The organism is Neorhizobium sp. BETTINA12A (assembly GCF_023006485.1).
In the GTDB taxonomy this organism is placed as follows: domain Bacteria; phylum Pseudomonadota; class Alphaproteobacteria; order Rhizobiales; family Rhizobiaceae; genus Neorhizobium.
This window is the reverse complement of sequence record NZ_JALBGW010000001.1, coordinates 1-57,082: the sequence shown is the minus strand read 5'-3', so window position 1 is coordinate 57,082 and position 57,082 is coordinate 1. Positions and strand designations below refer to the sequence as shown.

Annotated in this window: 54 protein-coding genes and 6 pseudogenes (1 of these 60 cut by a window edge); 23 read left to right on the top strand and 37 right to left on the bottom strand. The window is 59.7% G+C overall.

Going from position 1 to position 57,082, the window contains the following annotated elements:
* The 3 genes and pseudogenes from MOV61_RS00305 to MOV61_RS00295 all read right to left on the bottom strand — a co-directional run.
* Positions 1–2,895 carry the beginning of a GLUG motif-containing protein gene (locus MOV61_RS00305; protein ID WP_247135093.1) on the bottom strand. It extends 5,718 nt beyond the left edge of the window, so 2,895 of the gene's 8,613 nt are visible here — the first part of the coding sequence; its start codon is at positions 2,893–2,895; its stop codon lies off the left edge, out of view.
* A 141-nt stretch (positions 2,896–3,036) separates the two neighbouring features.
* Positions 3,037–4,758: a ShlB/FhaC/HecB family hemolysin secretion/activation protein gene (locus tag MOV61_RS00300; protein WP_247135092.1), complete on the bottom strand. Its 1,722-nt coding sequence runs from the start codon at positions 4,756–4,758 to the stop codon at positions 3,037–3,039.
* 377 nt (positions 4,759–5,135) lie between these two features.
* Positions 5,136–5,555 (bottom strand): annotated as a pseudogene (locus MOV61_RS00295) (DUF4238 domain-containing protein); the annotation flags it as partial.
* 410 nt (positions 5,556–5,965) lie between these two features.
* Between MOV61_RS00295 and MOV61_RS00290 the strand changes: the two are divergent.
* The 3 genes from MOV61_RS00290 to MOV61_RS00280 all read left to right on the top strand — a co-directional run bounded on the left by MOV61_RS00290 (position 5,966) and on the right by MOV61_RS00280 (position 8,146).
* On the top strand, positions 5,966–6,205 hold the full coding sequence (locus MOV61_RS00290; RefSeq protein ID WP_247135090.1) for a hypothetical protein: 240 nt from the start codon (positions 5,966–5,968) through the stop codon (positions 6,203–6,205).
* Between the two features lie 243 nt (positions 6,206–6,448).
* Positions 6,449–7,642, top strand: a complete 1,194-nt coding sequence (locus MOV61_RS00285; RefSeq protein WP_247135089.1) for an XRE family transcriptional regulator — start codon at positions 6,449–6,451, stop codon at positions 7,640–7,642.
* A gap of 9 nt (positions 7,643–7,651) precedes the next feature.
* Positions 7,652–8,146: a DUF4411 family protein gene (locus MOV61_RS00280; RefSeq protein WP_247135088.1), complete on the top strand. Its 495-nt coding sequence runs from the start codon at positions 7,652–7,654 to the stop codon at positions 8,144–8,146.
* Positions 8,147–8,261: 115 nt separating this feature from the next.
* On the opposite strand, the gene MOV61_RS00275 is transcribed toward MOV61_RS00280, so the two are convergent.
* Positions 8,262–9,182: a LysR family transcriptional regulator gene (locus MOV61_RS00275; RefSeq protein WP_040125276.1), complete on the bottom strand. Its 921-nt coding sequence runs from the start codon at positions 9,180–9,182 to the stop codon at positions 8,262–8,264.
* 182 nt (positions 9,183–9,364) lie between these two features.
* On the opposite strand from MOV61_RS00275, the gene MOV61_RS00270 reads away from it, so the two are divergent.
* The 9 genes and pseudogenes from MOV61_RS00270 to MOV61_RS00230 all read left to right on the top strand — a co-directional run.
* Positions 9,365–10,840, top strand: coding sequence for an MmgE/PrpD family protein (locus MOV61_RS00270; protein ID WP_309493439.1), 1,476 nt, complete (start codon positions 9,365–9,367; stop codon positions 10,838–10,840).
* Between the two features lie 81 nt (positions 10,841–10,921).
* Positions 10,922–12,502, top strand: coding sequence for an ABC transporter substrate-binding protein (locus MOV61_RS00265; RefSeq protein ID WP_247135086.1), 1,581 nt, complete (start codon positions 10,922–10,924; stop codon positions 12,500–12,502).
* A 64-nt stretch (positions 12,503–12,566) separates the two neighbouring features.
* A complete protein-coding gene (locus MOV61_RS00260; RefSeq protein ID WP_040125273.1) occupies positions 12,567–13,541 on the top strand; it encodes an ABC transporter permease in 975 nt (324 codons plus the stop codon).
* The gene (locus MOV61_RS00255) at positions 13,541–14,455 is read left to right on the top strand and encodes an ABC transporter permease (protein WP_247135085.1); all 915 of its coding nucleotides are present in this window, start codon (positions 13,541–13,543) and stop codon (positions 14,453–14,455) included. Before MOV61_RS00260 ends, MOV61_RS00255 begins: the two co-directional genes overlap by 1 nt.
* Positions 14,455–15,456, top strand: coding sequence for an ABC transporter ATP-binding protein (locus tag MOV61_RS00250; RefSeq protein ID WP_247135194.1), 1,002 nt, complete (start codon positions 14,455–14,457; stop codon positions 15,454–15,456). The genes MOV61_RS00255 and MOV61_RS00250 overlap by 1 nt, the downstream gene beginning before the upstream one ends.
* 8 nt (positions 15,457–15,464) lie before the next feature.
* Positions 15,465–16,481: an ABC transporter ATP-binding protein gene (locus MOV61_RS00245; RefSeq protein ID WP_247135084.1), complete on the top strand. Its 1,017-nt coding sequence runs from the start codon at positions 15,465–15,467 to the stop codon at positions 16,479–16,481.
* Between the two features lie 2 nt (positions 16,482–16,483).
* Complete coding sequence (locus tag MOV61_RS00240; protein ID WP_247135083.1) at positions 16,484–17,731, top strand: M20/M25/M40 family metallo-hydrolase; 1,248 nt, start codon at positions 16,484–16,486, stop codon at positions 17,729–17,731.
* A 16-nt stretch (positions 17,732–17,747) separates the two neighbouring features.
* Positions 17,748–19,208 carry a M20 family metallopeptidase gene (locus MOV61_RS00235; RefSeq protein ID WP_247135082.1) on the top strand — a complete coding sequence of 487 codons (1,461 nt, stop codon included), beginning with the start codon at positions 17,748–17,750 and terminating at the stop codon, positions 19,206–19,208.
* Between the two features lie 704 nt (positions 19,209–19,912).
* Positions 19,913–20,201 (top strand): annotated as a pseudogene (locus MOV61_RS00230) (transposase); the annotation flags it as partial.
* Here the strand turns inward: MOV61_RS00230 and MOV61_RS00225 are convergent.
* From MOV61_RS00225 to MOV61_RS00195, 7 genes are all read right to left on the bottom strand, one after another.
* Positions 20,168–20,293 carry a transposase gene (locus MOV61_RS00225; protein ID WP_244447632.1) on the bottom strand — a complete coding sequence of 42 codons (126 nt, stop codon included), beginning with the start codon at positions 20,291–20,293 and terminating at the stop codon, positions 20,168–20,170. The pseudogene MOV61_RS00230 and the gene MOV61_RS00225 overlap by 34 nt on opposite strands.
* 85 nt (positions 20,294–20,378) lie before the next feature.
* Positions 20,379–21,020, bottom strand: coding sequence for a hypothetical protein (locus MOV61_RS00220; RefSeq protein ID WP_247135081.1), 642 nt, complete (start codon positions 21,018–21,020; stop codon positions 20,379–20,381).
* Between the two features lie 269 nt (positions 21,021–21,289).
* The gene (locus MOV61_RS00215) at positions 21,290–22,474 is read right to left on the bottom strand and encodes a M20 aminoacylase family protein (RefSeq protein ID WP_247135080.1); all 1,185 of its coding nucleotides are present in this window, start codon (positions 22,472–22,474) and stop codon (positions 21,290–21,292) included.
* 69 nt (positions 22,475–22,543) lie between these two features.
* Positions 22,544–23,323 (bottom strand): amino acid ABC transporter ATP-binding protein, encoded by a 780-nt coding sequence (locus tag MOV61_RS00210; protein WP_247135079.1) that lies wholly within the window; start codon positions 23,321–23,323, stop codon positions 22,544–22,546.
* Positions 23,320–24,246, bottom strand: coding sequence for an amino acid ABC transporter permease (locus tag MOV61_RS00205; protein ID WP_247135078.1), 927 nt, complete (start codon positions 24,244–24,246; stop codon positions 23,320–23,322). Before MOV61_RS00205 ends, MOV61_RS00210 begins: the two co-directional genes overlap by 4 nt.
* Positions 24,243–25,130, bottom strand: a complete 888-nt coding sequence (locus MOV61_RS00200; RefSeq protein ID WP_040125861.1) for an ABC transporter substrate-binding protein — start codon at positions 25,128–25,130, stop codon at positions 24,243–24,245. Before MOV61_RS00200 ends, MOV61_RS00205 begins: the two co-directional genes overlap by 4 nt.
* A 60-nt stretch (positions 25,131–25,190) precedes the next feature.
* Complete coding sequence (locus tag MOV61_RS00195) at positions 25,191–26,159, bottom strand: nitrate ABC transporter substrate-binding protein (RefSeq protein WP_247035504.1); 969 nt, start codon at positions 26,157–26,159, stop codon at positions 25,191–25,193.
* 103 nt (positions 26,160–26,262) lie between these two features.
* Here MOV61_RS00195 and MOV61_RS00190 point away from each other — a divergent pair, with 103 nt between their 5' ends.
* Positions 26,263–27,588 (top strand): PLP-dependent aminotransferase family protein, encoded by a 1,326-nt coding sequence (locus MOV61_RS00190; protein WP_247135077.1) that lies wholly within the window; start codon positions 26,263–26,265, stop codon positions 27,586–27,588.
* 206 nt (positions 27,589–27,794) lie between these two features.
* On the opposite strand, the gene MOV61_RS00185 is transcribed toward MOV61_RS00190, so the two are convergent.
* From MOV61_RS00185 to MOV61_RS00165, 5 genes are all read right to left on the bottom strand, one after another.
* Positions 27,795–28,391 (bottom strand): hypothetical protein, encoded by a 597-nt coding sequence (locus MOV61_RS00185; protein ID WP_247135076.1) that lies wholly within the window; start codon positions 28,389–28,391, stop codon positions 27,795–27,797.
* 347 nt (positions 28,392–28,738) lie between these two features.
* On the bottom strand, positions 28,739–29,149 hold the full coding sequence (locus MOV61_RS00180; protein WP_247135075.1) for a periplasmic heavy metal sensor: 411 nt from the start codon (positions 29,147–29,149) through the stop codon (positions 28,739–28,741).
* The gene (locus tag MOV61_RS00175; protein WP_247135074.1) at positions 29,146–29,565 is read right to left on the bottom strand and encodes a hypothetical protein; all 420 of its coding nucleotides are present in this window, start codon (positions 29,563–29,565) and stop codon (positions 29,146–29,148) included. Before MOV61_RS00175 ends, MOV61_RS00180 begins: the two co-directional genes overlap by 4 nt.
* Positions 29,562–30,104 carry an RNA polymerase sigma factor gene (locus MOV61_RS00170; RefSeq protein ID WP_247135073.1) on the bottom strand — a complete coding sequence of 181 codons (543 nt, stop codon included), beginning with the start codon at positions 30,102–30,104 and terminating at the stop codon, positions 29,562–29,564. The genes MOV61_RS00175 and MOV61_RS00170 overlap by 4 nt, the downstream gene beginning before the upstream one ends.
* 63 nt (positions 30,105–30,167) lie before the next feature.
* Complete coding sequence (locus MOV61_RS00165) at positions 30,168–30,551, bottom strand: hypothetical protein (RefSeq protein ID WP_247135072.1); 384 nt, start codon at positions 30,549–30,551, stop codon at positions 30,168–30,170.
* Between the two features lie 206 nt (positions 30,552–30,757).
* On the opposite strand from MOV61_RS00165, the pseudogene MOV61_RS30540 reads away from it, so the two are divergent.
* The 3 genes and pseudogenes from MOV61_RS30540 to MOV61_RS00155 form a co-directional block, all read left to right on the top strand.
* Positions 30,758–30,955: pseudogene (locus MOV61_RS30540) on the top strand (cysteine rich repeat-containing protein); the annotation flags it as partial.
* A 144-nt stretch (positions 30,956–31,099) separates the two neighbouring features.
* On the top strand, positions 31,100–31,807 hold the full coding sequence (locus tag MOV61_RS00160) for an alpha/beta hydrolase (protein ID WP_247135071.1): 708 nt from the start codon (positions 31,100–31,102) through the stop codon (positions 31,805–31,807).
* Positions 31,808–31,843: 36 nt separating this feature from the next.
* Positions 31,844–31,942: pseudogene (locus MOV61_RS00155) on the top strand (transposase); the annotation flags it as partial.
* 804 nt (positions 31,943–32,746) lie between these two features.
* Here MOV61_RS00155 and MOV61_RS00150 read toward each other — a convergent pair.
* From MOV61_RS00150 to MOV61_RS00125, 5 genes are all read right to left on the bottom strand, one after another.
* On the bottom strand, positions 32,747–33,412 hold the full coding sequence (locus tag MOV61_RS00150; RefSeq protein ID WP_247135070.1) for a CBS domain-containing protein: 666 nt from the start codon (positions 33,410–33,412) through the stop codon (positions 32,747–32,749).
* Positions 33,413–33,789: 377 nt separating this feature from the next.
* Positions 33,790–35,106: a HAMP domain-containing sensor histidine kinase gene (locus MOV61_RS00140; protein ID WP_247135069.1), complete on the bottom strand. Its 1,317-nt coding sequence runs from the start codon at positions 35,104–35,106 to the stop codon at positions 33,790–33,792.
* Positions 35,103–35,780 (bottom strand): response regulator transcription factor, encoded by a 678-nt coding sequence (locus MOV61_RS00135; RefSeq protein WP_247135068.1) that lies wholly within the window; start codon positions 35,778–35,780, stop codon positions 35,103–35,105. The genes MOV61_RS00140 and MOV61_RS00135 overlap by 4 nt, the downstream gene beginning before the upstream one ends.
* Positions 35,777–36,343, bottom strand: a complete 567-nt coding sequence (locus MOV61_RS00130) for a cytochrome b/b6 domain-containing protein (RefSeq protein WP_247135067.1) — start codon at positions 36,341–36,343, stop codon at positions 35,777–35,779. The genes MOV61_RS00135 and MOV61_RS00130 overlap by 4 nt, the downstream gene beginning before the upstream one ends.
* 3 nt (positions 36,344–36,346) lie before the next feature.
* Positions 36,347–36,613: a PepSY domain-containing protein gene (locus tag MOV61_RS00125; protein WP_247135193.1), complete on the bottom strand. Its 267-nt coding sequence runs from the start codon at positions 36,611–36,613 to the stop codon at positions 36,347–36,349.
* A gap of 227 nt (positions 36,614–36,840) precedes the next feature.
* On the opposite strand from MOV61_RS00125, the gene MOV61_RS00120 reads away from it, so the two are divergent.
* The 3 genes and pseudogenes from MOV61_RS00120 to MOV61_RS00110 all read left to right on the top strand — a co-directional run bounded on the left by MOV61_RS00120 (position 36,841) and on the right by MOV61_RS00110 (position 38,620).
* Complete coding sequence (locus MOV61_RS00120) at positions 36,841–37,218, top strand: hypothetical protein (protein WP_247135066.1); 378 nt, start codon at positions 36,841–36,843, stop codon at positions 37,216–37,218.
* Positions 37,214–37,777 (top strand): annotated as a pseudogene (locus MOV61_RS00115) (IS6 family transposase); the annotation flags it as partial. The gene MOV61_RS00120 and the pseudogene MOV61_RS00115, both read left to right, overlap by 5 nt.
* Before the next feature lie 87 nt (positions 37,778–37,864).
* Positions 37,865–38,620: a FadR/GntR family transcriptional regulator gene (locus tag MOV61_RS00110; protein WP_065814815.1), complete on the top strand. Its 756-nt coding sequence runs from the start codon at positions 37,865–37,867 to the stop codon at positions 38,618–38,620.
* 51 nt (positions 38,621–38,671) lie between these two features.
* On the opposite strand, the gene MOV61_RS00105 is transcribed toward MOV61_RS00110, so the two are convergent.
* Genes MOV61_RS00105 through MOV61_RS00075 form a run of 7 tightly spaced genes read right to left on the bottom strand, consistent with a single transcriptional unit; the run spans position 38,672 to position 44,656 of the window.
* On the bottom strand, positions 38,672–39,436 hold the full coding sequence (locus MOV61_RS00105) for an amino acid ABC transporter ATP-binding protein (RefSeq protein ID WP_247135065.1): 765 nt from the start codon (positions 39,434–39,436) through the stop codon (positions 38,672–38,674).
* A 19-nt stretch (positions 39,437–39,455) separates the two neighbouring features.
* Positions 39,456–40,478, bottom strand: coding sequence for a class II fructose-bisphosphate aldolase (fba, locus tag MOV61_RS00100; RefSeq protein ID WP_040125234.1), 1,023 nt, complete (start codon positions 40,476–40,478; stop codon positions 39,456–39,458).
* A gap of 58 nt (positions 40,479–40,536) precedes the next feature.
* Positions 40,537–41,331 (bottom strand): transporter substrate-binding domain-containing protein, encoded by a 795-nt coding sequence (locus tag MOV61_RS00095; protein WP_247135064.1) that lies wholly within the window; start codon positions 41,329–41,331, stop codon positions 40,537–40,539.
* A gap of 22 nt (positions 41,332–41,353) precedes the next feature.
* Positions 41,354–41,998 (bottom strand): amino acid ABC transporter permease, encoded by a 645-nt coding sequence (locus MOV61_RS00090; RefSeq protein WP_247135063.1) that lies wholly within the window; start codon positions 41,996–41,998, stop codon positions 41,354–41,356.
* A 1-nt stretch (position 41,999) separates the two neighbouring features.
* Positions 42,000–42,671, bottom strand: coding sequence for an amino acid ABC transporter permease (locus MOV61_RS00085; protein WP_247135062.1), 672 nt, complete (start codon positions 42,669–42,671; stop codon positions 42,000–42,002).
* A gap of 24 nt (positions 42,672–42,695) precedes the next feature.
* The gene (locus MOV61_RS00080) at positions 42,696–43,745 is read right to left on the bottom strand and encodes a tagatose 1,6-diphosphate aldolase (protein WP_247135061.1); all 1,050 of its coding nucleotides are present in this window, start codon (positions 43,743–43,745) and stop codon (positions 42,696–42,698) included.
* Positions 43,745–44,656, bottom strand: a complete 912-nt coding sequence (locus MOV61_RS00075; RefSeq protein ID WP_247135060.1) for a PfkB family carbohydrate kinase — start codon at positions 44,654–44,656, stop codon at positions 43,745–43,747. Before MOV61_RS00075 ends, MOV61_RS00080 begins: the two co-directional genes overlap by 1 nt.
* 354 nt (positions 44,657–45,010) lie before the next feature.
* Between MOV61_RS00075 and edd the strand changes: the two genes are divergently transcribed.
* Positions 45,011–46,825, top strand: coding sequence for a phosphogluconate dehydratase (gene edd / locus MOV61_RS00070; protein WP_247135059.1), 1,815 nt, complete (start codon positions 45,011–45,013; stop codon positions 46,823–46,825).
* A 23-nt stretch (positions 46,826–46,848) separates the two neighbouring features.
* The gene (locus MOV61_RS30535) at positions 46,849–47,856 is read left to right on the top strand and encodes a Gfo/Idh/MocA family protein (RefSeq protein ID WP_408962329.1); all 1,008 of its coding nucleotides are present in this window, start codon (positions 46,849–46,851) and stop codon (positions 47,854–47,856) included.
* Positions 47,857–48,209: 353 nt separating this feature from the next.
* On the opposite strand, the gene MOV61_RS00055 is transcribed toward MOV61_RS30535, so the two are convergent.
* Positions 48,210–48,953 (bottom strand): SDR family NAD(P)-dependent oxidoreductase, encoded by a 744-nt coding sequence (locus MOV61_RS00055; RefSeq protein WP_247135058.1) that lies wholly within the window; start codon positions 48,951–48,953, stop codon positions 48,210–48,212.
* Between the two features lie 91 nt (positions 48,954–49,044).
* Between MOV61_RS00055 and MOV61_RS00050 the strand changes: the two genes are divergently transcribed.
* Positions 49,045–49,614, top strand: a complete 570-nt coding sequence (locus MOV61_RS00050; RefSeq protein WP_247135057.1) for a TetR/AcrR family transcriptional regulator — start codon at positions 49,045–49,047, stop codon at positions 49,612–49,614.
* A 381-nt stretch (positions 49,615–49,995) separates the two neighbouring features.
* Here MOV61_RS00050 and MOV61_RS00045 read toward each other — a convergent pair whose 3' ends face one another.
* From MOV61_RS00045 to MOV61_RS00035, 3 genes are all read right to left on the bottom strand, one after another.
* Positions 49,996–50,811, bottom strand: coding sequence for an NAD(P)-dependent oxidoreductase (locus MOV61_RS00045; RefSeq protein ID WP_247135056.1), 816 nt, complete (start codon positions 50,809–50,811; stop codon positions 49,996–49,998).
* 4 nt (positions 50,812–50,815) lie between these two features.
* Positions 50,816–51,265, bottom strand: a complete 450-nt coding sequence (locus MOV61_RS00040; RefSeq protein ID WP_408962328.1) for a MarR family winged helix-turn-helix transcriptional regulator — start codon at positions 51,263–51,265, stop codon at positions 50,816–50,818.
* Positions 51,266–51,452: 187 nt separating this feature from the next.
* Entirely contained in the window at positions 51,453–52,187 is a 735-nt protein-coding gene (locus MOV61_RS00035) for an SDR family oxidoreductase (protein ID WP_247135054.1), read from the bottom strand.
* Here MOV61_RS00035 and MOV61_RS00030 point away from each other — a divergent pair.
* Complete coding sequence (locus MOV61_RS00030; RefSeq protein WP_247135053.1) at positions 52,171–53,184, top strand: AraC family transcriptional regulator; 1,014 nt, start codon at positions 52,171–52,173, stop codon at positions 53,182–53,184. The two genes, MOV61_RS00035 and MOV61_RS00030, sit on opposite strands and share 17 nt — an antisense overlap.
* A gap of 31 nt (positions 53,185–53,215) precedes the next feature.
* Here MOV61_RS00030 and MOV61_RS00025 read toward each other — a convergent pair whose 3' ends face one another.
* From MOV61_RS00025 to MOV61_RS00005, 5 genes and pseudogenes are all read right to left on the bottom strand, one after another.
* On the bottom strand, positions 53,216–53,605 hold the full coding sequence (locus MOV61_RS00025; protein WP_247135052.1) for a nuclear transport factor 2 family protein: 390 nt from the start codon (positions 53,603–53,605) through the stop codon (positions 53,216–53,218).
* 160 nt (positions 53,606–53,765) lie between these two features.
* Complete coding sequence (locus tag MOV61_RS00020; protein ID WP_258718735.1) at positions 53,766–54,521, bottom strand: YafY family protein; 756 nt, start codon at positions 54,519–54,521, stop codon at positions 53,766–53,768.
* A 40-nt stretch (positions 54,522–54,561) separates the two neighbouring features.
* Positions 54,562–54,951 (bottom strand): ester cyclase, encoded by a 390-nt coding sequence (locus MOV61_RS00015; RefSeq protein WP_247135050.1) that lies wholly within the window; start codon positions 54,949–54,951, stop codon positions 54,562–54,564.
* Positions 54,952–55,013: 62 nt separating this feature from the next.
* Complete coding sequence (locus MOV61_RS00010; RefSeq protein WP_247135049.1) at positions 55,014–56,153, bottom strand: epoxide hydrolase family protein; 1,140 nt, start codon at positions 56,151–56,153, stop codon at positions 55,014–55,016.
* Positions 56,154–56,408: 255 nt separating this feature from the next.
* Positions 56,409–57,082 (bottom strand): annotated as a pseudogene (locus MOV61_RS00005) (epoxide hydrolase); the annotation flags it as partial.

Genomic DNA, 57,082 nt, shown 5'->3' with positions numbered 1-57,082 from the left:
GATCATATAGCCGGCGAGGCCGCCGACATTGGTGAGGCCTGCGACCGACGTGCCGGTATAATAGCTGTTGGTGAGCGAACCGTTACCTTCCAACCGACCGACGAGGCCACCGAACTGATCGCCGCCATTGCCGAATGCGGACGAGTAGCTGACCGTGCCTGTGGCATAGGCCGAGGAGATGGCGGCGTTGGAATAGCCGGCGATGCCGCCGACAAAGTTCATGCCGCTGACATTGCCGGTCGCATAGACCGTGTTCACGGCGTTGTAGTTTACGCCGATCAGACCGCCAATATAGTTGTAGCGGCCCGTCACCAGTCCTGTCGCATGGGCCGTGTTGACCGTGCCTTCGTTGATGCCGATGAGTCCGCCGACATTGCTGTTTCCGGTGACCGCGCCCGTCGCATAGGCGTTGCTGATGTTCGAATAATTGTGGCCGACCAATCCGCCGATCTCGTCGCTGCCGCTGCTGTAGACCGAGCCAGTGGCATAGACGTTCGAGAGCGTTGACCGATTGTCGGCAACCAATCCACCGAGCCGAAAGCCGCCGGTGACTGCCCCGGTCGCGTAGCTGTTGGTGGTGAACTGGCCCCAGTTCGCGCCGACGAGGCCACCAGCGTAATTCGCGCCATTCACGGTACTCGTCGAATAGGACTGGTCGATCGACCCGTTGCCCTCCGAGAACCCGACGAGACCGCCGGTCCAGTCGCTGTAGCCGGTGATCGTCCCCGTCGAATAGGATCCGGTGATTGTGGCCTGATTGTCGCCGACGAGGCCGCCTGTGCGGTAATTGCCCGTGACGGCTTCGGTGCTGAACACATTGGCGATGCGACCCGACGATGCCGCAAAGCCGACGAGACCACCGACATAGTTCTGACCGGTGACGCTACCGCCCGTCAGCCCCAGATTTTCCAGCGTTGCATTGCTGGTATAGCCAAACAGGCCGACAAACTGGCTGCTGGGATTGTCGATCGTCAGATTGTTAATCGTGTGTCCGAGGCCTTCGAAAGCACCGCTGAAGCCATTGGAATTCAGGACGAGATTACCATTGCCGTCGGTGCCGATCGGAACCCAGTTCGGGGTCGACGACGCATCGGCGATGGAATTGGCGAGCGCATATTGGCCGGTGAGGGTGGAGGCCGAGGCATTGATGGCGGCGATATCGGCCATCGAGTGAACGAGCGTATAGTTCGTGCCGTTGATTGTCAGCGCGCCGCCCGATCCGGTATAGCTGAGCGATCCGCTATAGCCGCTCGACCCGAGACCGAAGCCGAGCGTTCCGCCCGTGCCGCCGTCGTTCGTCGTCAGGATCACGCCACCGTTCCCGCTCACGGTAATCGGAGCGGTGATGGCGATGCCGTGGTAGGCGTCGAGGGTCAGGGTGTTGCCGCTCGACCAAGTGATCGCCGAGCCAATCGTGATGTCGCCGGCGCCGGCCGAGTTGGCGATTCCTGGCCCCGTCGTGCTGTTTGCCGTCGTCTTCAGTGTAACGTTGGTGGTTGCAAGGTTGCTGGCAATCGTCGCCGCGTCGCCCGAGCCGATGGTCAGATCATATGGGTCGGTCAGCCAGAGCCCGGTGGTTCCCGCCGCAGCCGACGTGTCGACGCGCAACCCGGTGAAATCGACGCTCTCTCCCGACGTCTCGATAGTGCCGCCATTGCCCGAGATCGAGCCACCTTCGGCCGTCATCATGCCATGGGCTTGCGTCAGGCCGTCCGACCACAGGACGATCTGGCCACCGTTGCCGTTGCCAATCCCATTCGCCGTGATGGTCGAAGTTGCGTCCATCGTGACGGACTGCGCATGCGCCAACGCGCCCAGACCCGTCGGGCCGCCGCCGATCAGGACAGTGCCGCCGGTCGTACCGGACGCATCGATCGTCGCGCCAGTGAGGTCGACGCTGGTCACCGCCGTGACCCTCACGGTGCCGCCGGTTTTTTTCTTCGAGGCAACGCTGACGCGTGCCTTGGTCAGGGCAATGCTATTGCCAGAGACTGCAATGCCGCCCGAGGCTGATTTGAGCTGGCCGGAAACCGTGACATTGCCGCCGTCTCCGCCGCTGAGGACGATCGCGCCATTTTGACCGGAGATCGACGAGGCCTGAATCGAGCCGGGGATATTGATAGCATCGCGCACGGAGTTGCGTGCGGTCGCGGCAGTCAGCACAACCTGTCCCCCACGGGCATTGATCTTGCCGGAGTTGCTGATGAGCGGCGTGCCGTCCGCATCAGTGGCATTCGCCGGGACCGCAACCTGAAGGAATTGGTCGCCGGTGAAATCGAGCGTCGCCTGTTCGCCCGAACCGAGGCCGATCTTGCCGATTGGCGCGGAAATCAGGCCGGAATTGTCGACCATGCCGCCGAGGAGCGCGACGAAACCGCCGGATGCTGTGGTGATCGTCCCGGCATTGCTGACCGAAGCCGGGGTGCCGGTCCCCAGAAATGTCGTCTTGCCGGCCATGAAGTCTTCGTCGCTGATATCGAGCGTCGAGGCGGCGAAACCGCGCGCGACCGAGACGGTGCCGGTCGGCGTGATCTGGATGCCGTTCGGGTTGATGAGGAAGACGCTGCCGTTCGACGTCAGCGATCCCGCGATCGTCGAGGTCGTTGATCCCGTCACCCGGTTCAACGTTGCCGAAGACGCATCGGGCTGGACGAACCGGACCGAATTTCCGGCCCCGACGCTGAAGGATCCCCAGTCGAGTACGGCGCGGCCGGATTGTTGCTGCACCGTCAATGCGCCGTTTGCCGGGGCGCCGATCGTCGCGCTGCCGGCGGCGACAGAGCCGTTGGTCGGCAGGATATCGCCAGCCCTCGACGTGCACGGCGCAGCCACCGCCAGATAGGCGATCAGGCTCGCCGATCCGAGCAATCTATCCTTCCGAAAAACGCTAATCATGCTGAATCCTGAACGTCATTCGAGTGTTCTTGTAAGTAGGCGCGCCTGCAGTCAGGCGAATTCGGCGAGATCTGGCGGTAGGCTTGTGAACGGGCCGATTGCTCTTCAAGCCCATGCATGGGCACGCGATCGTCGCCCCGATCAGTATTTGAGGATCCAACTTGCCGTTATCCGGGTGCCATCATTGCCGGGCAGGGAGGCGTGCGCCCGGCCCAGCTCGATCGTGGCGAGCGACACAAGTCCGGTCTCGGCAGGGTTGAAATTGAAGCGAAGGCCGACGCCGAATGACGTGGCGGTCAGACGAGATGCCTCGACCGCAGTCGGGGCATCAATCTTTCCGAGCCCGGTGGCACCGAAGAGATAGGGCGCAGCAGTCACCGTCGAACCCATATCGGCCAGGCTGAACACGTGACCAAGCTCGCCTCGCAAACTGATGCCGCTGTCGACCGAGAGAGTTCCCGCGTCGAATGCCGACAGCGCGTCATCACCTTGCAGCGAAAACTGGCCCGCGCCGGGCATCGGGCCGGAGATCGCCTGTTGCGCGTGCAGGATCGCCGCACCGGTGAAATCACCCGGCAGCAGCTGGTCATACCTGAGGCTCGCCTCGATCTTGGTATAATCGGGGCGCGATCCTTGCCGTGACAGCGGAATGCCCGATACGGCGGCATCGGCTGCTGTCCGCGCGCCGAACCAGTCGGTGCCCTGCGTGACGAGGATGCTGCCGGAGACAGTCGCACTCCAGTCGAGACTGCGCGATCCCTCAAGGCCGGCAGTGAAGACGCGCAGGCGATCGAGGCTCGTTATCACCCCGAAATCAGGGGCCGTCTGTTTCTCGTCGGTGATCTCGAACGAGCCGGTCACCGTGAGTGTCGTCTTGCGCGTCTTGATGAGCGGATAGTGCGAGCGCAACGCCCAGTGATCGAGTACGCCGGTGGTCCGCACGGCGGTCGGCCCCAGCACGGGATTGGTGACCGAGCGGGCGTATTCCGGATTGATCGTCCAGCCGTCGACACCGATTGGCAGGATGACGCCGGCCGCGGCGATCTGGCGGGATGGCGCGCCTGAAAACACGGTATCGGGGTCCGGCCCAGGGATCAGCGAGCCATAAATCGTCTCGCCGAAGCCGAAAACGCTGTTGAGCGAAACCGTTACGGGAAACTCGACGCCGCGGTAGAGATTGCCGATCTTGTTGTCGACGCCGATCGAGGCCGAGACCGGACGCCAGTCCGCCTGAACCAACAGCTTCGCCCCGCCGACCCTCTCGCCGCGCATGACGGCGCTCGCCAGCCGCACGCCCGGCACTTCACCTGCCAGCAACAGCCGCCGCTCGATCTCGCCGATCGTCAGTCCGCGCGCCCCGATGAGCGACGCGACGCGGTCGCGCACGACACCGCGCACGCGCTCCGGTACGGCTGACACATCGACCGACTCGATGAAACCGTCGAGCACGATGAGCTTGAACACACCACCATTGACCAATGTCTGCGGCGGCACGATCACACGGGCCAGAACGAAGCCTGCGCGAGCATAGGCCGCCTCGATCTCCGTTGCCGCCGCATAGAGCGTCTTGACGTTGACCGTCTTTCCCTTGATCCGGGCGAGCACGGTGTCGGTCTCGGATTTCAGCTTCGGCAGACCGCCTTCGACCGAAGACGAGGCGATCAAGACGGTAAATGTTTCAGCGCCGACCGGCACGGTGCCCGGCTCGGTCGCCCCGAGCGTCAGCGCGCCGCTCGGACGTGGCTGAACCGGCGCGAAGGATTTCGGCGTGACATGGCTCGGATCCGTCGATTGGGCGAACGCGGGCGATCCGGTGCAGACGACAGCTGCCCAAAACGCGATCCACCCTCTACACGACATCATCGATCGCTCTCTCGGCGTGAACTGATAATCCACATAGGCTGATTCGCACATCCTTCTCGAGGGCCTGCGGCCTCAAACTTAAAATTCTGTTGATGAGCAGCGCGCCGTTGTATTTTTGCCCCAATTGCTTGTCGGCCGCGGTGCGGCGGCGAATAAGCGCGCTTGTTGATTTGATTGGTTACCTGCGTTCCTGCACTGTATTTGACGTCCGCTTAGTCGAGACGGGTCCGCTTAGGGATAACGCCGGGAAGCCGAGCCTCGGCTTCGTGACGCAAGACATTGAGCCACTTCGGCAGATGGATATTGATATTCCCTCATATGGCACTCTACGCCAACGGAAGTGTTCCGAGCGTCACAATCCCCGACGATCCAAAAAATCATATCTTCCGAAGCCTATCAGAGGCTGAAGTGTTGATATCGTCACAGATTGGGGGACCACCTTCTCGAGCCTGCCGGATCGAGTCATGGTATCGGTCCTTGTCCCGCAACGACATCCGCATCATTCCTGAAGCTATTTTGATGTGGAGGTCTTCCAGCATCGACCGGAAGCGCGGGTTGCGGACAGCCACGTTCCCCATCAGCAGCATGACGGATGTGAAGTGGTCGCCCGTCGGGAAGTTTTTCGTCTCGATCACTTCAGCCAGTTGCGGGGCGATCTCGCCTTCGATCTCTGCCATGCCGTCTTCGACATGGTTCGGATCGAAGCCCTCGGCCTCGATGCGGAGGAAATTCCGACGGGCACCGATGTTTCGGACCAGTGTCCGGAAAGACCTCTTTGTCGACTGATCGAACACGAAGACCTGTGCCTTCCACTTATCGGCCGCGTCGCTGAAGCCAGAACCGCATCTTCATCGAAGGAGTCACGCTGCACGGAGGGAAGTTCGGTCTTCGGAGAGATCCCTGCAGCAGGTCGAAATATTGCGCCCAGGCGAACTTGTTGACGATGTCGGCGGGCCGCTCAAAAGTGTAGATCTCTATGCCATCGATGTTGCCGGTCGCTTGGTAGCGTGCTTTGGCAACCGGGGTGACGTAGAGCCGAATCGCGTATCTGATGTTGTTCAGAAACTCAGCGATCGTGCTGGGAGGCCAGTGTCGATGACGGCCTTCAGGAAGAGCTGTTCCATAGCCTCAACCATTCATATAACTTCGCGAAACACTCATCGGCCGGCATGAGTGTTAAAACAGCTTCCCCGTCGACCACATCGTGATGAACATCTGGACCGCAGTTCACAGCTACAAGGTCCTCTTTGGCAACATCAGCCCGGAGATGAAGGTTTTTTACGGGATCGTTCAGTCTTGGCGGGTTCAATGGTGGGAAGGCGAATCGGATTTCGAGGAGAGGCTCCTGGTCGCCCACCGCTTTCCCCTGGTCGGCGCCTCGCGTGAGCTGTTTTGTGAATTCGGCCGCGAATTGCTTCAGAAAACTTGGAATGCCCAAAGCCTGTGAAGTTAGTAGCGGCGTTGAAGATCGCCTCTTCAGAAGTTGCCACTGGAATGACACGAGCCAAATCGTAGCGTTTTTCCCCCGCATTTTTTGAAGGTCGGAAGGGGTCTGGGCATGAGAGGAATTTGCGAGACTGCTGTTCAGCGCTGTATTCCATAGATGTGCCCCACTCCATGCCTATATCTTTCGTAACGATTGCATGATCAAGTCAAACGAATTATCGGCCTGTCCGAACAGAGGTGAAAGGTGCCAAACGTCAATCCATTGATCCTGCGATGGGCGCGCGAGACCGCGGGGCTCAGTGTAGAAGATGCTGCCGACAAGCTCGGTATCGGCGATGCTCGCGGTGTTGCGGGCAGCGAGCGCCTTGCCATGCTTGAAGACGGCCAGGTTGAGCCGACCCGTCCGCAGTTGATCAAGATGTCCACACAATACCGGCGCCCGCTACTCACCTTCTATCTTGCCGATCCGCCGGTAGCCGCGGCGCGCGGAGAGGATTTCCGGACTCTTCCCGATGAATATGCGCGGCGCGATGCAGCGCTGGTAGATACGCTGTTGCGCGAAGTTCGGGCTCGTCAGGAAATGGTGCGCTCATTGCTCGAGAGCGAGGAAGAGGCCGAACTACTCGATTTCGTGGCATCTTATGACATTCGCCGCGGACCGGAAGGTCTGGCCACGGTGATCAGCGAGCGTCTGGGTTTCAGCCTCCAGTCTTTCCGATCCGGCAATGGTCGAGGCACGTCCAAAGGGTTTGCCTATCTGCGCGAACGCGCAGAGGCCGTAGGGATTTTCGTGCTGTTGATCGGCAATCTGGGAAGTCACCACAGCGCTCTCAATGTCGAGCTGTTCAGAGGTTTCGCGCTTTCCGACAAGGTCGCACCCTTCGTTGTGATCAACGACCAGGACAGCGAGCGGGCTTGGTCGTTCACTTTGCTGCACGAACTTGCCCATATCTGGCTCGGCCAGACAGGTGTGAGCGGCGGCCGACCGACATCGGCTATCGAAACCTTCTGCAATGATGTGGCGGGGTGTATTCTGCTGCCTTCGGCCGAGATCGCCGGCGAGCTCGCGTTGCGCGGAGCGCGCCAGGACGTCGTGATTGCGCGTATCGGCGAAATCGCGGAGCTACGACAGATCAGCCATTCGATGGTCGCCTACAAGCTCTACCGCGAAGGGATCATCGACCAAGCCATGTGGTCGTCTGTGACGGCTGTCTTCCGGCAGCAGTGGCTGAATAATAAGGCAGCTCAAAGAGCACGCGCGCGTGAAAACGACGGTGGGCCGAGCTACTATCTCGTTCGTCGCCACAGGCTTGGCAATCGCCTTCTGAGCCTTTCGAAACGGATGCTTGCAGACGGAGCCCTGTCGCCTTCCAAGGCGGCGGCGATCCTCGGCGTGAAACCGAACAACGTCTTCTCGCTGACCGACGGCGTGGCTTAAGGGGGCGGTGTGCATCTTCTCGACGCGAACGTTCTCATTACGGCGCATAATCTTTACTACCCGATTCAGCGCGTTCCCGAGTTCTGGGATTGGCTCGTCCATATGGGCGAGACCAGCGCGCTGAAAATCCCGGTCGAAATCCTCGAGGAGATCACCGAAGGTTCGGAACTGGGGCAATGGTTGAATGAGGGGGATAATTATGACGCCCTCAAGCTGGATCAGGATGTCGAACCGGCTCTCGTGCAGACAGTCATCGAAAAATATGCGCCCGACCTCAACGACGCCGAGATTATCGAGGTCGGTCGCGATCCATTCCTGATTGCCCATGCCCTGGCACATCGCGCTAACCGGATCGTCGTGACGGTCGAGGCGTCCAAGCCGAGTACCAAACGGGCAAATCGCAGGATACCGGATGTCTGCAACGATCTCGAAGTGCGCTGGTGCAACAGCTTCCAAATGCTGACGGATTTGAATTTCATGACCGGCTGGCGTTCGCAGCTCTGAGCGCAAATAAGAGGAGATATTCGGCCATTCGCGGTAATCGTCGAATCTCCAAGAAAGTGTTGTGGATTCAGCTATTTGAAGGTCTTGTGGATAGTGGCCGTAGGTTCGATTCCGTTCAAGGCGGGAGATGGTCTTGTCCGGGTGATTTTGCGCAAAGTGCTTCCAGTTCCTTGGCGAATGACATCACCACGGGTCGCAAAACGCTCCGGCGCCGGTAGGCTATGCCGATATTGCGGGTCCACGTCCGGCTGTCGAGTTTCAGGGCCACGAACTGCGCGTCGCGTCCCTGCACGAACACGCTTGTTCGGGTGAGATAGCTGAGCCATTTCGAGCCGGCGATCATCGACATCTGGAAGGTCGACGACGTTGTTTCGCAGATTGCAAGAGGGCGGGGAAGCTGCGCGGTAGCAAACAGGGCCTCGAGCGCCAACCGGTCCGGTTCAGGCCGGGCAGGGATCACCCAGCGATATTCCATCAGGTCGGCAAGGCTCACTTTGGGAAGCTTCACCAACTCATGATCGCGGTCAGCGACGATGTCGACTGGAATTTCAAGCAAATTGAGAAACTCGACCTCTTCGGAAATCTCTTTCGGCCGGGCCATCACGGCGATGTCGATGGCCCCGTTGAGCAGGGAAGCGTAAAGCGCTGAGCTGAGTTCCTCGTTGAGTGAAACATCGACTTCCGGCTGGGCTTTAAGAAATCGCTTGATGGCGGTCGGTACGATTTCCCGCATTGCGGTCGTGACCGCACCGATGCGCAGCCGGCCTCGACGGGCACCGCGCATGGCGTCCAATTCGTTGCGCGCCTCATCCGTCAGGGAGAGCACGAGCTCTCCATATTCGATCAGCCGCAGACCATAATCAGTTGGTTTGACGCCCCAGGGTCCACGATCCAGGAGGCGAACGCCCAAGGACTCTTCCAGCGCGCGAATGCTCTTGCTGAGCGCGGGCTGTGTCACATTCAATCTCTCGGCTGCGACCCCGAAGCTGGCGTAACGCGCCACCAGAACCAGATTCCTCAGCTGTCTCAGATCCACTGTTTCTCCGATCGCATGTACAATAACTTCCGGTTATCCAGGAAGCTTCTGCCATCGCCTCTGCTCTCTCAGGCGGCAGTTTTTTGTCCCTGTCCGGCTCCGCGACGCGAGGTTAGAAGCCCGTCCGCAGTTATTCTATTATAACTAAAATTCATCATGGGCGACTAGTTAGTTTCTTGCCGATGCCTGTCCCTTTGGACATCATCGACCGCAATAACCGGCAACAATGTCGGGTGGGAACGACGATGCACTCGGTGACGGCGCAAAGAGCCTCTCAAATGGGCGACGAAGGAAAACGAGCATTTCGGGCATTGTCCGAATGGGCCGCCGGCGCTTGCCATTTCGGTTCGTCTGCCCACCTTCGCGGTGAAGACGCGTTCGCGGATATCACTGCGTGTATGATCGCCGGGATGAATGACGTTTCCACTGTTTCTGTCATCAACGCGGTGGCCGAAGGTGGCTTGGGGCAATGCTTCGCGTTCGGGGCGCCTGCCCGGGTGAGCGCGCCCTGGGCGGCCCTGATCAACGGAACCGCGGCGCATGCGCTCGATTTCGACGACAATTTCGCGCCCGCATTTACTCATGCGACGGCGGTCCTCGCTCCCGCGCTTTTATCTCTGGTGAATGGCCGCAGGATCGACGGGACCGCGCTTATCGACGCATTCATCGTCGGGCTGGAACTCCAGGGGCGCATTGGCCGTCTCATGCAGCCTGCCCACTATGAGCGTGGCTGGCATTCCACCTCGACGATCGGAGCTATCGGCACTGCCGGCGCTTGCGCCCGGCTACTTGGCGCCACTCCGGACCAGGTGCTTGCTGCAATGAGCGCGGCAACCAGCATGGCAGCCGGTTCGAAGCTGCAATTCGGTTCGATGATGAAGCCGATCCATGCCGGGCTTGCCGCGAAGAATGCCGTTCTTGCGGCCCGGTTTGCCATGGCTGGTATCGTCGCAAATCACGACCCTCTTGCCGGCGACTGGGGTTTTGCCGCGCTGACCGGCGCGGGCGACATCGGTGCCGAAGCCATGATCGACGGCCTCGGCGAAACGCTGGAAATCGAGACGAGCGGACTGCTCGCAAAGCGTTTTCCCTGCTGCGGAGCAATTCATCGTAGCATCGATGCATTGGAACTCCTGCGGAAAGAGCCGGGGTTTTCGCCGGAAGCGATCGACCGGATCGAGACCTCGCTGCCGGAGATGGCAAAACGGAACCTCCGCTTCGATAGGCCGGCAGATGAGTTGGAGGCACGGTTCAGCGGCACCTATTGCATGGCGCGAATGCTGCTCGACGGAGCACTGGAGCTCAAGCATTTCGTGCCGCAAAGCGCCCGGGATGAGCAGATTGCCGCGTGGCTGCCTCGCATCCGCCTGATCGCCTATGATAATGCTCTGATGGTCGACGGCGCGAATTTCGAGGCGACCACAAGAGTGTATCTGAAGGACGGCTGCGTCATGGAGGCGACGGTCCGTCATCCGAAAGGTTCTCCGGAGAATCCGCTGAACGAGGACGACTTGGCGGCAAAATTTCAGACCTGCTGCGCCTGGAGCGGTCACGCGGCAGCGGCGGAGCCGCTTTTCAAACTTGCGAGATCGTTGGGAGCGGCAATCGACGTCGGTGAAGTCATGACCGGCGTCGAAACCATCCTTCGTATCCAATAACCGGCCCATCCGGGCCTATCGGTAAAAGGGAACGTCTTCGAAGAAATAAAAAAACCGAAGACAGAAAATGGAGTGGAAATCATGAATTTCGGGACAACCAGGCTGGCCACTTCGGCAGCTTTCCTGTTGGCGGGCGCATTGTCTCTTTCTGCGGCGGATCTGAAGATCGGAGTCAAATCGGAACCGTCTTCGCTCGATCCGCAGTTCCACGTTCTCGTGCCGAACGTGCAGGTGACCTTCGCCATGTTCGATCCGCTTGTGATGATGGACGCGAAACTGGTGCCGCAGCCTGCACTGGCCGAGAGCTGGAAGCCGGCCAGCGACACGGTTTGGGAATTCGCGTTGCGGAAGGATGCAAAGTTCTCCGACGGCTCGCCGCTGACCGCCGATGACGTGGTTTTCACGTTCGACCGAATCCCGAAGGTTCCGAACAGCCCGACGGCTTTCACGCTGTTCACCCGCCAGATCGCCAAGGTGGAGGCAGCGGATGCGCACACGGTGCGCATCACCACCAAACAGCCCTATCCGCTGCTGGTCACCGACATTGCCAACCTGCCGATCCTTTCGAAGGCAGCTGCATCCGGCCCGGCTCCGGAAGGCAAGACGACCGTCGAGTTCAACCGCGGCGAAGGGCTGGTCGGCACTGGCCCGTTCAAGTTCGTTTCCTGGCAGAAGGGCGCGGATCTGGTTCTAGAGCGCAATCCGAATTATTGGGGCAAGCCGGCGGCATGGGACAAGGTGATCTATCGTCCGATGACCAATCCGGCGGCCCGCGCGGCTGCCCTCCTGTCCGGCGACATTGACATGATGGAAGACCCGCCGACGACGGACCTGGAGCAGTTCAAGGCGAACCCCAAGCTCTCGGTCGCGGAAGCGCCCGGCACCCGCATTGTCTACATCGCTCTTGACCAGAAGGGCGAACCAAGCCCGGGCATTCCCGGAGAGGGCAACAAGAACCCGCTGATGGACAAGCGGGTCCGCGAAGCGCTTTCGCTTTCCATCGATCGCAAGGCGATCGCCGAACGGGTGATGGGCGGCGTCGCCGTCGCAACGGGCGACCTGCTGCCCGAGCCGATGTTCGGTGCGGTCAAGACACGCCAGGCGGCACCGGCGGTCGACACTGCCAAGGCCAAGGCCCTGCTCGCTGAAGCAGGCTATCCAAACGGCTTCCAGATCACGCTTGGCACTCCGAACGGCCGCTACGTCAACGACGCCCGCGTCGCTCAGACGATTGCCGCCATGTGGACGCGTGCCGGCGTCAAAGCCGAAGTTGCAGCCGCTGCTCCGCCGGTGTTCTTCAAGAGCCGCGACAATTTCGAATACAGCGCCTATCTCGCCGCCTGGGGAAATTCCACGGGCGAGATGTCCACGACGCTGCGGTCGCTGGTCGGAACCCGCGAACCGTCCAAGGGATCCGGCACATCGAACGGTGGGCGCTATTCCAATCCGGACCTCGACGCGCTTCTCGACAAGGCATCCGCCACGATGGACGACAAAACCCGCAACGAGCTGCTGCAGAAGGCTGATGAGATGGTCCTGTCCGACTACGGCATCATTCCGGTACATTTCGAAGTGCCGGTCTGGGCGCTGCGCAAGGGCCTGAGCTACGCTGCTCGCGCCGATCAGTATACCCTGCCTCAGGACGTCACGTCCGCGAAGTAAATCAAGTTTCCGGCCTGCTTCGCGATGCGCAGCAGGCCGGAACACGCGAAAGAAGGACAGGCGAGTGCCCGTTTTTATCATCAACCGACTGTTTCAGGCGCTCGGCGTGATCCTTGTCATGTCGGTCCTGGTCTTCGTCGGTCTTTACCTGATCGGTGATCCGACTTCGATGCTGGTCAGCCCCGAGGCAACGGAGATCGAACGGCAGGCGCTGCGCAAGGCGCTTGGTCTCGATCAATCGATATGGGTTCAATACCTGACGTTTCTTGGAAATGCCGCGCAGGGTGATTTCGGTCGCAGCTTTCTCACCGGTCAGCCGGCGCTGCAACTGATCATCGAGCGCATGCCCGCCACCGTCGAACTCGTGATCGTTGCCATGACATTTTCCGTCGTCGTCGGCGTTCCCCTGGGAATACTGGCCGGGTTGCGGCCGAAGGCGCCGTCCAGCAAGGCGATCATGACGGGCTCGATTCTCGGCTTCAGCCTGCCGAATTTCTGGATCGGCCTCATGCTGATCATGCTGTTTGCGGTCTATCTCGGTGTCCTGCCGGCCTCGGCACGTGGAGAAACCGTCAATGTCGGTCCGGTCGCACTCAGCATATTGACGATCGACGGCTGGCAGCATCTGGCGCTGCCGGCACTCACGCTTGGCCTGGCCAAGGCCGCGTTGATGATCCGCGTCACGCGAGCGGCCACCCGCGAAATCCTGCCGATGGATTACATCAAATTCGCCCGCGCCAAAGGTCTGCGCCCCTCCCGCATTCTCAACGTCCACCTGCTGAAGAACATCCTCATTCCGATCATCACTGTCGCAGGTTTGGAGTTCGGCCAGGCCATCGCGTTTGCGGTCGTCACCGAGAGCGTCTTCTCCTGGCCCGGAATGGGCAAGCTGCTGATCGATTCCATCATCACCCTCGATCGTCCCGTGGTCGTCGCCTACCTGATCATGATGGTGTTTTTCCTGGTGATCCTGAACCTCGTCGTCGACATTCTCTACATGGCGATCGATCCGAGTGCCCGCGAAAAGGTGCGCGACTGATGAGCACGCCAACCACCGTTTCACCCACGACAACCGTCGAGGAATCGCCCTTCTACCGCTTTGTGGTCCAGTTCAGGGAAAACAAACTGGCTGTGGCCGGACTGATCCTGATGATCCTGCTTGCCATTCCAGCCTTTGCGGCGCCGTGGATCGCGCCTCAAGACCCCTATGATATCGGTGCGCTTGATATTCTGGATTCGCAGATGTCGCCCGGCAGCGTCGCCGAGGTCAGCGGCATCACCTACTGGCTGGGTACGGACAGCCAGGCCCGTGACGTGCTCTCCGCCGTTCTCTACGGCATGCGGACGAGCCTGCTGGTTGCCTTCCTGTCCGTCACGGTTTCACTTCTGATCGGCTCGACGGTCGGCCTTTGCGCTGCCTATTTCGGCGGCTGGCTGGACGCCCTGTTGATGCGCATCGTCGATATCCAGCTTTCCTTTCCGGCGATCCTCGTGGCGCTGGTGATGCTTTCGGTCCTCGGCCAGGGGCTGGACAAGGTGATCATCGCGCTCATCATCGTGCAATGGGCTTATTTTGCCCGGACCGTGCGCGGCACCGCCCTTGTGGAGCGCAATCGCGAATACATTCTCGCGGCCCGCTGTCTTTCCCTCGGTTGGCGGCGCATCATCGCCCGGCACCTGTTGCCGAACTGTCTTCCGCCACTGATCGTCATCGCAACGATCGATCTTGCGAACGCCATTGCGCTGGAGGCGACCCTTTCCTTCCTCGGCGTCGGTGCTCCGGTCACGCAGCCGTCGCTCGGCATGCTGATTGCCAACGGTTTCGAATTCATGCTGTCCGGTCAGTATTGGATTTCGTTCTTTCCGGGTATCGCGCTCGCTCTCGCGATCGTCGGTATCAATCTCGTGGGCGATCACCTTCGCGACATTCTCAATCCGAGGAATGCCCTGTGATGGACGTTAGTGGCATGCAAGCAGCGCTGACGGCCAAACAGAAGCCGCTGCTCTCGATCAAGGGGCTGAAAACTCATTTCGCCACGAGGGCAGGCGTCGTGAAAGCGGTCGACGGGGTCGATATCGAACTCGGTCGCGGTGAAATCCTCGGGCTTGTCGGCGAGTCCGGTTCCGGCAAGTCGATCACCGGTTTCTCCATTCTGGGTCTGATCGATCCGCCCGGCCGTATCGTAGACGGGAGCATCGACTATGACGGCTCCGATCTGGTCTTGATGGACGAGGAGGCACGCCGGCAACTGCGCGGCAACGACATCGCGATGATCTTCCAGGATCCGTCGATGACGCTCAATCCGGTCCTGCGCATCGACACGCAGCTGATCGAAACGGTCCAGGCGCATGCGCAGGTCAGCACGGCCGAAGCCCGGCGGCGGGCCAGGGATGTGCTCGTGCAGGTCGGCATTCCATCTCCCGATGAACGCCTGAAAGCCTATCCGTACGAGCTTTCCGGAGGCATGCGGCAGCGTATCGCCATTGCCATAGCACTCATCAACAAGCCGAAGCTCATCATCGCCGACGAGCCGACGACGGCGCTCGACGTCTCGATCCAAGGGCAGATCCTCTATGAGGTGAAGCAGCTTTGCCGCAAGACCGGCACCGCGCTCATCTGGATCACCCACGACCTCGCTGTTGTTGCCGGTCTCGCCGACCGTATCTCAGTCATGTATGCCGGCCGCATCGTCGAGACGGGTGCTACTGCCGACGTGATCGGGAGGCCTTTGCACCCCTACACGCAAGGGCTGATCGATTCCGTCCCTTCGCATGCTACGCGTGGTCACCGACTTCACCAGATCAAGGGCATGACGCCGTCGCTGCTCAACCTGCCGCAGGGCTGCGCCTTTCGCGAGCGATGCGAGAAGGCGACACCTGAGTGCCTGTTGGCACCCGAACCGACCCTGTTGCCGGGCGGGAAATCGGTGCGCTGCTGGAACCCAGCCTTATGAGACAGGATATGACGACAGAAAAAGGCCAGCAGGAGCCAATGCTGGAATTGCGCTCACTCGCCAAGACGTTCACGAAGCCGGTCGGCGTGGCCGGGCACATCGCCAACCTCTTTGGCGCCGGTGTCAAGAGGATCGACGTGCGCGCCGTCGCAGGCATCGATCTTTCCGTCAGAAGGGGGGAGGTCGTCGGGATCGTCGGCGAATCCGGCTGCGGCAAGTCCACCGTGGCCCGGATGATCGCTGGCATCACCAGTATCAGCGCCGGCACCATCAGCTACAAAGGGGTTTCGTCCTCGGCGATGACGCCCGAGCAGCGTCGGGAATTTGCGCTCAGCGTCCAGATGATCTTTCAGGACCCGTTCGCCTCGCTTAATCCGCGCATGCGCGTGGTCGATATCATCGGTGAAGCACCAGTCGCCCACGGGTTGATCCGCAAGGCCGAGCAGCGGGCCTACGTTGTCGGCCTGATGGAGAAGGTCGGACTTTCCGGCGCCTATGCCAACCGTTACCCGCACCAGTTTTCCGGCGGGCAGCGGCAGCGCATCGGCATTGCCCGTGCTCTTGCGGTCAAGCCATCGTTGATTATCTGCGATGAGGCGGTCGCCGCGCTCGACGTATCGATCCAGGCGCAGGTGCTGAACCTCTTCATGGATCTGCGCGACGAGCTAGACCTGACCTATCTGTTCATTTCGCACAATCTGGGCGTCGTCGAACATATCTCCGACCGGGTGGTCATCATGTATCTCGGCCGCGTGGTGGAAATCGCGCCGACCGAGGCGCTGTTTTCCACGCCCAATCATCCCTATACGCGGCTGCTGCTGGAACAGTTGCCGGTGCTCGAAGCCGCCGAGCGCGACTACAAACCGATCCAGGGCGAGCTGCCGTCGCCGCTCGATCCTCCGTCGGGTTGTCCGTTCCATCCGCGCTGCCCGAGCGCTACGGATCGCTGCAGGCGAGATGTTCCCGAACTCAAAGCGATTGGCCCTGGACGCCTTTCGGCCTGTCATCTTAACCAAGCGGCCTGACCATGCAAACCTTTAAAACTACCTCGCTCGCCGGACACACTGCGATCCCGGCGCTCCTCGCCAGCGCGTCTTTCAGGGCTGCAACGAACTCTCTCTCACAGACGCATGAGCGTTTCATCAGCGAGCTCGTGACGCTCACCGAAATTCCGGCACCTCCCTTCAAGGAAGAGGTCCGCGGGCAGGCATACCGGGGCATGCTGGAAGCGGCCGGTCTGGAGGACGTCGCGATCGATTCCATCGGCAATGTCACGGGACTTCGCCGGGGCAAGGCTTTCGGAGGGCGCATGATCGCGGTTTCGGCTCATCTCGATACCGTGTTTCCCGAGGGGACGGATGTTACCGTCCGGCGCGAAGGCTTTCGTCTGTCCGCCCCGGGCGTCGGCGACAACACCCGTGGCCTCGCCACTATCCTGGCCTATCTCCGCGCACTCGATGCTGCCGGAATAGAGACTCGGGACGACATTCTCGTCTTGGCGAGTGTTGGCGAGGAAGGCGAGGGCGATCTGCGTGGCATGCGGCACTTCTTTGCCAACAGCAGCTATCGCAACCGTATTGCCGCTCTCATATGCCTCGATGGCCCGACGCCCGCCAATACCGTCGTTTCCGCAGGAACGGGATCGAAGCGCTACCGGGTGACGTTCCGGGGGCCAGGCGGCCATAGCTTTGCTGACCATGGCATCGTCAATCCGATGATTGCGGCCGCCCGCGCGGTTGTCGAACTGGGGCGTCTTTCCCTGCCGGATGATCCGAAGACGACGTGCAGTTCCACCGTGATCAAAGGCGGCAGTTCCGTCAATGCAATCCCCTCGGAAGTTTCGCTGATGGTGGATCTGCGTTCCAATTCGGCGTCGCAGCTGGCGGATCTTGATACCCACTTTCGCGACATCGTGCTGCAGTCGTGTCACGTCGAGAACGACAGCCGTTCGATCGACAAGGGCGCAATTGCAGTCGAGATCGTCTTGATTGGTGATCGGCCGGCCGGCGTCACCGCCGAGGGTGAGTTGACACAGTCCGCGGCCGCCGCCATCGCAGCGATTGGGCAGACGCCGGTGTTCAGCTCGTTTTCGACGGATGCCAATGTCGCCATGAGCCTCGGCGTTCCAGCCGTTACCTTTTCGTGGGGAGGGAAGGGTGGCGACGCCCATACGCTGAACGAGTGGACGGACGTGGATCCGGCGACGACCCTTCCGGAAATGTCTGTGGGACTGGCCGTGATGCTCGCCTGCGCAGGCGCCGATATTCTGAAGTGATCAAGGAATAACCGATATGCGGGACGACAAGGCTGAAGCGACATGGCGCAATGACGTTCTCGACGCCGACCATATTTCACGCTGTGCCGACGCCAAGGCTCAAGCCTTCATCGATCTCAGCGATCGCGTCTGGGGCGTGCCGGAGCTGCGTTTCGAGGAATTCCGCTCGGTCGAGGAGCATATTGCCGCCATGGAAGCCGAAGGCTTCCGCGTCACCCGCGGCATTGCGGGAATGAAGACTGCTTTCATGGCCGAGGCAAGCGAAGGTGACGTCACGATCGGGTTTCTGGGGGAGTTCGACGCTCTGGCCGGGCTTTCCCAGGAACCCGGCATTACGGAGCAGCGGGTTGCCGAGCCGGGCGCGAATGGCCACGGATGCCATCACAATCTCCTGGGTGCGGCTTCCCTTCTTGCCGCGGTCGCCCTGCGTGACGCCTTGGCCGAAAGTGGTGTGAAGGCACGGGTCCGGTATTATGGCTGCCCTGCCGAAGAGGGGGGATCGGGCAAGACATACATGGTGCGCGCAGGCGCATTTGATGATCTTGATGCCGCCTTCTGCTGGCACCCTTGCGTCTACAACGCCGTCATGTCCTCTTCAACTCTTGCCAATATCCAGGCCTATTTCCGCTTCAGCGGTCGTGCGGCGCATGCCGCGATGAGCCCGCAGGTCGGTCGCAGCGCTCTCGACGCGGTCGAGCTGATGAATGTCGGCATCAACTATATGCGCGAGCACATGCCCTCGGATGCCCGTGTGCATTATGCGATCACCCAGACCGGCGGCATTTCTCCCAATGTCGTGCAGGCTTCCGCAGAAGGCCTCTACCTGGTCCGTGCGCCAAGCCTCGGCGATGTCCGCAGCCTTTTCGAGCGCGTGCGCAAGATCGCCGAAGGTGCTGCGCTGATGACCGAGACGAAGGTCGAGATGGTCTTTGACCGCGCCACTTCGAATATCCTCCCGAACCGGGCTCTGGAGGAGGCGATGCATCAGCAGTTTACAACGCTGGGTGCCCCCGATTTCGATGAGGCGGACTTCGATTTCGCTGACAGGCTACGCGCCGCCGCATTGACGGATGACGACGTCCGGGCGAGCGCTGAAGCCTTTGGCGGGCCGGCCGACTATCCGAAATCCCTGCATGATGGGATTCTGCCACTGCCGGAACAGCCCGGCCTGCTCTTTGGTTCGACGGATGTGGGTGATGTCAGCTGGGTCGTACCCACTGCGCAGTGCCTGACGGCGACCGCGGCGATCGGCACGCCGTTCCATGCCTGGCAGACCGTGACCCAAGGCAAGCTGCCGGCCGCCCACAAGGCCATGGTTACGGCCGCCAAAGTGATGGCGGCAACCGGTGCCAGGGCGATCGCCGATCCGGAATTGCTGTCGCGCGCCAAGGAAGAATTGCACGGACGGCGTGGTGGGCTGGCGTATCAGACCCCGCTACCGGAAGGCAGTGAGCCGCCAACCGGAGCCGGGAGATAGTCAGTTCGAATAAAACGTGGCTCACCCGGGGGCTCGGCAGCTCGTCGATCTCAAGCCTTGCCGAGCGCAAGGCCATTCAGGCCGCCGACCGGCCGCGGCGACGAGTTCGCGCACGTTCACCGGGACTCCGGATCCCCACGAACGGCTGAGTGTCCGCGCTTCGGCGGCAGCCAGGAAGATGCGTTCGACCTCGTCATCCCTTCGCTGCCCGGCTATGGAACGTACCGTGCGTGGGGCTGTAGTTGATGTCGGGTTTTCCTTGCCAAGCTGCGAGGCTGGGAGTACGTCAATCTTGTAGTGGCCTTTGGTGCGCTTGGGCGAAGCGGGAGGTGTCAGCCGCAGCCTAAAATGGAGAAAGCAACGCTATGACTGTTGCCAGCGTGACGATGCTGAAAAGGGTGCTTGCTATGACCATCGATCCGGTTGCCGCGTAGTCAAGGCGATAATGCACGCTAAAGAGAATGCCGAAAAAAACTACGGCACAGCGGAGATCAGGATGGTAATCTTCGCCGTCTCGGGGGAGATCGACAACGCAAACATGACTGCCGCAGCCAAGATGGGTCGACCAATATCGGCAAGCCCCGTCGCGGCGGCCACCTTCCAAGGGTGATGTCAGGTTAACTGCAGCTGAAAGATATAGCGGCTATCTGGCTGTCATGAACCAGAACCCTGTCAGCTACTAACGGCATCGTTTTCCACCTGCTGTGATCGCCCATGTGGGTCTGGCTCTACTTCCGATTTCCGTTAAGCCTGCGCCTGGTGGAGGAAATGCTATTGGAGCGCGGCGTCATCGTTTCCTATGAGACAGTCCGTTGTTGGGCGAAGAAATTCGGCTCGAACTATGCCGGTCGCTTGCGTCGGAAGCCGCCAAGCCCGAGCGACATCTGGCATCTGGACGAGGTGGTTGTGACGATCGGTGGCCGGAAACACTGGCTCTGGCGCCTGGTTGATCAGGACGGCTACGTTCTCGACGAGATCGTCCAGACCCGCCGCACGCTCACATCGCCGATCTTCGAGATGCGGCTGCTATAGTCGGTCTCACCCGATTGATACTTCTTCGGCGTCAATCCGAAATGCGGCCCCACCGCTCGGGATGATCGGAAACGCTCGGGAGCGTCGACGGCCGACACGAATGTCAGTGCTACAGGACACCAACGCCGGGTGTCGTCATCAGCCGCCGTGCGTTATCGTCTTGACGGGCGATGGCACGCAGCTTGCGCTCAACCCTGCAAATTCGTCCGCGAGCGCATCGCGCACCTTCAACAGCGACGCGGCAATCGCCTCCAGTGTCGGATGACCTTCAATAAGCTCGCGGATCCGTGCCGCATAGGTGCGCCGCGTCGCCGGCCCGGCTTGAGGCCAAAGCCGCGCAGAATGCCCCGGATGCTCATCTCGATGTCGTGGAGCTTGCCCCGGATGAGCATGCGGGCGGTCAGCAGGGCACGCACCTCCTAGGCCGGAACAGATTTGCAGTGGACCGATCTGAACCAACCAAGCCGCATCAACTGCGCGATGCCCCGTGCATCCTTCTTGTCGGTCTTCACAGGTATCGTCTTGAAGGCCGCACGCACGTGTCGTGTCTCGATCAGTTCGACCGCCAGACCCCTTCGCCATCCCGGCATGGAGCCATTGCGACAAGGGACCGGCCTCCAGACCGATTCGTTCCATTGCCACGCCGTGATTGGCAAACCAGGCGATCAGCGCATCGGGCTCGCTCAGCACCTTTGCTTCACGCACGATGCGGCCATCCGCATCCACCACGCACACACTTGAATATTCCAACGGGACATCGATTCCGGCATGCTGTTTCATGGTCGCCTCTCCGTGATGTTATGCAGCAGGCCAATCCTGACTCCGCGACGCCATCATTGTGAGGGACCACCAAACCTTCAAACCCGGCTGGCTGGGCACCGCCCGTTACACCATCTATGGTTCCGGCGCGGTCGTCTTGTCATGATCTCTCCTGTTCCCGGCATCTAAGCCGAAGTCAGGCAGAAATTCCATTTATCCCCGCTGTGCAGATTTTCCCGAGCCAGTTTTGTTCGATTCTTTTCAAGCCGAAACTCTATTTTTAGACGGCCTCATACGTTGAGATAACGCTCGGCCAGGCGTGCCCACATCGCAGCGCCAGTGGTCAGGCTGCCATCGTTGAAGTCGTATTTTGATGAATGCAGGATCTGCGAATTTTTGCCGTTGCCAAGCCGCAGGAAGCTGCCGGGACGATGGTGAAGGAAATAGGCAAAGTCTTCGCTGCCGGGCAGAGGCGGGCAGGTCGAGACATGGTCGGTGCCAACCAGTTCCTCGGCGACCTCGCGTGCGAAGGCCGTCTCCTCCTCGGAATTTACTACAACGGGATAACCGTATTCGTATTCGATCTCGGCGGTGGCGCCGTGCCCTTCGGCAACGCTTGCCGTCAATTTGCGAATGCGCTCCTCGAGGAAAACGCGGATCGCGGGATCGAAGCAGCGCACGCTCATCGAAATCCTGGCATTATTAGGGATGACGTTCGATGCCTCTCCGGCATGAATGGTGCTTACCGTGACGACCGCCGTCTGGGTCGGATCGACATTGCGCGAGACGATCGATTGCAGCGTCATCACGAGATTGCAGGCGACAAGGACCGGATCGACGGTCAGGTGCGGACGCGAGGCATGTCCGCCCTTGCCGGTGACAGTGATCTTGACGGTGTCGCCGGCGGCCATCATTGGGCCGGCTCGGGTGAGCAGCGTGCCGGCCGGCATGCCGGGATGGTTGTGCAGGCCAAAAATAGCGTCGATCGGAAAGCGTTCGAACAGGCCGTCAGCGATCATCCGCTGCGCACCGCTGAATTGGCCTGCTTCCTCAGCAGGCTGGAAGATCAGCGTCACTGTGCCGTTGAAGCGCTTGGTGCGCGCCAAATATTCAGCGGCCCCGAGCAGAACCGTGGTGTGGCCGTCGTGACCGCACGCATGCATCTTGCCGGGCACGGTGCTGGCATAGGCGACGCCAGTCTCTTCTTCGATCGGCAACGCATCCATGTCGGCGCGGATACCGATGCTCCTTGTGCCGGTGCCATTCTTGAGCGTCGCCACAACCCCATGACCGCCGACATTGCGGGTTACCGTGTAACCCCAGCTTTCGAGTTTTTCGGCTACGTATCGGGCGGTTTCGGCCTCTTCGAAAGAGAGTTCCGGATGAGCATGGAGATGCTGGCGGGTCGCCTTCAGCTCGGCTTCCATAGAGTCGAAATCGGCGATGCGGGCGTAGAGATTGTCTTGGCTAGGCATGGAATATCCAGACTTTAAGATTTTGAACAAAAGACCCCGGCCTTTCGGCCGGGGCTAGTCGGGGAGGATTTACAGGAAGCGCGACAGAAAAGCCTGCGTGCGCGTATGCTGCGGGTTGCCGATCACGTCTCCCGGTTTTCCCTGTTCGACGACCACCCCTCCGTCCATGAACACCACCCGGTCGGCCGCTTCACGTGCAAAACTGATCTCGTGGGTGACGACGATCATGGTGAGGCCCTGCTTTGCCAGATCCCGCATGGTCGCCAGCACTTCGCCGACCAGTTCCGGATCGAGCGCCGAGGTTGGCTCATCGAACAGCATCAGCTTCGGCTTGATCGCCAGCGCGCGGGCAATTGCGACGCGTTGTTGCTGGCCGCCGGAAAGCTGCCGCGGGTAGGCATGTGCCTTCTCCGACAGACCGACGCGCTCCAAAAGGCCCTTGGCGTTCTCGATGGCATCCTTGCGGCTCTGACCGTGAACGCCGACCGGCGCCTCGATAATGTTCTGCAAGACCGTCATGTGCGGGTAGAGGTTGAACTGCTGGAACACCATGCCAATCTTTCGACGCTGCCTGGCAATGCCGTTGGGCGACAGTCTTTCCAGCCGGTCGTTCTTGACGCGGTAACCGATCTGCTCGCCATCCACCTCGATATATCCCTTCTGGATATCTTCGAGGTGATTGATACAGCGCAGGAAGGTGGATTTGCCCGAGCCGGACGGCCCCAGAACGGCCACGACTTCCCCCGGCATAATGTCGAGGTCGATGCCCTTCAACACTTCGAGCCGGTCGAAGGACTTGTGGACATTACGAGCCTGGACGAGGGGCTTGGTGATATCGACGATGGTCAATGGCTTGCCTCCTCTGTGACGGCTGCTAGCTTGGGCGTGGCGCCATTGCGGCGGTCGCTGCGACCATAATAGGCTTCGATATAGCCCTGACCGATATTCAGCACCGAGGTGATGAGCAGGTACCAGAGGACCGCGACCAGCAGCATCGGGATGATCTCAAAGGTGCGGTTATAGATCGATTGCACCGAATAAAGCAGATCGGCCATGGCGATGACGCTGACGATCGAGGTCGCCTTGATCATGCTGATCAGCTGGTTGCCGGTCGGCGGCACAATCGAACGCATCGCCTGCGGAATAATGATCCGCCGCAGGGCTCGCGCCTTGGTCATGCCGAAGGCTTCCGCCGTTTCGGTCTGGCCGCGGTCAACCGACAGAAGGCCGCCGCGGATGACTTCTGCCATATAGGCCGCTTCGTTGAGTGCGAGGCCGACGATCGCCGCGGTCATCGGTGTGATCACAGAATTGGTATCCCAACTGATGAGTGTCGGACCGAAGGGAAGTGAAATCGATATCGCCGGAAACAACGTCGACATGTTGTACCAGAAGATCAGCTGGACGAGCAGCGGCGTGCCGCGGAAGAACCAGATGAACAGCGAGGCGAACGAACTCGCCAGTTTGTCGTCTGACATGCGGGCAATAGCGATCACCAGGCCGAGCGCGACACCGAGGATCATGGCGATCACGGTGAGGCCAAGGCTGACGTAAAGACCGCTCAAAACCGTCGGATCGAAGAAATACTGGGCAACAACCGGCCAGCCGAAGTTTTCATTAGCGGCAACGATCCAGCCGAAGTCGATGACGACCAGCGCAATCACGATCCGGAGGGCAAGAGGGCCCGCCCGGAAAGGCGTGTGAGCCGTCGCCACATCGCGGAAGTCCGCGGCGCCCGAAGGCGCTGCGTTGTTGTTGTTGGTGGTGCTCATTTGGGAAGCTGCCCGCCAAGGTTGAGGCCAGGCTGCTTGATCATGTTGTTCTCGAGGCCCCATTTCTTCATGATCGCGGCATAGGTGCCATTGTCCATGAGCACCTTGATGGCATCGACGAACAGCGGGCCGAGCGGTGAGCCCTTCGGCACGACGGCGCCCTGGAAGATGTCTTCAAAGCCGTTCTTCTGGCCGACGCCGGTCAGTTCCAGCTGGCCGTTCGCCTGGGAGACGAAATAGGTCAGCGGCGCCTGTGAGGAGAAGAAGGCATCGGCGCGCTTGGAACGGACGGCCAGGATCGATGCCGGCTGGTCGGTATAGGACTGGACCTCCACCGGTTCCTTGCCGTCAGCCTTGCACTTGTCCGACTGTGCCTTGATCACCCGTTCGGCGGATCCGCCGGCCATGACCGAGATGCGCTGGCCGCAGGACGTGTCCAGCGAGCCAATGCCCTTGGGATTGCCCTTGAGAGTGGCGAAGACGACGAATTCCTGCACCCAATCGACGAAGTCGCTTGCTGCTTCGCGATCCTTGTAGTCGCCGATCGGGCCGAAGGCGAACTGGTAACGACCCGCGTTAACGCCGGCCAGCAGGGCCGGCAGACCACCGACAGTCGCATGCTCGATCTTGACGCCGAGAACCTGTCCGAGCGCATCGGTCAAGTCGGCACTGGCGCCTGTCATATCGGTGCCGGTGACGATTTCGTAGGGAGGGAACGAACCGTTGTTGACGGAGATCATCTTGCCAGCGGACTTGATGTCTTCCGGCAGGCGATCGTGGAGCGCCTTGTTGACGTCCAGTTTGATGGATGCGTCCTGCGCCCTGGCGACGCCCGCAAGTGCTACGCCGGCGAGGGCGAGAGCGATGAGTTTCTTATGCGACATGGTCATTCCCCTTGTTTTACAAAGCTACGTTTCTTGAGAGAGTAACGTTACAGCTGCCGGTCAGATCCGGCTGCCATCCGTATCGAATGCGAAAAGCTCTTCCGGCGCCATGTGGCGCTTCATGATGCCCTGCGCGTGCAGTTCACTGGCAAAATCGTCGATCATCTTGCGGTTGGCGGCAAATCCGCTGGCATCCCAGCCTTTGGGCAGCTCGCGCGAGGTTTTCAGGACCTCGTCGAACATCCATGGCGTGGTTTCGGCATATTTGCGACGCTTGGTGGTCCACATGCGCTGCGATTCGTCGATGAGCCGGCTCACTTCGGCAATTACCCACGGGTTCTCGGCAACGATGTCAGCCTTGATGCCGATCAGGTGCATGCCAGGAACGTATCCCACATCGTCGAAATACCGGCGCTCTTCTGCGCGGAAATCGGCCAGCACCTGACGGAACGGTGAGCCAGGCTCGAAATAGCCATCGGGCATGAAGGGCGTAAAGATCGCATCCAGCCCACCTTCGCGCAAAAGGTCTACCATCGGGCGTTCGCCGGGGCAGGCTTCGATCAGGCCGGGCTGGCCAAAGCCGTCGAGGCGATCGGTGACTGGGTGTGCCTCTGTCAGGCGGCCAGCATACCACATCGCATCCTTGACCCCGACGCCTTCGCGGCGGATAGCCGCACGCGTCCACGTGTTGCCGCTGTCGCGCCATCCGGTGACGCCGATGCGTTTGCCGGCCAGCTGGCCGAGCGTTGTCAGATCGCTGTCGCGAGTGGTCATGATGCAGCGATGGCGGAAGCCGCGCATGATGAAGTTGGGAATGCCAACGACGCTGTCATCGCCGTCGTGGCGAAGCTGGGTATAGCGGCTGAACGAAATCTCGGCAGCCTCGTGGTCGGGGCTCTTGCCGAGATGGGACACAAGCGTTCCGATCCGGTCCACCCGTAAGTCGAGCTTGTCGGAAGCGACATCGCCGAGGATCAGCGGGGTCATGTAGTCCCAGTCACGCAGTGCAATTCGAAGGCCCAGTGTCATTCTACATACTCATGTCAGAAAGTGCTTATGAAGGGAGATTAAAATGTTCACATCGTAGTGATCAAATGTTATTACGTTATTGAACATTTAATTTGGTGAGCAAATGAGCGACACCTACGATTCGATCTGGTTTGCCGAAAAATTAAGCGATCGAACAATTCGCGGAATCGCGTTGGAAACCAGTGCCTTGATCAGGGCAGGGGCGCTTCCCGTAGGCGCCAAGCTGCCTCCGATCCGTGATCTCGCTTTTTCGCTCGGTGTCAGCCCGGCGACGATTTCGGAAGCCTGGAGCGAACTCAGACGGCAAAAGATCATTTCAGGAAGGGGCCGAAACGGCACCTGGGTCAGTGGTGACCGCTTCATCGCAAAGCCAGAGCGCCTTGCGAGTTCCGGCCACTACGGTGCAGATGTGCTCGACCTGACGATGGCCGTTCCGGACCCAAGGCTGCTGCCGACTTTGGAGAAGGCGCTGGCATACGGGGCTTCCGCAGAGAACCTCAACAGCTATGAGCGCAGCCGTATCCTGCCGGAGCTGGAGGCCGAAGTACGCAAGACATGGCCCTATGACCCGGAAGCGATGCTTGCGACCAACGGCGGTTATAATGCAGTGTATACCGCCATTCATGCGCTGGTGACGCCCGGCGCGCCTGTCGCCATCGAAGAACCGACGGCGATGCGGCTCCTCGATATTCTTGAGCATCAGGGTGCACGTATACTACCTGTGAAATGTGACGAGTACGGCCCGCTGGCATCATCGCTCCAGGATACGATGCGCTACAAACCGGTCGTTTTCCTGTTTCAGCCGCGGCTGCATTCAGTGACCGGCCGGACAGTGACGCCGCAACGTTTGGGCGAACTGACTGAAGTACTACGTGACAGCGACACCCTCATAATTGAGGATGATGGCATGTCCGATATTTCGGGGGTTGAGCGTCATTCGCTTGGCACGCAGTTTCCCGATAGGGTCATTCACATTACCTCGTTTTCCAAGACGCTCGGCCCCGATCTCCGTTTGGCCGTATTGTCAGGCACAGCAGCAATCGTTGAACAGATCCAGTCTTATCGTAGTTTTAGTGCCGCCTGGACCAGCCGCGTTCTTCAAGCCGCCGGCGCATGGTTGTTGCGCCAACCGGAAACTTGGGAAGGCATCGCATCTGCCCGGGCTATCTATAAAAAACGACGCGATATGCTCGCTAGCGCTCTGCGCGTGCGCGGCCTAACCATCGAAGATGGAGACGGGTTATCTTTGTGGGTGCCGGTGGTCTCTGAGCCCTTTGCAATGGTTACGCTCGCTGCCCGGAACATTGCGGTCAACTCGGGAAGCAAATTCTGCATTGCTCACAGCAACAACATTAGGGTGGCAACGTCGATGTTGGATGAGCGCTCCGAGGATGTAGCTGACGCGATTGCACTCGCCCACATTATGTAGCTGCACACGCTACGCGTTGACAGCTCTGGTGCATGCGGTGCCACAATGTTCCATTGCCGCCCCGAACGCGGTGTTTGTTGATGACGTAGGTACGCGCGGTCGTCACAACGTTCCAATGCGCCTTTGCGCGGATATCGTGGTTTTGGCACCTAAAAGGTCTTCCACAATTCATGTGGTTCGCTGGCCGGTAGCAGTAACGCAGCTTTCTAAGGTCGCTCCGGGTTGTATCTGGTGGCCGTCAGCCGCTCAGACACAGCACAGGACTTGGAGTCGCGATACCCTGCGTCGCGCAGCGCGGCCCTTATAGGCCCATCTCCATAGCGGACATTCTTTCCTTTTGGATAAATCGCCCAGACCGGAAGGTCCGGACATTTTGCCTGCGCCGCCTGAGCCGCCGCCAGATCATCGGGCCCGTCGATGCGGGCGACTATCATCGCGGCCTTAGTGACATCGTCCGTAAACACGCCTTCCAGGGCGTCAGCGAGCGCCCCATCGTCGCAAGGGCCGATCAGAAATGCCCTTGCGTCCCTCTTCAGCCCCAGTTTAGCGCGCAGGCTCGGCGGCGGAGTGGCAATCGCGTTCCTCCATTTCTCTGCTCCGATGGCGCCCATATGCAGGGAAACAGATTCGCCATTGCAGGTGAAGCAAAGCGCCGACCCATCCACGTGGACATTCACAAGCCGGTCGCGCGGGAACCGTCGGCGGATGTCGCCACGCAAGATCAGTTCTGTGCTTTCGAGCAGAGCGAGGACATCACCTACCTCGCCGCCTATCTCCACACGTGTGATTGCCTCGCGTCCCATGTCATCTCATTCTATCGTGCGGCAGTCTTGGAATACGGTCACCGGAGACAAATCCGACGATGTGGCCAGATCACCAGCAACTTCGAAAAGACTGATGACGCGGAAAGTTGGCTATTGATATCTGGCTGACCCAGATGCAAAGCCGTCCTCCATCGTTCCGCAATTTTGGTCGAGGAAACGGACAATGTCATTCCTCCAGATGTCCACGCCTCGATAGGGAAATGCGTGGCCATCGCGTGCGGAATCTCCGAATGGGGGATATATCTTGATCTCCGCCGGACGCCCAACCGCCCTCCGATGAAACCAACATCGTCGATTCCGCGCGAAGCCATTTGCGTTCCATGTGCTTATCCGGTTGTTTTTCGGTCGTCTTTTGCGGGAGGTTCTGCGTTCCTGAGCGCCATCATGAGATAGTCCTGCAATATCGATTGAAGTCCCGCGGTTTTGGTTCGGACCCGGGCCATCGCGGCGCGCATGGCCACCTCATCGACCGGATGCTGCCTGGCAAGAGCCTCCTGGGCGTCACGCGCCGTCCTCAGTTCAGCCAATGCCGCGCGCACGGTTGATCTGTTTTCTCGCAAAACCTCGCGGAATGCACGCTGCACCTCGGGAGAATAGCGCGCTGCGAGAGCCATGGAAAGAACATTGGGGCCGGATTGCCATCGATGCGCGAGGTAGCCGATCGTGAAGAAGTTGCCGGCAAGCGACATGGCGAGCAGCACGAAAACAGCGGTTCGTAACATGCCGGAACGTGTCATAGGCTGCTCTCCGGACGATCGAATTCATCGCCAAACAGGAATGTCGTCGGCGCGCCGGCCGCAACCGCGAACAAGGACGCTTCGACGGAACGTCCCTCTACCCTGGCGAACTGGTATCCACCCATCAGCGCCGCTCCTGTCAGTATGAGCGCAGCAGTGGCCACCAGGCGGGGCGATGCAAAAGCCGACCACAGCCATTTCGATCTCGGGTTCCGGTGCCCGCCGAGCCCGTCGAGCACCTTCCGGGCCAGAAGGTTGTCATCGACTTTATCGATGGCAGCTTCGCGGACCAGGCTGTCGACCGGGTTCTCATCCAGGCGGTTCTCCGCCAACCGGCGGTATGGCGCCGGCCAGGTCGATACGTCGTCGCCGAAACGGCGTTTGAGTTTCTTGAATTCCTCGTCAGTCATTGTCATAGCCTTACTCCGCTGCCTGCCTTTGCCATATGCTCCCGCAACGCGCGTCGCGCGCGGACCAGAAGCTGTTCGACCGAGCCGCCGGTCGTTCCCATCACCTGTGCGATTTCCGCAACGTCGAGATCGGCGACCGCGCGCAGGAGCAGCGCCATGCGCTGGCGCCGCGGCAAGTCGAGTATGCCCTTGCGGGCCAGGTTCAGCTCCGACCGTCCGGAGACTCTCACCTCGGCGTCGGGCTCGTCTAAGCTCGGGTCGGCGGGCATCGCATCCAGTCCGACGAAGCGCAGCAGCGCGTTTCGTCGTCCAACATCGATACAGCGGTTCGCGGCGATCCTGTACAGCCATGTCGTGACCTGTGCCCTGTCCGGATCGAAATGGGCCGCCTTGCGCCATACGGTCCAGAATACTTCCTGGACGACATCCTCGGCATCCTCACGCGAGCTGCCCAGGTAGCGCCGGGCAAAGGCCGTCAGGCCCTTGCCGTGGCGCTCGACGAGTTGTGCAAGTGCGTGCTGACGCCCCGCCGCGATCGCCAGCATGAGCGATCGATCGATATCGGCGGCGGCTTTGTCGCCTGTTCGCTTAGCGCCCTCCAAGTTTGACTAGCGTACGGTACGGCGTAGCGTCAGAAGCCGACTACCCTCCGGGCCGGTGATGCTGCTTGCCGTACGGACACGCCAGGGTCCGACCGCGGTCGCCCGCTTGCCCGTCACGGTGGTTCCTTTCGGTCCGGTTGCCGAGTAGCTCCGGGCGCAGCGGTCGACGATGCCTGAAGCACATTGGCCGCTCGATGTGTATGTCGCGCCATTGGCGCCCGTGCGGGTTGTGGTTCCCGAATATCGACCGTCCTCACCGCTGACGGTGCGGGTGATTTGCCCGCCGCGGGCCGTCGAGCGTGTCCATTCCTCGGCATTGCCAGGACCAGCGATCGCCAGCAGTGGGGCTGTGACAATCAGCATGATTGCAAGTCGTGATACATATTTCATCTTGAATCGTCCTTGGTTTCATCAGGGTAGCCGAGCGAAGCATATCGTTGCTATACGCCCAGCTATGCTGCTCATACGAACGAAGCGGCACGCTCCTACGCTGAGCACTGATTGATGGCTCGCTCCGTGGCTTTTCTTCGTCACCGCGTAGGAGGGCAGCTTGCCATACGTATAAATCGGAAAGGTCATTGTCGGCGGAGCAGGGTATGCGAAATTTAACATGGGCTATGATTGTTTTTTCTGTTGGAGCCCTTTTCGGCTTTGCTGGTCCTGAAGCGCAATCTCAGGAACTGGGTAGGGGAGAACGCCGGGCACTGGTGCAGGCCTGCCGCGCAGACGTTGCGAGAGTGTGCCCTGGGGCCAGGCCCGGCGGAGGCGCCATCGCCCAATGCCTTCGCCAAAACGTGACGCAATTATCTGACGGCTGCCGGTCGGCCATCGCCGTAGCAGCGCAGGATTCAGGGCAGCCTGCGGGTGCGCAAGCCGCGCTTCCTGCGCAAACCAGGGTCTACCGTGATATCGCCTATGGAAGTCATTCGAAGCAGCGGATGGACATCTACGTGCCGGACGGTGCCGCAAACGCTCCCGTCATCTTCATGGTGCACGGCGGAGCATGGGCCATCGGTTCCAAATCGACTTCCCGCGTTGTCGACAACAAAGTCGCCTACTGGCTTCCGAAAGGCTTCATCTTCGTCTCGGTCGACAACCGCCTGCTGCCGGAAGCTGATCCGCTCGTGCAGGCACAGGATGTGGTCAAGGCTCTTGCCACGGCCCAGGAAAAAGTGCGGAGCCTCGGCGGCGATCCCCGCCGCTTCGTTCTGATGGGGCATTCGGCCGGCGCGCATCTGGTGATGTTGCTTTCCGCCGATCCCAATATGGCAACGCGTGTCGGTGCGCAACTATGGCGCGGTACGGTCGCGTTAGACAGCGCGGCCTACGACGTGACGGGAATCATGAAGGGTTCGCATCCGCGGCTGTACGACAGGGCATTCGGCAACGATCCGGCTTTCTGGCTGCGCGCATCCCCGAGCGCCCAACTCCGGCCCGCAGCGCGACCGATGCTGCTTGTATGTTCGTCAACACGTCGCACATCCTGTGCTCAGGCAGAAGGCTTTGAAGCCAGGGCCGGAACGGTCGGAGTTCGCACCGGAGTTTTGCCGGTGGCCAAAAGCCATTCCGCGATTAACGAGGATCTCGGCAAACCAGGGAGCTACACCCAGACAGTCGATCGGTTCATCCAGGGGTTGGTCCAATAGGCAGTCACCGTCGTCGCGGAGGGCCTGCAAGGTCGCGAGCGCCGCTGGGTCGTCGAACGGACGTTTGCGTGGCTGGGCCGATGCCGCAGGCTGGCCAAGGATTTCGAGAAATCCATCGCTTCAGCAGAAGCCTGAATAACCATCGCTCACATCCGCATGCTTATCAGACGAGCCCGACGAATATGCGCTTGCAAGTGGCCAACGACTTGCTGACCCTCCCGTCCAACGTCCCGAGGGAATCCATGAGGGAGAATTCCTGTCAGGAGGATCCGGAAACGACGCCCTCACGGGGGAGCGGGCGCCGACACCTTCATCTTCAGCATCGCTAGTGACCAGGACACGATTACCGATTTCGGTACCGGGAATGCTTGCACAGCTCGCCGGCGACAGCGACGAGTATGCAGGCGACCGACAGGATAGGGCCAAGCCAACGGAACGACATTCTCTCTAGATCAAAGAGGAACCGATCAAATCGACTACGCCGCATTGCCGACCTCGTTTCTCGGATCCAGGCGAGACGTGCTGAACCGCGCGCCCGCGTCGATGTCTTTTAAGATGATGATACTCGCTCGGTTGCCGGAATTCTCGTCCGTCTGATTTCCCCGGTCTCATCGGAGTGCCTCCGAGGGAGCATGTTCAGCGGCGATTTACCTGATGCGGCTCGGACGACGAGCATTGGCGAGCAGTTCCTGCTTGGTTGCACGAGACCCGAACAGGATTCTCAGGTCCCGGATCGCACTGGCGTCGAGGGCGTAGCGCATTCCAAATTCATCGATATCGATAAACACCCCTGCTGGTAGGCTCGCAACTGCGAGGACCTGATCTCCAGATCGGTACCGGTGTCGCGCAGGTCGGTGAAAGCGAACCGTTTGGATTTGCAGGTGATGAGCGTCAATACGCACAGTAATGCCTCCGCCCGGCCCAAATCGATGTCCAGTGTCATACGCTTGAGGTTGCATTCTCATGATCCCGGAAACTCACCCCGGCGATACCGGCCACACTCTCGGCCACCACCCGTATCGCACGCTTTTGCGCAGCAGACGGAACAGGAGCGAGAATTTCGACAATCGAATCTTTGACGTCCATTTTAAGCCGACCAGCTTCAAGGCCAAGTTCTGCTCGCAGTCGGGTCGCAACAGCCAGGCGCAGCGCATCATCCCCTTTCGCCACGACATCGCGGTCCGTTTTTATCGCTCGCAGGATATCGCGCCGGCTGATGATCCCGACGAGCTTGCCCGATTGAATCACCGGCAAACGTTTGATGTTGTGGCTTCGCGCGAGAACAGCGGCGTCGGCAAGCGGCTGTTCTGGCGATATGCAAATGAGCTCTCTTGTCATGCAATCGCCTACGGTCGTTCCATGTGTCCGAACATAATTTTCAAAGAAGGCACCGTCAGAACCTTCCGGGAGAGGCTCCGAGCCGACATTAAACGCACTCCGGCTCAATAGGTCGCCTTCGGTGAGCATGCCGACAACACGATCGTCATCGCCGACCACCGGAAGCCCGCTGACGTGGTGGTCGAGCATCAACTGAATGGCGTGGTTGATACTCGTGTCCGGCGACACGCGGATCGGTGTCAGCGTCATGAAATCCTGCACAAGCATTATGCTTTCCCTTTTTCGGAACTTGACCCAGTCTCGCAGGGTGGGCCGCCGATGCCTTGATTCAACTCAACCTAAATGATCCTCAGGATGGGAATTCTGAAACACCCGGCGAGCGGCGGCTTTGGGCTGTTGTTTATCTGTAGAGCGGGGGCATGTGAGAGCTCACCACGGTGGAGCGGAGAATTGGGCAACTATCGCTTCGCGATTGAGACTTGCAGCTTTATTCAGTCGATCTGGTTGCCGACCTGACCAACACGCTCACGGCCATCGTCAACGGTGAGGAGCAGGGCCGGATCGACGAATTACTTCCATGGATTAGCTCGGCATCCGGCAGCCAGGCCCTCACATTAAATGCCAGTCCCGCGAAGCTCACTGTTTCATCGGAAGTCCAACTCGAAGATGTGTCCGGAATTCGACCGTGATTTGGAGAACGTCGCTTGATGTATTTCTACTATGCGTTCGATTATCTTCAGTCCGATACCAAGGCTATCACTGGACCCCGATACCGTTTCGTTACGCGGCAGGATTTCGGGGGACCGATCCTCGACCGCAATGATGCCGTTGCCCACACGGACGATGACTGCTGTGCGATCAACTGTGTGCCTGACTGCGTTCTCGATCAAATTCCGAAGCGCGTCTCTTAGAAGCGAAGGCGCGCCCCTGAGCATGCTGCTTTCCACTTGGCTGAAGAACCCTAGCGAATGATTGTTTTCGTAAACCCAAGGAGTGAGCTGCGCTACCACGGACGACGATAGCTCCACGAGGTCGACCTCCTCGAACATGCCGTGATCGACGCTTTCAAGCCGAGCGAGCGCGGTTATCTGAGCGACGAAGTTCACCAGGTCCTCAAGGTCGGCTTCGGCCCTCCTCGCGCGGGGATGATCGATCTGGGCGAGTTCCAGCTGCAAGGCTGCAAGCGGTGTTCGGATTTCGTGGGCGATCCCGGATGTCAGGACCTTCTGCGACCTCATCAACGCGCCGACCCGCTCGAAGGCGCGATTGACGGCGGCCGCAAGATGGGCGACCTCCCGCGGCATTTGATCGAAGTTCAAATGCGATCGCGAATCCATTGGATCAACCTGGTCAGCAGCGTCTGCGGCAGCTCGGACTGGCCGCAGTGCCTGACGGACGGACAGCAAGGTTCCACCAAGCACGAGAACCAGGAGGATGCTCATGGGCACGATCAGGTGTCCAATTATCTCATTCCAGAGGACGTCGGACATGACGTCAGCGGGATCACCGATCGTCGCAATATCGACGAGGAAACGCTGGGTGCCAATAACGAATGCTTGACCGCCGACGAGCGACAAAGGCTTTCCCGGTGCCAAAGACCTCAACCAGAAGTCTGGCGGGTTCACATCCTTAGGAAGGAAGCGATCCTCACAGGCAGCGTCGCATGATTGGAACACCAGCGTACCGTCCGCCGCACGAATGCGGGCAACGTAACCGGTTTCATCTTTTCGGTAACGCTGCTGTACAGTGTCGGGAAGGCGGTAACGGACGCTAGCACCTTCCACTGCGATCCCGGCCGCCAATCGCTCTGTTTCCTGCTCAACGAACAATCGCGACAGCTCGCCAACATTCCAGTAGTAATCCGAGAAGACGAGGGCGAGTTGCAGGAGCATGGCGAAGATCGCGAAGAATGTGATCCGGCGAGCGAGAATGGCTCCGAGCGTCGGGGGCGACTGGCTCAATCACGCACCTCGCGCATCATATAGCCTACACCTCTGATCGTCTCGATTGACGAGTGGGTATTGTGGCTCTCGAGTTTCTTCCGAAGACGGGATATTGCCAACTCAACGGCATTACTGCTTCTCTCGTCGCCAAATTCGGAGAACGCATGCTCGATCTTTGCTTTGGCGACAACCTTTCCACCGTTGCGCATCAGCAATTCGAGCAAGCCCTTTTCCGACGGGGCAAGAGCGACTTCATTGCCCGCGCAGATCACCTGACGCGACGCTACATCGAGTTTCAGCGCGGCGTATTCCAGCACTGGCATAGAGGTGACGGGTGATCGCCGGATAAGTGCGCGTATCCGGGCCGTCAGTTCGCCATTGTGGAACGGCTTGGCCAGATAGTCGTCAGCGCCCGCATCAAGTCCGGCTATCCGCTCGTCGATCGCAGCTCTTGCAGTCAGAACGAGCACTGGCGTCTGACTGCCAGCCTCCCGGAGCGATTTGAGGACGTCGATGCCATCCTCGTCAGGAAGACCAAGGTCCAGGAGAAGCAGGTCGTACTCCCCCTCTCGAAGGGCTATACGTCCATCCTGTGCAGTCGCGAACGCGTCTATCTTCCAGCCCTCATTCCGGATGGCCTCGCAAACAAGCCCACGAAGCCGGGCGCTGTCCTCGATGAGCAGAATTCTCATGCCTTCTTTCGACCTGTAATCATCGACCAGACGAGATTCTCTCGATATCTCCAGCTTTCCACGATAGCAGCGCCAGCATGGATAAAGACGAGGATCATAATGCTGTTGGCAATCGTTCCGTGCAATCGCTCAAGCCATTTTTCGCCCCAAAAGGCATCCAATGTCGTCATCCATCCGGTCACGGCCGTTGCCGCAAGAAGAGCGATGAGCAAGAACATCATGATCGAAGCGAGCGGATTGTGTCCAAGGTATCGCTTTTCCTGGCTCTCGATGATGCCGCCAATTTGCTCCTTCAGCCTCCGCGGCGTCGGGAAGAAATCGTCGAATCGCGCATGCTTTGTACCAACGAAGCCCCAAAAAAGTCGAATTATGATCGCCCCTGCGACCACGTATCCCGTGACGCGATGCCAGTATTTCCCTTCCTCCAGGATAAAGAAGTTGAGCGCGCAAGCTGCGACAATGGTCCAATGAAAAATTCGGACGATCGGGTCCCAGACTTTGACGCTCCTTGGCGCGGCGTCGGAGGGCGATAAGCCCTCCTTCCTCGGTGAGATCGCCGTCATCGTTTAATCGCCCTTCTGGACGATGTCACCGGATACCGGATTGAAATAGACCTCGGCTCGCTTGCCGTCCTTATCCTTGCCGTAGATTTCGTAGCAGTTGCCGGTGATTTCGAAAGTCTTGACCTTATAGCCAAGGGTATCGATCTTCGCCTTCATGGCGTCCTCCGACATCCACTTCGACTTCGGCTCTTTGGTGCAATTCGGGCTGGCGAGCGCCAGCGCGGGGATGGAAGCGACAATTGCGACTGCGGTAATCAGTTTCAGCATGATCATTCGGTCCTTTGCTCTAAGCCCAACTGGGCGCCCGAGCAATAAAATCTTCCAGCTGTCCGTTTGCTGTCAGGGAAACAAACCGTACTCTCAACGCCCCCAATCAGGCGTCAATGTGCGGGCGCTCCAGGGTCATTATGTGCGTCGAGTGAAGATCGCCGCCTCCGTTTGCTACGGAAGCGATGCCGGCCAACGGCCACGCGTGGGCAGCGACCTGTGAGGCAGGCGTGCTGAACAGCAAAATGGCGCCAAAAAAGCCCGCTGCCACCCTCCAGATCACGCTTTTCCGCTCGCGCAAGTTCATGTTCAACTCACCTCGTTCGGAACGAGCAATATCGGACGCGGGTCAGATCACGCAGCAGAATGCCGCGTTGATGGAAGAGACCAACGCCTCAGCGCAGAGCCTCTCACAGATCAGTCAGCGGCTTGCATCCCTGATCGGACGCTTCCGGATTGGAGGTTCAGCAAGCCTCATGTCGGCAAACCCGCAACCTATAAGCGGGCCGCGGCGTAGCTTTTCACTGGCAAGTTACTTCAGCATGCATGTGCGCCGGTGGGGGATCACAATGGGCTCCCTGCGGGGTGATGTCACGTTATTTCTATGAGACGATCCGGCGCTGGGGATGCAAATTTGGCTGGGCATATGCGAAGCGGTTGCGCAGAAAGGAGCCTTGCCGGAAGGATATATGGCATCTGGACGAAGTGGTGATCTCCATCGGCGGTCGACAACACCGGCTTTGGCGCGCCGTCGACCAGGACGGCTATGTTCTTGACGAAATCGTACAGCCCCGTCGCGACACCAAGACTGCCAAGCGATTGCTGGTCAGGCTACTGAAGCAGCAAGGCCTCACGCCGAAGCGGATCATCACCGACAAACTGCGCTCATATGGAGCGGCAAAGCGGGATGTGATGCCTACCGTCGAACACCGATCGCACAAGGGGCTGAACAATCGCGCGGAGAATTCACACCTGCCGCTGCGAAAACGAGAGCGGGTGATGCAAGGCTTCCGATCCGCCGGCGGCTTGCAACGATTTATCTCGGTGTTTTCAGCGATTAGAAATCTTTTCGTCCCGCCGCACCAGACGCACTCCGCCCTCGCCATTCACCTTCATCAGATCCAGGCAATCGCGCAGTGGAAGGCCGTAACCGGCACAGCTACCTGAGATCAACGGCAAGCGCTTCGTCCGGCTTCAGCCAAACAACGTGACATCACCGTTTCTCCAAATACAAAACTCGGCTAAGGTACGGGCATGTCTCAGATCACCGTAACACCCGCCAGAAAAGAGAAACTCGCTGATACCGTGTATGGACAAATCCTTTCTGAGATTACGTCCGGAAAATTCACGGAGGGCGACAAGCTTCCTTCAGAAGCGGAACTGTCGCTCGCCTTCGATGTGTCGCGACCCGTGGTCCGCGAGGCGCTTTTACGCCTATCTACAGATGGGTTGGTCCAATCGCGGCGGGGTATCGGCACGTTCGTTTCGACGAAGCCGTCCATGAGGCTGACGGAGTTGGCCGATGCGGCTAGCCTATCCAGTTATGTACGTTCTTTCGAGCCGAGAATCGTCATTGAAGTCGAGGCTGCGCGGCTTGCCGCGCTGCGACGTTCGCGCGGACATCTTGAGGCAATCCGGCAGACGATCGACGATCTGAACGAAGCGATCATGCGGGGTGAACTGGGCCAGTCACAGGACATTGCCTTTCACGACGCAATCGCGATTGCCGCCGGCAATGAATATTTTCCCGTCTTGCTGAGAGACCTTCGCCGGCCAGTTCTGGAAACCATGAATATCGGGCTAGAGCTTGCAAGGGAACGCGCACCGGCGCGGCGTCTGCGTGTCGTAGAAGAGCATACGCGGATATTCAACGCGATCAGCATCGAAGATAGTGATTCCGCGGCGAGCTACATGAAATATCACCTGCTCCAGGCGCGGGCAGCTATACTCGATGCGCAACATCTGGAGGCCGGGCGCCTGAATGGCGCCCGGCCGAAACACGACGAATAACGGACGGCAGGAAAGGCACCCGTCATTCTTTTCGGTATAGGCCCCGGCGCTTCAGTGCAGGATCTGGGCCAGGAATTCCTGAGCTCTTGCCGTCTTCGGATTTGAGAAGAAGTCATCCGGCTTGCCTGTCTCGACGATCGCACCGGCATCCATGAAGATGATGCGATCGGCTACCTGACGCGCGAAATGCATCTCGTGCGTCACGCAGATCATCGTGCCGCCTTCCTTGGCAAGCTCGACCATCGTATCGAGCACTTCGCGGACCATTTCCGGATCCAGTGCCGATGTCGGCTCGTCGAACAACATCAGTTCGGGGCTCATGGAGAGTGCTCGTGCGATCGCGACGCGCTGCTGCTGTCCGCCCGAAAGTTGCGATGGATATTTGCCGGCCTGTTCCGGAATCCGGACCCGTTCGAGGAAACGTTGTGCGGTCGCCCGGGCTTCCTCGCCCGACGCGCCTTTTACCTTCATCGGCGCGATCATGCAGTTTTCCAGCACGGTCATATGCGGGAAAAGATTGAAGTTCTGGAAGACCATGCCGGTGCGCCGCCGCACCGCATCGATCGACTGTCGTGTATCCGTTACATCGATGCCACAGACGCGCAGAGAGCCGGATTGATATTGCTCCAGCGCGTTGAGGCAGCGGATCAGGGTCGATTTACCGGATCCGGATGGACCGCAGATCACGATTGTTTCGCCGCGGCTGACGGTCAGATCGATGTTCCGCAGCGCCCGGAAGGCTCCGAAGGACTTCGACACCTGCCTCGCCTCCACGACCGCTCCATCGGATTTTCCGTTCGAATGATTTGCGCTCACAGTCTTTTCCTTGTGGCCGTCAGACAATCTTCGGGTCGAATTCGCCGGAAGCGTATCGGCCCGCCATATCCGCCAACGGGATGACCTTGATCTTCGCAGCGTGCCCAGCCGTGCCAAACTCTTCAAGCCGCTGCTTGCAGAGCTTGGTAATGGCGTCCATTCCGGGCTTCATCATGTTGCGGATGTCGAATTCTTTGGGGTCTTCGTGCATCACCCGGCGGATCTGGCCGACCAGCGCCATCCGGTTATCGGTATCGATATTGATCTTGCGGACGCCATGCTTGATGCCGCGCTGGATTTCTTCGATCGGTACGCCCCAGGTCTGCTTTATGTCCGCACCGTACTTGTTCATGATGTCCTGTAATTCCTGCGGAACCGAGGAGGAGCCGTGCATCACGAGATGGGTGTTGGGCAGGCGCCGGTGAATTTCCTCCAGCCGGTCCATGGCCAGGACTTCGCCATCCGGCTTGCGGCTGAATTTGTAGGCGCCGTGTGAAGTGCCCATCGCGATGGCGAGGGCATCGACCTTGGTCGCCTTAACAAAATTCACTGCTTCGTCCGGGTCGGTCAGCATACGTTCGTCGGTCCGCGACTGGAGCTTCCCCAGAACGCCGATCTCGCCCTCGACCGACGCGCCCATGTAATGCGCGACTTCGGATACGCGCGCGGTCACGCGGGCATTGTAGTCGTAGTCGGAGGGCGTCTTGGCGTCTTCGAGCAGCGATCCGTCCATCATCACCGATGTGAACTTGTGCTGGAGGGCGGTCGCGCACGTCGCCTCGCTATTGCCGTGGTCCTGGTGCACCACCATTGGGATATCCGGGTAGATCTTTTCCAGCGCCGCAAACAGGTGCTCGATCATGATGTCGCCCGCATAGGAGCGGGCCTTGGTGCCGACCTGGAGAATGACGGGCGCATCAACCGCACTGGCGGCGTTCATGACCGCCAGCATCTGTTCCATGCAAGTGACACTGAACGCGGGCACGCCATAGTGATGTTCGGCGGCGTGGTCGAGCAATTGTCTGAGCGTTATTTTGGGCATATCGGCAACTTTCTCGTGAGGATTGGCCTGCAGCCCGGCTGCAGGCCATGAAATGAAATTAGAAGCGCGGAACGTCTTCGTTGACGATGCCCAGCCATTGTTTCTGGGCAGCCTGCAGCTCACCACCGCTCCACAGCATCATGATCTCGGTGTTGAGCCACTGGTGGAGGTCGTAATCGCCGCGGCGGACGCCTATACCCATCGGGGACTGGCGGACGGCGAACTTGCGCGCGAACTTGTCCGTCTGCGCGTTAATGGCATTGGCAGCAGCGGCGCCGGAAACGATCGCATCGACTTGACCTGTGAACAGTGCCTGATTGGTCGAGGCGTCATCTTCGAAACGCTGGATGTTGGTGCCCTGCACGGCCTTCTGGGTGATGATCGTGTCGTTGGTGCTGGCGCGGGTCACGCCAACGCGCTTGCCGACCAGAGCTTCGAGGTTGTCGAGCTTGGAGGCGGTCGGCGCGATGACCATCTGCTCGTCGACATAGATCGAGTTGCTGTACATGATGGCCTTAGCGCGTTCCGCCGTGATGCCGAGAGAGGAGATGACGATATCGACCTTGCCGGTCGTCAGGTTGGGGATTCGGGCCTGCGAAACCTGGTCGACGATTTCAAGCTTCACACCGAGATCCCGGGAGATCAGGTTTGCGACCGCTACGTCGAAACCGGACGGCTTCATGCTGGTGTCCGTCATGCCGTAAGGCGGCGTCGACAGCGAGATGCCGACGACGATCTTGCCGCGCTTGATGATCTCGTCGAAGGTATTGGTGGTTTGCTGTGCGACAGCGACGGATGACAAGCAAGCCGCGGCAACTACGCCGACGACAGCTTTCCTTATAAATGCGAGCATCGTTTTCTCCTCCGTTACGATGTTAGGATTTCAGACGTTTCTCGAGGCTGCGGCTGAACAGCGTCAGCGGAAAGCAGACAAGGAAATAGAAAGCCGCGGCGGTCAGATAAACCTCAAGCGGCTTGAACGTGGCGTTGCTGACGATCTGGGACGTGCGCGTCAGCTCGACGATGCCGACGACGGAAGCCAGCGAGGTGTTCTTTATGAGCTGGACGAAAAAGCCGACTGTAGGCGGAATGGCGATCCGGATTGCTTGCGGCACAATGATGTGGATCATCGCGTCTGCGCGACCAAGGCCGAGCGCATGCGCGCCTTCCCGTTGTCCCTTCGGGACGGACTGGATGGCGCCGCGCCAGATTTCTCCAAGAAATGCCGCTGCGTAGAACGAAAAGGCGACGGCGATCGCAACGATCGGCTGTATCGAAATGCCGATATAGGTGACGCCGAAATAGGCGATGAACAGGGTTACGAGCAGCGGTGTGCCCTGCACCACGAAAATGTAGAACTGTGCGAGCCGACCGACGACAGGATTGGTTGAAACGCGCATCAGGGCTATCGCGGACCCGGCAATCGAACCGCCGACCAGCGCGATGAGCGCCAGACCGATGGTCCAGCCGAGACCGGTCAGCATGAACTGGACATGGGTGAGGCTGAATTGCTGAAACATCTTATCGCCCCAGGAACTTGAATGGAAACAGGACGCGTTCAAGGACCGTCATCACGCCTTTCAGCACAGCGACGAGAACGACGTACACGACCGCGATGACGAGGTAGATTTCCATGTTTCGCAGTGTGATGCCCTGAATGTCATTGCCGATGCCGGTAAGCTCGGGGACCGAGATCGCGGAGACGACGCTGGACGACAGAAGAAGCAGAATGAACTGCGCAGCGAGTGACGGAAAAACGGCCGCAAGCGCGGGCTTGAAGATGACATGCTTGAAAATGGTCAGCGGAGACATGCCGAGCGCGCGGCCGGCTTCGATCTGCCCCTTGGTGATGCTCTGGATACCGGCACGAATGACTTCGCTGCAATAGGCGCCTCCATAGATCGACATAGCGAGGATGGCGGCGACCGTGGGGTCGAGCCGGATGCCGAAGCTTGGCAGGCCGAAATAGATCAGGAAGACCTGCACGATGAACGGCGTATTGCGGATCGCCTCCACATAGACGACGGCCGGCAGCCGGACGAACCGACTGCTGCTGAGGGAGACACTTGCGACCAGAACGGCAATCATCAGCGCGAACACCATCGAGATGACCGAAATCTGTGCGGTCAGCAACATGCCCTTCAGCAGAAGGTCGCTGCGTGATAGCACTCCGGAAAAATCGAGATATCTCACTAAAAGTCTCCAGATGGCTGCGGATCAGGCTACGAGGTTGCCCGTTCTTGCAAAATCGGCATAGCGCGGTGCGAAATCCTCGCCCGCAGGCGATGCAGTGACGCTGTTTTCCCAGTTGCGGTTCTCGCGCCACGGGGTCGCCATCCTGTCGGTCAGTGCGTTCAGGTCATCCATGATGCGCGGGGCCTGATCTGCCAAGGCCTTTTCCATAGCCGCCATATCGGGGAAGTTCGAAAAGGCCTTGGACCATATGGCGCGGCCGGCGAGGTATCCGCTTGCGCCTGCGCGGTATGCATAGGTGAGGAGCCTCAGGAAGTCTTCTGGTGTGGAGCCTGCGCTTAGAAGCACCCACGGGCGACCCAGACCCTTCGCCATGTCATCGAACCGCTTCTGGATGCGGGCTGCATCGGGGGCGTCCGGATCGGGCACATCGACGGTTTCGGTCGGCGGTTCGAGCTTGTAGACGTCCACGCCTTCCGGATTCATGATGTCCGTGTCTGCAAGTGAACCGGCCACGAGTTCGACACGACGCGCATTGAGCGCTTCCTGTGTCTCATCCGGGAAGGGGTATACGAGGAACTCGAGGATGAAAGGAATATCGTTCTCGCGGCAATCCCGCTTTACGCTGTTGAGATAGGCGAGTTGATGTTCCTTCACGTCATCGCTGACATCGGCGCGAAACCAGAGGTTCACCTTGACCCCGTCGCCGCCGATCTTGCGGATGACGCCCGGATTCCATCCGGGAATGTTTTGTGACTTGCGCCCGTTCTTCGTCACTTCCCAGGTCGCCCATTCCGTTGCAACCAGCAGCCCTTTGCGCGCGGAAATGCCATCGACCGTGGCCGAATAGCCGAGTGGCGGATCGATCAGCACCGCCGAAGCCTTCGGCGCCAGGTAGGTCCCGAGCAGCCGCTTCACCGCAGCAATATGATGGTAAGGTGCGTGAGCGACATTGAGGGCGGCCTTGATCGGGTTGACGATCGGCCCGGTCTGATCCATCGCCAGCATCTTGAAGCGGCCGTTTTCGTCCGCCAGCCGGCGCAGACCCCAAAGTTTGCCGGGGGTAATATTCATCACGCACTCCTCTTGAGAAAATCTTCGACGGCGCTGCGATCGGGGATGCTTTCCCAGCCGCTGCCCTTGGCGCATTTCAGCGCGGCAGTGGCGCTCGCAAACCGGGCTGCATTTTCGACATCGAGGTCTTCCGCGACGGCCAGCGTATAGGCGCCGTGGAAAATGTCGCCCGCACCATTGGTATCGATCGCCTTGATGGGAAAGGCCGGCACATTTCGGACGCCCGAGTCATCCAGCCAGAAGAAACCATGCTCGCCATCCGTGACGGCAACCACGCCCCGACACAGGCCGCGCGCGTGGCGAAGACCGGTTTCGATGTCGTCGCTACCAGAAAGGCGGCGAAGGCAGGCCGCAGAGAAGACGACGTGGTCGGGGAGATGCAGGAGCTTGTGAACCGCATCCATGTCGCCGACATCGGCATCGAGGACGCTGACGATGTTGCGCTTGCGGGCAGCCTCGAACACTGCCGCAGCGCCTTCCCACCAACTGTAGTCGGCAAGCACGCCGGTCACGCCATCAAGCTGGCTCAAAGGAAGCCATTCTGCCTCATTGCCAAGGTTCCGGCCGATGAAACCGAATGCCATGCGGTCGCCATCCGGAGATACGAGGATCGTACCTATCGGGCTGACCCCGCCATCCACACGCCGGACCGAGCGGGTATCAACACCGACGGCCGCGAGGCGGGCCAAAATCTGGTCGCCAGTCTCGTCATTGCCGAGGCGGCCCCAATAGACGGTCTCTGCGCCCAATAGCGCCGTGGTATAGGCAGCCGTCGCGGCAATTCCGCCGCCGGTCTTCAACACGTCAAGCGCCCGGATCTTGCTCGGCTGCGTCGGCAGCGTCGGCAGATAGACGATCGTGTCGAGAAACGCGTTTCCCAGATGCACGATCCGCTGCTTGCTTAAACCCACCCGGAACCTCCAATTCAAAACGACAGGGGGCGTTCTTGCCTTGCTGCAAGCCTTTCGCCTCCCATTGCCGGCACCATAAAAATTCGTGAACATGTAGTCAATAAAATTTACATGATGGCATGATTTTTTCATGCGTAACGTAAGGAGAGCCCTCGAAGGTTAGGGTAAATATTTTTTAAACATAGATATATCGTTAAAATTCAGATGTTTGCAGATATTGCGAGGAAAATCAGATCCGGTGCGAACGGGAAGACAAGATCGTTCCCTTGACATGTCGTTGTCAAATTTTACAAGTGATCTCAATGCCATCATGGCCAACACGGTCTTCGCACCGCCAAGCTCCGGAACACTCTAGTGAAACCGATCGACACGATACTCCACGTCACCGACAGAATCCGAAACCGCTCCGCGCAGACCCGCGCGGAATATGAGGCCATGGTCGAAGAAGCGCTCAATCGCGACGGGCCGCGGCGAAACACGATGCCCTGCGCGAATGCGGCGCATGTCGCCGCAGCCTGTCCCATTGCAGACAAGACTGCGCTGCTGGCGGCGAATGCGTCAAATCTGGCGATCGTGACGGCCTATAACGACATGGTGTCGGCTCACCAGCCGTTCGAGCGCTTTCCTGACATCATCCGCCGCGAGGCAAACTGTCTCGGCGCGATCGCGCAAGTGGCCGGAGGCGTGCCGGCCATGTGCGACGGCATCACGCAGGGTAGGGAGGGCATGGAACTGTCCCTGTTCTCGCGGGACGTCATTGCCATGTCCACGGCGATCGCGCTCAGCCATGACGCTTTCGATGCGGCGCTTTATCTGGGGGTCTGCGACAAGATCGTACCAGGGCTTGTCATGGGTGCACTGGCCTTCGGCCATCTTCCGGCAGTCTTCGTTCCCGGAGGACCGATGCCGACCGGTCTGTCGAACTCGGAAAAGGTCAAGGTCCGGCAGTTGCATGCGGAAGGCAAGGTGGGGCAGCAAGAACTGCTGGAATCCGAAGCTCGCTCCTATCACGCGCCCGGAACCTGCACATTCTACGGCACGGCAAATTCCAACCAGATGCTGATGGAGATCATGGGGCTGCATCTTCCCGGCTCCAGTTTCGTCAATCCGAACACGCCGCTGCGAGATGCGCTGACGCGGGCTGCGGTCAGATGCGCGCTGGAGATCTCGACGCCTGGCCCGCGATTCACGCCGATATCGCGGATCGTCGGTGTGGAGACGATCGTCAACGGCATCATTGGGCTGCTTGCAACGGGCGGATCCACAAACCATACGATCCATTTGGTTGCGATGGCCCGTGTGGCCGGCATCATCATCACCTGGGACGACTTCTCCAACCTCTCGGAGGTGATACCGCTTGTCGCGCGGGCTTATCCGAACGGGCCTGCCGACATCAACCAGTTTCATGCGGCCGGCGGCATGCGATCGCTGATCGCGACGTTGCTCGATCATGGGCTTCTTCATGCGGATGTGAATACGATCGCCGGCGAAGGTCTAGACCGATACCGGCAGGTACCGGTACTTGTGAATGATGCCGTCGAATGGCGCGATCACGACAGTACTTCATCGGATGAAAGCGTTCTGCGTTCTGCCGGAAAACCGTTTCAGCCGACGGGCGGTCTCCGGGTGCTGACCGGCAATCTCGGTCGCTCCGTCATCAAGGTTTCGGCGGTGAAGGGAGGTCGCGGTGCTGTGACGGCTCCCGCGAAAATCTTCGAAACGCAGGAGCAGCTCATGCTGGCCTTCAAAGCGGGGGAGTTGGACCGAGATTTCGTCGCGGTCCTGCCCTTTCAAGGACCGAAGGCCTGCGGCATGCCGGAACTTCACAAGCTCAGTTCCGCCCTTGGCGTTCTGCAGGATCGCGGCTTCAAGGTGGCTCTGGTGACCGACGGGCGCATGTCCGGCGCTTCCGGCAAGATCCCGGCGGCCATCCATGTCTCGCCCGAGGCAGCCGATGGAGGACCGCTTGCGCTCGTGCGGGATGGTGACATGGTCAGGATCGACCCGGTGACAGGCACTCTGGAAATGCTCGTCGATGAGGCGACGATCGCCGGCCGCAAGCGGCTTGCAATGCCACACCGCGCCAAGCGCGGCATCGGCCGGGAGCTTTTCGCCAATGCCCGCCGCGCCGTCTCAAGTTCCGAAGACGGAGCGAGCTTCCTTTTTTGAAGGTTCAATCATAGGGCATCGGCATGTCGGAAAACAAAATTCGCTGGGGGCTGCTGGGCGCATCGACGATCGCGCGTGAAAGGCTCGTCAATGCGATCCGCTCAAATGGTGGTCATGTCGCCTCGGTCTATTCGTCCGACCGTGGGCGGGCCGATGCGTTTGCCGACGCCCTCGGCATATCCGCTCGCACGACGGATCTGGGCGAGTTCTTTGACCACTGCGATGCGGTTTATGTTTCGAGCGTCAACAGGCTGCACCATGCGCATGTGCTTGCAGCAGCCTCCGCCGGCAAACATGTCCTGTGCGAAAAGCCTCTTGCGACGAGCCTCGAGGAAGCCGCCGAGATGATCGAGGGCTGCCGGAGCGCGGGAGTCATCCTGGGCGTCAACCACCACTTGCGCGGCTCGACGGTCAATCGCGAGATGGCCGCGCTTGTCCAAAGCGGCGCGATCGGCCAGCCGCTTTTCGCGCGCGTTATCAATGCAGGCGTGCTGCCAAGCCATCTTTATCGTGGCCGGCTGACGGATGAACCCGGAAGCGGGATCATTTTCGACAAAGCGACGCATGATATCGATCTTCTGCGGTACCTGCTTGCGGAAACCCCGCTAGAGGTGACGGCCATGACGAGCGATGTTGCAGTCGAATCGTCGTCGATCGCCCAGGCCGTCATGAGCACGATGCGCTTTCCGTCCGGCCTCGTCGCGCAAACCTTCGATGCGTTCAACGTGCCCGGCAGCGCGACGGAGGTCGTCATTAATGGAACCGAAGGCAGCCTTTATGCCAGCGATTGCCTTTCCGGCCGGCCAGCCGGTGCGCTCAAGCTTGTAATGGCCGCAGGCGAAAGGCCGATTCCGGTTTCGCATGTCGATCCCTATACGGAGGTTATTCGATACCTACACCGGGCGATGACAACTGGCACTCGCCCGCTCGCTATCGGGGAAGATGGAAGAATCGCAATCTCTGTTGCAATTGCAATGTCGATCGCCGCACGTTCCAGCAACGTCGGACCGAAGGTCGAGATATCTTTTTGAGTTCAAACATGATTTGGCGTCGCGGCTAGCAGCTATCTTATTCCACAAAGAGCGGGTCAAGGTTCGAAACCATTCAAGGCGATCGTGACGTTACCCGTGCAGGTGATGCCGGGAATCGGAGTTCGAGTTCCTCGTTTCGGCTTCACCTGAGGAGGGATCCACTCGACGTCACCCGGGTGGGGTGTCTCAATAGGGCCACCTTCCTTTTGAGCAACACTGTGGCGGAGACAGTGACCAAGGTCTGCCCAAGCGGGTGCATGTGCCGGCCGAAAACGACCCCCTCGCGCCGCCGGTCTGTGCTGGGGCGCCGTTCTATAGAAGCCAGACGTCTCGACGGTCCCGGTACTCGGTTCTCACACCGCCACGAAGCCGCCGTCGACAAATAGTTCTTCGCCGCCAACGAAGCTACTATCGTTCGATGCCAGAAACAGCACCGCCTTGGCGACCTCTTCAGTCTGGGCAAGCCTGCCGAACGGAATAGCCTGCTGCATCCACTCCTCAGCGCCGGCATTGTTCCGCAGATAGGTCTGCATTGCCGATGTCAGGACCATGCCGGGTGAAACGACGTTCACACGAATACCCTGGCTTTTCAGATCGATCGTCCAAGTTCGTGCGAACGAGCGAATCGCTGCCTTGGTGGCGCTATAGATGGATAGGTTGGCAAAGCCCTTGCTGCCCGCCCCCGATCCGGTCAACACGACAGCGCCGCCGGAAGGCATCAGCGGTAGAGCCTTCTGCACCGTAAAGACCATACCTTTGACGTTGATATCGAAGACCCGGTCGAAATGATCTTCTTCAATCGCGCCAATCGGGGCGGACTCGGACACGCCGGCATTGGCGAATACCACGTCAACGCGGCCGTGATCACGCTTTACTTCTGCATAGAGTTTGTCGAGGTCCGCGAGATCGCTGACATCGCCTTGAACGCCAATGGCGCCGTTGCCGATTTCCTCTAGGGCCTCATCTAGACGTTCCTGCCGGCGGCCGGTGACATACGTATAGGCACCTTCTGCTGCAAACAACTTGGCCGTTGCCAAGCCTATGCCGTCCGTCCCGCCCGTGATCACTACGACCTTGTCCTCAAATCGCTTCGTCATGCCATTCGCTCGCTTTTGCAGTAAGTGGAGGATTGCTCCATTTACTATATGGAGATATTCTCCACTTACAAGTCACAGTGAGGTCGATTTTTTGGCGGACGAAACTCCATTGCGAGCCGATGCGCGGCTGAACAAGGAGCGGATCCTTACCGCAGCGGAGGAGGTCTTTCTGGAGCGAGGCGCGGGCGTTTCATTGGACGACGTCGCAAAGCGCGCCGGGGTCGGGATCGGGACGCTTTATCGCCGCTTTCCGACGAGAGAAGACCTCTTGGCCGCCACATACAGCGCCCGATTTCTGGCTTTTGCGGAGGCGAGCCGTGCCAGAGCATCCAAACTTGATCCTTTGGACGCTCTACGCGCATATTTGGAAGACCTCGTTCAGCACACAAACGTCTATCGTGGTCTGGCAGCATCGCTCGGGATGGTTATGAGAATCGGGACGCCCGGATGTCTCGCAACCACGGCCGAAGGCGTTCGCCTGTTGAACAGTGCGCAGAAGGCAGGGGCAGTTCGACCAGACATCAGCTTCGATGATCTTGTGTGCGTAGCGACCGCAATCTCGCTCGCCACAGAGCAGGACAATTTGCCTGAAGCGCATATAGCGCATTTGGTTAGCGTCTTTACAAGTGGCGTCGCCTCACGCGGTGGATCTCGGCAATAGCCTCTTCGGCGCATCCCGGTCCAGCATTGGCTGTTTGATTGGATCTTTCTTCGGCTTGCCTATGGAGAAGTCGTTCCGACCGTAATTGCGATGGTCACTTATGATGTCAGTGCTCCCGCGCGACTATACGGGCGTGGCGCAACTTGGCCCGCCATTGCCCGGCGACTTGTGCGTCCGACCGTCAGTGGTCTTGCCGCCTGGCGTGGCCCCGCCGGTCTCGGTCCGGAAGAAAGTGTCGCCGCCAGCAGATCGAGGACGCGCGACGGGGGAACGCTCCTCAGGCCCGAACTATCAACCGGGACCGCATACGGCCAGCGCGCCAATAGAAGCGGTTGCTTCGAAGCAGCATAATCGGGCGCCTGGAGGACATGCATTATTGCCCTACAGTATTTTTTCCTGCGCAGCCTGGTACACCGTCCTCACGGCCGGCCGGAAACCAAGACTCCGCGCGAGCGATGCATCAACATGGAGGTACCATGGATTTTGCATTGCCTCGGCCGAGGGTTCCATTTTTTGCCCCACGAGTCCCGCCAATTCATAGACCGTCGTCGGCGCTTCATCGGATATGTTAACGATCCGGCCATCGAAGGCGCCTGCCAGCGCCAATCTCATCGCCGTTGCAATATCGCGATGGTGTATCGTGCTCATGCGATTGGCGGGATGGAAGCCGAAGGCGACCAGGTGCTTTGGCAGCATCTCCAGGTGACCGTCGCCGTCGCCATAAACAAACGGGAACCGTAAGATCGACCAGTTCAAGCCACTCTCGCGCAGCAGTTTCTCGGCTGCGACCTTGCTGGCGGGGTAGGCTTGTTCCGGCTCAACACTATCTGTCTCCCGGCCGGGCTGGGTCGAGTTCTTGTTATAGACATTCGACGTGCTCGCCATAATGAAGCGAGCATCAGGCGCATCAGCTTTTACAGCGGCGATCAAATTGCGGGTACCCTCTAGGTTGCTCTTCCAGATCAAATCTGTATCCGAGGTGCGAAAGATGGCCGCCAGATGCACGATTGCCGAAACACCCCAAACAGCCTCCGAAAGCGTCAAAGGGTCAAGAATATCGCCGGTCACGGCCGTTGCTGCCGGGGGGCAGGTTTTCCCTGCCCGCAGCAGCAGCCGGCAAGCAAGGCCTGCTTCTACCAGCCGCGGAACAAGGCGCTCGCCAACAAGGCCCGTCGCTCCAGTTATCAGTATTGTCATTAGCTCATACCTTTCGTGAGAGGGTCTGTAGCCGCTCGGTCGCCAATCGAAGGACGCGCATCGTCGTGGCCAGATCGGCCTCATCGATACCGTCAAAAGCAGCTTGGTGAATAAACGAGAGGTCTGGGATCTCCCGCCACAGGGCCTCGCCAGAACTCGTGAGTGTCAGAAGACGCTGGCGCTGGTCTTCTCCATCCGAGGTCTGCCGGACCAGCCCTTTGCGAACGAGCGTGGCGATGATCCCGCTCAAAGTCGCCCGTTCGAGCTCAAGCGCACGTCCGAGATCGCGCTGCACCATCGGACCAGCGTTTGCCAGATGCCAGAGAACGTACCACTGCGTCGAACCCAGATCGTATGGTCGCAGCGTCGCGTCCATGAGGGCCCGTCCCGCAAAATAGCATCGCTTTGTCCATGCCCCCACAGTCAGATGTTCGACGTCTCGTTCGTCCTGCATGAGGACAAGGTCCCTCCAATTGTTTGGTAGCTTGCGAATATTGCAAGGTACCAAGCGAACTGTCAAGTGTCGTGTGGTGCTGCTCCGACGAAGGTGATGTGGCTGCGAACAAGCCCGGGCACGCGCCGATACGAGAAATTCCGCATCCAGCGGCATCGCTTCAACGCTGAAGCTCGAGCACCGCTCCTCAGTCCTGTGCGGTCGGCCGAATGACGATGCTGCCGACATCGACTTCGGGCGGCTGCTCCAGTGCGAAGAGAATGCCCCGTGCGACTGCATCGGGAGGGATCGCGATATTTCCTAAGCGCTTACCGATGGCCTCCTTGACTGCCTGGTCTGTAATCGAGTCTCCGAAGTTCGTGGCGACCATTCCCGGTGATATCTCCGTGACGCGAAGCTTCGGTCCCGCCTCCTGCCTCAGGGCTTCCGTCACCGTCCGGACTGCATTCTTGGTCGCGGCGTAAACGCCCATCGTCGGTAGTATCTTGATACCCGCGGTAGAGATGACGTTGATTATGTGGCCGCTTCCCTGCCGCGTGAACACCGGCAGCGCGGCGGCGATCCCGTAGAGAGTGCCACGCAGATTAACGTCTATCATTGCGTCCCAATCCTCGACACGCAGCGCGTCGAATCGCGAGATCGGCCCAATTCCGGCGTTGTTAACGATGGCATCAAGTTTGCCGCCTCGTTCGACCGCCAATCCAACAAGCGCTTCAAGATCGCGCCGGCGGCGGACATCGGTCGCTAGGAACGCAGCCTTGCCGCCCGCAGCGGTGATCTCGCCTGTAATCGCCGCCAGCGCCTCTTCGTTGCGGGCGCCCAGCACGACAAAAGCGCCATGTTTCGCCAGCAATTTCGCCGTCGCGCATCCAATGCCACTGCTTGCCCCTGTGATCGCGACGACTTTGCCTTCGACGCTCATTGCCGATCTCCATCGCCGAGTTCTTCCGAAGAAAATAGCCAAGCGCGGCAAGATGATCTATGCTTCGTTGGCTATGAAGTTGTCGCAATCGTCCAAACTGGTGGCCGACCCACTATCGAATGTGCTCGATGTCCTTGGTGCGAGGGTGACGCGGCGCACCCGAATGGAGGCCGCGGGTGAATGGGCTCTCGCGTTTCCCGCAATGGATCGGCTTAAGTTCGTCGCGGTGTTGCGCGGCACGAGCTGGATGCTGCTGCCTTCACGCGAGCCTCAGTTCATGCAGGCGGGTGACGTCGGTCTGCTAGGACGCACTCCCTATGTAGTGGCAAGCGATCCGGGCCAAACGCCGATCGATGGACAGGTCTTTTATGGGGCTTCTGGTTGCGACGTGGCCCGCTTCGGAGGCAATGACACAATAGGGATTGGAGGAACGGTCAGCTTTGCCGCTGACAATGCAGACTTCCTGCTCGACATGCTGCCGGACTTTTTGCTCGTCCCCCGCGGCACGCCTGCGTCGGGAGCAATAGCAACGATCCTCAATCTGATGAACGACGAGATCCAGCGAGACAGAATTGGCGGAGAAGTCGTCAGTTCACGCCTGGCCGACATCTTGTTGGTAGAAGCGATCCGCGCCTACGCAAGCCAGCCCGAGCAAGTCGGAATTGGATGGTTTGGCGCGCTCTCAGACCCCCGGCTAGGTCGGGTTCTCCAAGCGATCCACGAGGATGTCTCGCGGCCTTGGACGGTGGCCGGGCTCGCGAACGTCGCCGGTATGTCGCGCGCCGCTTTTTCCGCCGCCTTCGCCCGCCGCGTAGGTCAACCGCCGCTCACCTATTTGCGGGCGTGGCGTCTAACCATTGCTCGTGCGGCGTTGGCTAGGGGGGATGCGAATGTTGCCACTATAGCAAGGAGCGTTGGCTACGAGTCCCAGAGCGCGTTCGGTCACGCTTTTAAGCGCGAGTTCGGAAGCCCTCCGAAAGCTGGCCCGGCATCGTGACGCAAGCAGAAGCGCGACACGAGTGCCAAATTCAAACTCGCGGAAATTGATTTGGATTTTTTGCAGACGGCGCGAACGTAGTTATTTTAGAGATCTGTCCGTTGCTACCCACTGTGATTTGATCACCTCCGCGAGCAAACTCCTTGCCATCGGCCTGGATGATAACCCAAGTCAATAGAGCCACATTGTGGTGCGATGAGACATCACCGATTTCGAAATGTCCGCCCGGGAATCTCTCATGGAACGTGGCCATGTCTTCGATGACCAGTGATCGACCGGTGGTCAGGTCATGTCTTGCAGTGTGGTATTCGATGTTCTCGCTCAAAACCTCGTTGGCGATCTTCAAACGTTCTTCGATCGAGGCCGTATTCCAAGCGCTTAGATATTTTTCGTACAGCTTCCAGGCTTCTTGATTCGTCATAACTGATCCTTCTCTTCTCGCCGGATCCGCCACTGTTGTGCAGAAACCGGGATCGGTAAAACCACCAAAGTCATTAGGATAACTGCGTAACGTAGGATTGCGCTGCCCGACCGGCGCGTCGCGATCCCATTCGAACGGGGCAAGGCCATCCGTTTTCCTTTCACAGGGCGCCCGGAGCGACTGCGCCGGTTGGTGGATAACGCCCGGACGTGTCAGAAACTGTCATCATCGAACGCCAGTCACGATCCTGCTGCCGCCACTGCCTCGCGAGGGATAGGCGTCCGCCGGGGTAGCGCTCCTCCGAAACTGTCGTCAGTTGCACACGATCGACACGGAAGTGGCGGAAAGCCGATCTGCGTTCGCACCAAGCCGCCAATACGCGCACATCGTCGAAATAGACGATGGCGATCGGCCAGACGGCCCGATCCGACAACGTGCCGTGGGTGTCCTCATAGCTGATCGCGACTTTGCGTTGCCGGCGGATGGCATCCCGCAACAAAGCGACCTGCGGAGGGTCTTTGCGCTCCGACGCCGAGGCCGCGGTTACGAGAGCAGGTGGCGCATCATTTGTCGCTGGGCCGTTTTTTCTGGCGGAAAGTATCTTCGCAAGAGCCCTCTCGCTGCCTTGTGCCAAGGCGGGATCGGCGCGCTGCCGCACCCAGCCTAAACCGAGGATTACCGCGTCCAGTTCATCCGATGAAAACGCGAATTCCGGGAGAAAGAAGCCTTCTCCCAGACGATAGCCGATACCCGCCTGTCCATCGAGAGGCGCTCCGAGCGAGCGTAGCGTCTCAATGTCCCGGTATACGCTCCGCCGCGAGATACCTAGTTCACGCGCCAAATATTGCGCCGTAACGGGCATCCTGCGTGCTCGTAGCAGGCTTATTAGTTCAAATAGACGCCCCGTTCTCGACATATACAGGCTCTTTCTCGACAAATGCCGTTTTCTTAGGAGATTATCTAAGTTGACCCTCGACACCAGCCTTGTCGATGACTGACCAAACCTCTTGGATTCGGCCTCCTCGGAATTCGTAGAAGACGTTCTCCGCGAAGGCCACCTTCCGACCGTTCACAGGAACGCCAAGAAATTGCCCTTTCGGCGTAACGTCGAACCACAGCCGGGCCGCGATATGGGGCGGTTCAGCGACAAGGATCTGGATGTCGAAATGGAGGTCCGGCATCTGCTCGAAATTATCCTCGAGCATTCGCCGGTATCCACTCAGGCCAAGCATAGTGCTGTTGCGACGAACATCATCCTGGACGAAGCGTCCGAGATTTTCCCAATCTTGGCTGTTCAGGCAGGCGATATACCCGAGGTAGACGTTTGCAAGATCAATTGTGGTCATTGTCGGTCCTCGCACAGATGTCTCGCGAATGGTGCGGCGGGCTAGTGGCAAAAATCCCGATCTCAACGGTGATGTCCCTGAGTACTAGCGATGAAGGCACGCAGATCCGCGAGCAGCAGTTCCGGCTCTTCCATCGCTGCGAAATGACCGCCCTTGGTCATCTCGGTCCAACGCACGATATTGTACGTCTTCTCCGCGTACGATCGCGGCGGCGGTATGAAGACGGGGTCAGGGAACGCGGCGACGCCTGTAGGCACGTCCACACGCGTCCCGGCGGACACCTTGTCTGCACCCTCTTCCCGTTGGCCTTGATAGATCCAGGTCGCAGTCACGACCGCAGCGGGCGCCACATAAAGCATAATGTTGGTCAGCAATTGCTCTTCTGAAAAGCGCTCCCATAGGTCAGGGCTGCCATCATCGCGCTTCGGCAAGTCGGACCAGACACCGAACTTCTCAAGGATCCAGGCCGCCGCACCAACGGGACTGTCTGCCATCGCGACGCCTAGCGTTTGGGGCCGCGTACCCTGCTCATGGCTGTAACCTCTCTCTCGATCGGAATTGGCAGCGAAACGGGCCTGCCAGTCCTCCTCAGCGGACGTCGTCGGACGCACATCGGCAGCCGTGATCGGGACCATGTTGAGGTGGATGCCAAGCAATGCTTGCGGACGACCATAGGCCATTCGGGTAGCGATGCCCGCGCCCCAATCGCCGCCCTGCACAAAGTAGCGCCGCTCGCCGAATAGCTCGGTCATGAACCTGTGCAGTAGCTCCGCAATCCGGATCGGACCAAGGATGCCTGTGGTCGGGTTGGAGAAGGCGAAGCCCGGGAGGGACGGGATGACCACGTCATGGCCGTCTGCGATGAGCGGATCGATCATCTGCTCGAACTCAATGAAGGACCCCGGCCAGCCGTGTAGAAGAAGGATGGGCGGTTTGGCCCCGTCGCCTACTTCGTGGATAAAATGAAGGCGCTGGCCGTCAACCTCAGCGGTGAAATGAGGACGCCGATTTAGCCTACGTTCGACCTCGCGCCAGTCGAATCCGTCAAGCCAGAATCTGACCAGGCGCTGGAGATCCGCTTTGCCTATCCCGGATCGCCAGCCTCCGGCGTCTGGGAGCTGATCCCAGTCATAAGCTTCGACTTTGCGCCTGATCTCAGTAAGGCGCTGATCGGGAATATGGATGGTAAATGGCGTCGCCATTTTTGCCTCCTTGCATTGGTGCTCCAGTATTGGGCGGCGGATCGCCCTCGTTGATGGTTTCGCGCACGCCGTGAGTCATCGAACAATAGTTAGGCCGCGGGACTTAGCCTCAATCGCGCAGGGCACATTTCGTCACGCGCGCCGGTTCGACCTTATTCAACCTGCTTGGCGGTAAAACAGTGCAGGCGGGGGAATCGGTCAGTCAGCTCGTCTTTTATTTTGTCGTGAGCGTCCACTTCAGCAAACGTATGCCGATCAGCCGCTGCGGATCGAGCGGAACGCCTTGCGCATCTCGTCAGCGAAGATCGCGGGCTGCTCGAAGGCCGCGAAGTGGCCACCACGATCAACCTTGTTCCAGTAGAACAGGTTCGGCCACAGCGCCTCGGCCCAGGCCTTCGTCGTCGTGAAAATCTCATGCGGGAACACCGTCGCCGCCATCGGCAGCTCGATCCGGCCGGCATTAGCACCGCGACCGTTCCGCGCGTTCTCCCAGTAGAACCTAGCGGAGGACGCCGCCGTGCCCGTGAACCAGTAAATCGAGATGTCGTCGAGCATCTGGTCGATGCTCAGGGCATCCTCGGGGTTTCCCCGGTTATCGGTCCAGGCTTGGAACTTCTCGTAGATCCAGGTCGCCTGTCCGACAGGCGAATCTGCCAGGCCGTAGGCGATGGTCTGCGGGCGCGTTGCCTGTTCGCGGAAGTAGCCGTAGCCGTCGCCGGTGAAGCGCCTGACGCCGTCGATGGCAAGCTGCTCCTCAGGGGTCGGATGATCGGGAAGCTTATCGGGAACCACCAACTGCCAGTTCACGTGCGCAGCAATGAGCCCAGCTGGCCGCAGATGGCCCAGCGCATGGGTCACGCCGGCTCCCCAGTCGCCGCCTTGGGCGACCCAGCGGGTGTAGCCCAGCGCTGCATGAGTGTCGCCCAGGC

Excerpts from the sequence above, each read along its gene's own strand:
- MOV61_RS00205 (WP_247135078.1), bottom strand. The coding sequence starts at position 24,246 with ATGAGCACCACCAACAACAACAACGCAGCGCCTTCGGGCGCCGCGGAC.
- MOV61_RS00265 (WP_247135086.1), top strand. The coding sequence starts at position 10,922 with ATGAATTTCGGGACAACCAGGCTGGCCACTTCGGCAGCTTTCCTGTTG.
- MOV61_RS00150 (WP_247135070.1), bottom strand. The coding sequence starts at position 33,412 with ATGCTTGTGCAGGATTTCATGACGCTGACACCGATCCGCGTGTCGCCG.
- MOV61_RS00300 (WP_247135092.1), bottom strand. The coding sequence starts at position 4,758 with ATGATGTCGTGTAGAGGGTGGATCGCGTTTTGGGCAGCTGTCGTCTGC.
- MOV61_RS00215 (WP_247135080.1), bottom strand. The coding sequence starts at position 22,474 with ATGCCTAGCCAAGACAATCTCTACGCCCGCATCGCCGATTTCGACTCT.
- MOV61_RS00090 (WP_247135063.1), bottom strand. The coding sequence starts at position 41,998 with ATGTTTCAGCAATTCAGCCTCACCCATGTCCAGTTCATGCTGACCGGT.
- MOV61_RS00040 (WP_408962328.1), bottom strand. The coding sequence starts at position 51,265 with ATGCAGGACGAACGAGACGTCGAACATCTGACTGTGGGGGCATGGACA.
- MOV61_RS00175 (WP_247135074.1), bottom strand. The coding sequence starts at position 29,565 with ATGACAATGACTGACGAGGAATTCAAGAAACTCAAACGCCGTTTCGGC.
- fba (WP_040125234.1), bottom strand. The coding sequence starts at position 40,478 with ATGCCCAAAATAACGCTCAGACAATTGCTCGACCACGCCGCCGAACAT.
- MOV61_RS00055 (WP_247135058.1), bottom strand. The coding sequence starts at position 48,953 with ATGACGAAGCGATTTGAGGACAAGGTCGTAGTGATCACGGGCGGGACG.
- MOV61_RS00130 (WP_247135067.1), bottom strand. The coding sequence starts at position 36,343 with ATGACGGCGATCTCACCGAGGAAGGAGGGCTTATCGCCCTCCGACGCC.
- MOV61_RS00255 (WP_247135085.1), top strand. The coding sequence starts at position 13,541 with ATGAGCACGCCAACCACCGTTTCACCCACGACAACCGTCGAGGAATCG.
- MOV61_RS00220 (WP_247135081.1), bottom strand. The coding sequence starts at position 21,020 with ATGAAACAGCATGCCGGAATCGATGTCCCGTTGGAATATTCAAGTGTG.
- MOV61_RS00290 (WP_247135090.1), top strand. The coding sequence starts at position 5,966 with ATGAACATCTGGACCGCAGTTCACAGCTACAAGGTCCTCTTTGGCAAC.
- MOV61_RS00185 (WP_247135076.1), bottom strand. The coding sequence starts at position 28,391 with ATGGGACGCGAGGCAATCACACGTGTGGAGATAGGCGGCGAGGTAGGT.
- MOV61_RS00200 (WP_040125861.1), bottom strand. The coding sequence starts at position 25,130 with ATGTCGCATAAGAAACTCATCGCTCTCGCCCTCGCCGGCGTAGCACTT.
- MOV61_RS30535 (WP_408962329.1), top strand. The coding sequence starts at position 46,849 with ATGTCGGAAAACAAAATTCGCTGGGGGCTGCTGGGCGCATCGACGATC.
- MOV61_RS00010 (WP_247135049.1), bottom strand. The coding sequence starts at position 56,153 with ATGGCGACGCCATTTACCATCCATATTCCCGATCAGCGCCTTACTGAG.
- MOV61_RS00110 (WP_065814815.1), top strand. The coding sequence starts at position 37,865 with ATGTCTCAGATCACCGTAACACCCGCCAGAAAAGAGAAACTCGCTGAT.
- MOV61_RS00250 (WP_247135194.1), top strand. The coding sequence starts at position 14,455 with ATGGACGTTAGTGGCATGCAAGCAGCGCTGACGGCCAAACAGAAGCCG.
- MOV61_RS00080 (WP_247135061.1), bottom strand. The coding sequence starts at position 43,745 with ATGAATATTACCCCCGGCAAACTTTGGGGTCTGCGCCGGCTGGCGGAC.
- MOV61_RS00015 (WP_247135050.1), bottom strand. The coding sequence starts at position 54,951 with ATGACCACAATTGATCTTGCAAACGTCTACCTCGGGTATATCGCCTGC.
- MOV61_RS00245 (WP_247135084.1), top strand. The coding sequence starts at position 15,465 with ATGACGACAGAAAAAGGCCAGCAGGAGCCAATGCTGGAATTGCGCTCA.
- MOV61_RS00270 (WP_309493439.1), top strand. The coding sequence starts at position 9,365 with ATGCCTGTCCCTTTGGACATCATCGACCGCAATAACCGGCAACAATGT.
- MOV61_RS00240 (WP_247135083.1), top strand. The coding sequence starts at position 16,484 with ATGCAAACCTTTAAAACTACCTCGCTCGCCGGACACACTGCGATCCCG.
- MOV61_RS00035 (WP_247135054.1), bottom strand. The coding sequence starts at position 52,187 with ATGAGCGTCGAAGGCAAAGTCGTCGCGATCACAGGGGCAAGCAGTGGC.
- MOV61_RS00160 (WP_247135071.1), top strand. The coding sequence starts at position 31,100 with ATGGACATCTACGTGCCGGACGGTGCCGCAAACGCTCCCGTCATCTTC.
- MOV61_RS00235 (WP_247135082.1), top strand. The coding sequence starts at position 17,748 with ATGCGGGACGACAAGGCTGAAGCGACATGGCGCAATGACGTTCTCGAC.
- MOV61_RS00180 (WP_247135075.1), bottom strand. The coding sequence starts at position 29,149 with ATGACACGTTCCGGCATGTTACGAACCGCTGTTTTCGTGCTGCTCGCC.
- MOV61_RS00190 (WP_247135077.1), top strand. The coding sequence starts at position 26,263 with ATGAGCGACACCTACGATTCGATCTGGTTTGCCGAAAAATTAAGCGAT.
- MOV61_RS00020 (WP_258718735.1), bottom strand. The coding sequence starts at position 54,521 with ATGTCGAGAACGGGGCGTCTATTTGAACTAATAAGCCTGCTACGAGCA.
- MOV61_RS00170 (WP_247135073.1), bottom strand. The coding sequence starts at position 30,104 with ATGCTGGCGATCGCGGCGGGGCGTCAGCACGCACTTGCACAACTCGTC.
- MOV61_RS00195 (WP_247035504.1), bottom strand. The coding sequence starts at position 26,159 with ATGACACTGGGCCTTCGAATTGCACTGCGTGACTGGGACTACATGACC.
- MOV61_RS00095 (WP_247135064.1), bottom strand. The coding sequence starts at position 41,331 with ATGCTCGCATTTATAAGGAAAGCTGTCGTCGGCGTAGTTGCCGCGGCT.
- MOV61_RS00025 (WP_247135052.1), bottom strand. The coding sequence starts at position 53,605 with ATGACGAATCAAGAAGCCTGGAAGCTGTACGAAAAATATCTAAGCGCT.
- MOV61_RS00045 (WP_247135056.1), bottom strand. The coding sequence starts at position 50,811 with ATGACAATACTGATAACTGGAGCGACGGGCCTTGTTGGCGAGCGCCTT.
- MOV61_RS00135 (WP_247135068.1), bottom strand. The coding sequence starts at position 35,780 with ATGAGAATTCTGCTCATCGAGGACAGCGCCCGGCTTCGTGGGCTTGTT.
- MOV61_RS00165 (WP_247135072.1), bottom strand. The coding sequence starts at position 30,551 with ATGAAATATGTATCACGACTTGCAATCATGCTGATTGTCACAGCCCCA.